At 55.2% G+C, this 57671-nt stretch carries 54 protein-coding genes (2 of these 54 running past the window's edge); 18 read left to right on the top strand and 36 right to left on the bottom strand.

Features of this window, described 5'->3' with window-relative positions; genetic code table 11:
* On the top strand, positions 1 to 1573 hold the 3' portion of the coding sequence (locus AUQ43_RS18550) for a methyl-accepting chemotaxis protein (RefSeq protein WP_062957792.1). Its footprint begins 128 nt before the window's first position; 1573 of the gene's 1701 nt are visible here — the last part of the coding sequence; the start codon falls outside the window, past its left edge; its stop codon occupies positions 1571 to 1573.
* Between the two features lie 92 nt (positions 1574 to 1665).
* Here AUQ43_RS18550 and AUQ43_RS18545 read toward each other — a convergent pair whose 3' ends face one another.
* The 7 genes from AUQ43_RS18545 to AUQ43_RS18515 form a co-directional block, all read right to left on the bottom strand.
* Positions 1666 to 2244 carry a YceI family protein gene (locus AUQ43_RS18545; protein WP_062957791.1) on the bottom strand — a complete coding sequence of 193 codons (579 nt, stop codon included), beginning with the start codon at positions 2242 to 2244 and terminating at the stop codon, positions 1666 to 1668.
* Between the two features lies 1 nt (position 2245).
* Positions 2246 to 2800, bottom strand: a complete 555-nt coding sequence (locus AUQ43_RS18540) for a cytochrome b (protein WP_062957790.1) — start codon at positions 2798 to 2800, stop codon at positions 2246 to 2248.
* A gap of 94 nt (positions 2801 to 2894) precedes the next feature.
* Positions 2895 to 3488, bottom strand: coding sequence for a YceI family protein (locus tag AUQ43_RS18535; RefSeq protein WP_062957789.1), 594 nt, complete (start codon positions 3486 to 3488; stop codon positions 2895 to 2897).
* A 310-nt stretch (positions 3489 to 3798) separates the two neighbouring features.
* Entirely contained in the window at positions 3799 to 4248 is a 450-nt protein-coding gene (locus AUQ43_RS18530) for a DUF2155 domain-containing protein (RefSeq protein WP_062957788.1), read from the bottom strand.
* Between the two features lie 8 nt (positions 4249 to 4256).
* Complete coding sequence (locus tag AUQ43_RS18525) at positions 4257 to 4508, bottom strand: hypothetical protein (protein WP_062957787.1); 252 nt, start codon at positions 4506 to 4508, stop codon at positions 4257 to 4259.
* Positions 4509 to 4648: 140 nt separating this feature from the next.
* Positions 4649 to 5101, bottom strand: a complete 453-nt coding sequence (mlaD, locus tag AUQ43_RS18520; protein WP_062957786.1) for an outer membrane lipid asymmetry maintenance protein MlaD — start codon at positions 5099 to 5101, stop codon at positions 4649 to 4651.
* Between the two features lie 199 nt (positions 5102 to 5300).
* Complete coding sequence (locus tag AUQ43_RS18515) at positions 5301 to 5663, bottom strand: NADH:ubiquinone oxidoreductase subunit NDUFA12 (protein ID WP_062957785.1); 363 nt, start codon at positions 5661 to 5663, stop codon at positions 5301 to 5303.
* Between the two features lie 939 nt (positions 5664 to 6602).
* Between AUQ43_RS18515 and AUQ43_RS18510 the strand changes: the two genes are divergently transcribed.
* From AUQ43_RS18510 to AUQ43_RS18500, 3 genes are all read left to right on the top strand, one after another.
* Positions 6603 to 10310, top strand: coding sequence for a vitamin B12-dependent ribonucleotide reductase (locus tag AUQ43_RS18510; protein WP_062957784.1), 3708 nt, complete (start codon positions 6603 to 6605; stop codon positions 10308 to 10310).
* A 96-nt stretch (positions 10311 to 10406) separates the two neighbouring features.
* The gene (locus AUQ43_RS18505; RefSeq protein ID WP_062957783.1) at positions 10407 to 10976 is read left to right on the top strand and encodes an isochorismatase family protein; all 570 of its coding nucleotides are present in this window, start codon (positions 10407 to 10409) and stop codon (positions 10974 to 10976) included.
* Between the two features lie 164 nt (positions 10977 to 11140).
* Positions 11141 to 11461, top strand: coding sequence for a hypothetical protein (locus AUQ43_RS18500; RefSeq protein ID WP_114129831.1), 321 nt, complete (start codon positions 11141 to 11143; stop codon positions 11459 to 11461).
* A 99-nt stretch (positions 11462 to 11560) separates the two neighbouring features.
* Here the strand turns inward: AUQ43_RS18500 and AUQ43_RS18495 are convergent, their stop codons facing one another.
* Positions 11561 to 12616 (bottom strand): helix-turn-helix domain-containing protein, encoded by a 1056-nt coding sequence (locus AUQ43_RS18495; RefSeq protein ID WP_062957781.1) that lies wholly within the window; start codon positions 12614 to 12616, stop codon positions 11561 to 11563.
* A 313-nt stretch (positions 12617 to 12929) separates the two neighbouring features.
* Between AUQ43_RS18495 and AUQ43_RS18490 the strand changes: the two genes are divergently transcribed.
* Entirely contained in the window at positions 12930 to 13757 is an 828-nt protein-coding gene (locus tag AUQ43_RS18490) for a class III extradiol ring-cleavage dioxygenase (protein WP_062957780.1), read from the top strand.
* Between the two features lie 56 nt (positions 13758 to 13813).
* On the opposite strand, the gene AUQ43_RS18485 is transcribed toward AUQ43_RS18490, so the two are convergent.
* The 5 genes from AUQ43_RS18485 to AUQ43_RS18470 form a co-directional block, all read right to left on the bottom strand.
* The gene (locus AUQ43_RS18485; protein ID WP_232310745.1) at positions 13814 to 14530 is read right to left on the bottom strand and encodes a copper resistance protein B; all 717 of its coding nucleotides are present in this window, start codon (positions 14528 to 14530) and stop codon (positions 13814 to 13816) included.
* A gap of 12 nt (positions 14531 to 14542) precedes the next feature.
* On the bottom strand, positions 14543 to 16030 hold the full coding sequence (locus AUQ43_RS18480) for a copper resistance system multicopper oxidase (RefSeq protein ID WP_198157188.1): 1488 nt from the start codon (positions 16028 to 16030) through the stop codon (positions 14543 to 14545).
* Positions 16002 to 16220: a hypothetical protein gene (locus AUQ43_RS20480; RefSeq protein ID WP_198157187.1), complete on the bottom strand. Its 219-nt coding sequence runs from the start codon at positions 16218 to 16220 to the stop codon at positions 16002 to 16004. The genes AUQ43_RS18480 and AUQ43_RS20480 overlap by 29 nt, the downstream gene beginning before the upstream one ends.
* Before the next feature lie 75 nt (positions 16221 to 16295).
* The gene (locus AUQ43_RS18475) at positions 16296 to 16853 is read right to left on the bottom strand and encodes a plastocyanin/azurin family copper-binding protein (RefSeq protein ID WP_114129848.1); all 558 of its coding nucleotides are present in this window, start codon (positions 16851 to 16853) and stop codon (positions 16296 to 16298) included.
* Positions 16854 to 16987: 134 nt separating this feature from the next.
* Positions 16988 to 17308 carry a hypothetical protein gene (locus AUQ43_RS18470; protein WP_147250449.1) on the bottom strand — a complete coding sequence of 107 codons (321 nt, stop codon included), beginning with the start codon at positions 17306 to 17308 and terminating at the stop codon, positions 16988 to 16990.
* A 193-nt stretch (positions 17309 to 17501) separates the two neighbouring features.
* Here AUQ43_RS18470 and AUQ43_RS18465 point away from each other — a divergent pair, with 193 nt between their 5' ends.
* Positions 17502 to 17924 carry a secondary thiamine-phosphate synthase enzyme YjbQ gene (locus tag AUQ43_RS18465; RefSeq protein WP_062957837.1) on the top strand — a complete coding sequence of 141 codons (423 nt, stop codon included), beginning with the start codon at positions 17502 to 17504 and terminating at the stop codon, positions 17922 to 17924.
* A gap of 51 nt (positions 17925 to 17975) precedes the next feature.
* Here AUQ43_RS18465 and AUQ43_RS18460 read toward each other — a convergent pair whose 3' ends face one another.
* The 3 genes from AUQ43_RS18460 to AUQ43_RS18450 form a co-directional block, all read right to left on the bottom strand.
* Complete coding sequence (locus AUQ43_RS18460) at positions 17976 to 19499, bottom strand: SIR2 family protein (RefSeq protein WP_062957777.1); 1524 nt, start codon at positions 19497 to 19499, stop codon at positions 17976 to 17978.
* Between the two features lie 263 nt (positions 19500 to 19762).
* On the bottom strand, positions 19763 to 20383 hold the full coding sequence (locus tag AUQ43_RS18455; protein ID WP_062957776.1) for a TetR/AcrR family transcriptional regulator: 621 nt from the start codon (positions 20381 to 20383) through the stop codon (positions 19763 to 19765).
* Between the two features lie 120 nt (positions 20384 to 20503).
* Complete coding sequence (locus AUQ43_RS18450) at positions 20504 to 21397, bottom strand: DMT family transporter (RefSeq protein ID WP_062957775.1); 894 nt, start codon at positions 21395 to 21397, stop codon at positions 20504 to 20506.
* Positions 21398 to 21683: 286 nt separating this feature from the next.
* Here AUQ43_RS18450 and AUQ43_RS18445 point away from each other — a divergent pair, with 286 nt between their 5' ends.
* Together AUQ43_RS18445 and AUQ43_RS18440 are read left to right on the top strand one after the other, a co-directional pair.
* Positions 21684 to 22151 (top strand): RidA family protein, encoded by a 468-nt coding sequence (locus AUQ43_RS18445; RefSeq protein WP_062957774.1) that lies wholly within the window; start codon positions 21684 to 21686, stop codon positions 22149 to 22151.
* Between the two features lie 137 nt (positions 22152 to 22288).
* Positions 22289 to 23209, top strand: a complete 921-nt coding sequence (locus AUQ43_RS18440; protein WP_181838548.1) for an NAD-dependent epimerase/dehydratase family protein — start codon at positions 22289 to 22291, stop codon at positions 23207 to 23209.
* 5 nt (positions 23210 to 23214) lie between these two features.
* Here AUQ43_RS18440 and AUQ43_RS18435 read toward each other — a convergent pair whose 3' ends face one another.
* On the bottom strand, positions 23215 to 23541 hold the full coding sequence (locus AUQ43_RS18435) for a multidrug efflux SMR transporter (RefSeq protein ID WP_062957772.1): 327 nt from the start codon (positions 23539 to 23541) through the stop codon (positions 23215 to 23217).
* 252 nt (positions 23542 to 23793) lie between these two features.
* On the opposite strand from AUQ43_RS18435, the gene AUQ43_RS18425 reads away from it, so the two are divergent.
* Positions 23794 to 24984: an FAD-dependent oxidoreductase gene (locus AUQ43_RS18425; protein ID WP_062957770.1), complete on the top strand. Its 1191-nt coding sequence runs from the start codon at positions 23794 to 23796 to the stop codon at positions 24982 to 24984.
* Positions 24985 to 24999: 15 nt separating this feature from the next.
* On the opposite strand, the gene AUQ43_RS18420 is transcribed toward AUQ43_RS18425, so the two are convergent.
* From AUQ43_RS18420 to AUQ43_RS18385, 8 genes are all read right to left on the bottom strand, one after another.
* Positions 25000 to 25830 carry a phosphodiesterase gene (locus AUQ43_RS18420; RefSeq protein WP_062957769.1) on the bottom strand — a complete coding sequence of 277 codons (831 nt, stop codon included), beginning with the start codon at positions 25828 to 25830 and terminating at the stop codon, positions 25000 to 25002.
* Positions 25831 to 25885: 55 nt separating this feature from the next.
* On the bottom strand, positions 25886 to 26980 hold the full coding sequence (locus AUQ43_RS18415; RefSeq protein WP_062957768.1) for an ABC transporter ATP-binding protein: 1095 nt from the start codon (positions 26978 to 26980) through the stop codon (positions 25886 to 25888).
* Positions 26980 to 27789, bottom strand: coding sequence for an ABC transporter permease (locus AUQ43_RS18410; protein ID WP_062957767.1), 810 nt, complete (start codon positions 27787 to 27789; stop codon positions 26980 to 26982). Before AUQ43_RS18410 ends, AUQ43_RS18415 begins: the two co-directional genes overlap by 1 nt.
* 1 nt (position 27790) lies before the next feature.
* Positions 27791 to 28690, bottom strand: a complete 900-nt coding sequence (locus tag AUQ43_RS18405) for an ABC transporter permease (protein ID WP_084272164.1) — start codon at positions 28688 to 28690, stop codon at positions 27791 to 27793.
* Between the two features lie 7 nt (positions 28691 to 28697).
* Entirely contained in the window at positions 28698 to 29708 is a 1011-nt protein-coding gene (locus tag AUQ43_RS18400; RefSeq protein WP_232310744.1) for an ABC transporter substrate-binding protein, read from the bottom strand.
* A gap of 11 nt (positions 29709 to 29719) precedes the next feature.
* Positions 29720 to 30766 carry a LacI family DNA-binding transcriptional regulator gene (locus AUQ43_RS18395; RefSeq protein ID WP_181838549.1) on the bottom strand — a complete coding sequence of 349 codons (1047 nt, stop codon included), beginning with the start codon at positions 30764 to 30766 and terminating at the stop codon, positions 29720 to 29722.
* 236 nt (positions 30767 to 31002) lie between these two features.
* Positions 31003 to 32412, bottom strand: coding sequence for an ATP-binding protein (locus AUQ43_RS18390; RefSeq protein ID WP_062957764.1), 1410 nt, complete (start codon positions 32410 to 32412; stop codon positions 31003 to 31005).
* Positions 32412 to 33071, bottom strand: coding sequence for a response regulator transcription factor (locus AUQ43_RS18385; protein WP_062957763.1), 660 nt, complete (start codon positions 33069 to 33071; stop codon positions 32412 to 32414). Before AUQ43_RS18385 ends, AUQ43_RS18390 begins: the two co-directional genes overlap by 1 nt.
* A gap of 162 nt (positions 33072 to 33233) precedes the next feature.
* Between AUQ43_RS18385 and AUQ43_RS18380 the strand changes: the two genes are divergently transcribed.
* The 3 genes from AUQ43_RS18380 (at position 33234) to AUQ43_RS20475 (ending at position 35017) form a co-directional block, all read left to right on the top strand.
* The gene (locus AUQ43_RS18380) at positions 33234 to 33536 is read left to right on the top strand and encodes a PepSY domain-containing protein (protein ID WP_062957762.1); all 303 of its coding nucleotides are present in this window, start codon (positions 33234 to 33236) and stop codon (positions 33534 to 33536) included.
* 147 nt (positions 33537 to 33683) lie between these two features.
* Complete coding sequence (locus tag AUQ43_RS18375) at positions 33684 to 34217, top strand: cytochrome b/b6 domain-containing protein (protein ID WP_062957761.1); 534 nt, start codon at positions 33684 to 33686, stop codon at positions 34215 to 34217.
* A 188-nt stretch (positions 34218 to 34405) separates the two neighbouring features.
* Positions 34406 to 35017 carry a hypothetical protein gene (locus AUQ43_RS20475; RefSeq protein ID WP_062957760.1) on the top strand — a complete coding sequence of 204 codons (612 nt, stop codon included), beginning with the start codon at positions 34406 to 34408 and terminating at the stop codon, positions 35015 to 35017.
* A 186-nt stretch (positions 35018 to 35203) separates the two neighbouring features.
* Here AUQ43_RS20475 and AUQ43_RS18365 read toward each other — a convergent pair whose 3' ends face one another.
* The 3 genes from AUQ43_RS18365 to AUQ43_RS18355 form a co-directional block, all read right to left on the bottom strand.
* Entirely contained in the window at positions 35204 to 35758 is a 555-nt protein-coding gene (locus AUQ43_RS18365; protein ID WP_062957759.1) for a sugar O-acetyltransferase, read from the bottom strand.
* A gap of 177 nt (positions 35759 to 35935) precedes the next feature.
* Entirely contained in the window at positions 35936 to 36982 is a 1047-nt protein-coding gene (locus tag AUQ43_RS18360; RefSeq protein WP_062957758.1) for a patatin-like phospholipase family protein, read from the bottom strand.
* Between the two features lie 105 nt (positions 36983 to 37087).
* Positions 37088 to 38218 carry a LysR family transcriptional regulator gene (locus tag AUQ43_RS18355; protein ID WP_062957757.1) on the bottom strand — a complete coding sequence of 377 codons (1131 nt, stop codon included), beginning with the start codon at positions 38216 to 38218 and terminating at the stop codon, positions 37088 to 37090.
* 246 nt (positions 38219 to 38464) lie between these two features.
* Between AUQ43_RS18355 and AUQ43_RS18350 the strand changes: the two genes are divergently transcribed.
* Positions 38465 to 41572: an FAD-binding and (Fe-S)-binding domain-containing protein gene (locus AUQ43_RS18350; protein WP_062957756.1), complete on the top strand. Its 3108-nt coding sequence runs from the start codon at positions 38465 to 38467 to the stop codon at positions 41570 to 41572.
* A gap of 255 nt (positions 41573 to 41827) precedes the next feature.
* Positions 41828 to 42148 carry a Dabb family protein gene (locus AUQ43_RS18345; RefSeq protein WP_062957755.1) on the top strand — a complete coding sequence of 107 codons (321 nt, stop codon included), beginning with the start codon at positions 41828 to 41830 and terminating at the stop codon, positions 42146 to 42148.
* Between the two features lie 138 nt (positions 42149 to 42286).
* Here AUQ43_RS18345 and AUQ43_RS18340 read toward each other — a convergent pair whose 3' ends face one another.
* The 7 genes from AUQ43_RS18340 to AUQ43_RS18310 form a co-directional block, all read right to left on the bottom strand.
* Positions 42287 to 42736 (bottom strand): transcriptional regulator, encoded by a 450-nt coding sequence (locus tag AUQ43_RS18340; protein ID WP_114129834.1) that lies wholly within the window; start codon positions 42734 to 42736, stop codon positions 42287 to 42289.
* Entirely contained in the window at positions 42720 to 44912 is a 2193-nt protein-coding gene (locus AUQ43_RS18335) for a GNAT family N-acetyltransferase (protein ID WP_181838550.1), read from the bottom strand. Before AUQ43_RS18335 ends, AUQ43_RS18340 begins: the two co-directional genes overlap by 17 nt.
* Positions 44913 to 45259: 347 nt before the next feature.
* The gene (gene hydA, locus AUQ43_RS18330) at positions 45260 to 46675 is read right to left on the bottom strand and encodes a dihydropyrimidinase (RefSeq protein WP_062957752.1); all 1416 of its coding nucleotides are present in this window, start codon (positions 46673 to 46675) and stop codon (positions 45260 to 45262) included.
* A gap of 17 nt (positions 46676 to 46692) precedes the next feature.
* Complete coding sequence (locus AUQ43_RS18325) at positions 46693 to 47943, bottom strand: cysteine desulfurase-like protein (protein ID WP_062957751.1); 1251 nt, start codon at positions 47941 to 47943, stop codon at positions 46693 to 46695.
* A 33-nt stretch (positions 47944 to 47976) separates the two neighbouring features.
* Complete coding sequence (locus AUQ43_RS18320) at positions 47977 to 48717, bottom strand: amino acid ABC transporter ATP-binding protein (RefSeq protein ID WP_062957750.1); 741 nt, start codon at positions 48715 to 48717, stop codon at positions 47977 to 47979.
* Positions 48717 to 49388, bottom strand: a complete 672-nt coding sequence (locus AUQ43_RS18315) for an amino acid ABC transporter permease (RefSeq protein WP_062957749.1) — start codon at positions 49386 to 49388, stop codon at positions 48717 to 48719. The genes AUQ43_RS18320 and AUQ43_RS18315 overlap by 1 nt, the downstream gene beginning before the upstream one ends.
* 82 nt (positions 49389 to 49470) lie before the next feature.
* Positions 49471 to 50268 (bottom strand): transporter substrate-binding domain-containing protein, encoded by a 798-nt coding sequence (locus AUQ43_RS18310; RefSeq protein ID WP_062957748.1) that lies wholly within the window; start codon positions 50266 to 50268, stop codon positions 49471 to 49473.
* A 176-nt stretch (positions 50269 to 50444) separates the two neighbouring features.
* On the opposite strand from AUQ43_RS18310, the gene AUQ43_RS18305 reads away from it, so the two are divergent.
* Positions 50445 to 51134 (top strand): FadR/GntR family transcriptional regulator, encoded by a 690-nt coding sequence (locus AUQ43_RS18305; protein ID WP_062957747.1) that lies wholly within the window; start codon positions 50445 to 50447, stop codon positions 51132 to 51134.
* Between the two features lie 190 nt (positions 51135 to 51324).
* Here AUQ43_RS18305 and AUQ43_RS18300 read toward each other — a convergent pair whose 3' ends face one another.
* Positions 51325 to 52449, bottom strand: coding sequence for a metallophosphoesterase (locus AUQ43_RS18300; RefSeq protein ID WP_084272167.1), 1125 nt, complete (start codon positions 52447 to 52449; stop codon positions 51325 to 51327).
* Positions 52450 to 52786: 337 nt separating this feature from the next.
* Here AUQ43_RS18300 and AUQ43_RS18295 point away from each other — a divergent pair, with 337 nt between their 5' ends.
* The 3 genes in view from AUQ43_RS18295 to AUQ43_RS18285 are tightly spaced (at most 11 nt apart) and all read left to right on the top strand, a layout consistent with a single transcriptional unit that may run on beyond the window.
* Entirely contained in the window at positions 52787 to 53797 is a 1011-nt protein-coding gene (locus AUQ43_RS18295) for an HlyD family secretion protein (RefSeq protein WP_062957746.1), read from the top strand.
* 11 nt (positions 53798 to 53808) lie between these two features.
* On the top strand, positions 53809 to 56586 hold the full coding sequence (gene rbbA / locus AUQ43_RS18290; protein WP_062957745.1) for a ribosome-associated ATPase/putative transporter RbbA: 2778 nt from the start codon (positions 53809 to 53811) through the stop codon (positions 56584 to 56586).
* Positions 56587 to 56590: 4 nt separating this feature from the next.
* Positions 56591 to 57671 carry the 5' portion of an ABC transporter permease gene (locus AUQ43_RS18285; RefSeq protein ID WP_062957744.1) on the top strand. 62 nt of this gene lie beyond the right edge of the window, so the window shows 1081 of its 1143 coding nt (coding positions 1-1081); the start codon lies at positions 56591 to 56593; the stop codon falls past the right edge of the window.

The raw sequence follows: 57671 nt of genomic DNA, 5'->3' as shown, positions 1-57671 counted from the left end.
CAAGATTCGTTCAACCACCAACTACATCACCTCAATCGCACAATTCTATCAGGACAAGGCAGATGCCGGCACTCTGACACAGGAAGAAGCAATCAGTCAGTTCTACGAGGTTGCCGCCGCAGGCAAATATGACGGCAACATCGGTTACTTCTTTGTCTTTGCCACAGATGGCATGACCGAAATGCACGGTGCCAAGCCTTCACTTGTTGGCCAAAGCCTGAACAATGCGCAGGATTCCCAGGGTAACTACTTCATCCGTGAACTGATTGCGGCCGGCAACCAGCCCGGCGGTGGTTTTTCGTCCTATCACTGGCCAAAACCCGGCGAGGATGAAAATCTCACATTTGAAAAACTCTCCTATGCGGAACCACTTCCGTGGGGCTCGATCATTGGCACAGGCATCTATATTGATGATGTCGATGCAGCCTTCCGTGAACAGGCAACCTTTGTCGTCATAATTGGCGGTGTGATCCTGCTGGTCATGATCTTTGTCGGTCTTGCCATCGGGCGCGACATCACCGGCGCACTGAAAACCCTTGCTGAACGCATGCGTGTCATTTCAAGCGGCGACCTTGAAGGCAGTATCGAAGGCCAACAACGCAAGGATGAAGTCGGTGACATGGCGCGCACCGTGGTCTCCTTCCGCGAACAGGCACTTGAAAACCTCAAGCTTCAGGACAAACAGCGCGCGCTAGAAGAAGAAGCCGAAGAGAAACAGCGTAAAGCCCTGATGGAAATGGCGGATTCTCTTGATAAGCAGGTTAAGGGATTGATCAACTCGATCTCCAACTCGATCAAGGAAATGCAAGCCGCGACCGACGAAATGCGCAACGCGACCAACATGAACAGCGAACTGACCGGTGCGGTATCGACCGCAACGACCCAAACATCAAGCAATGTTCAAACGGTCTCGGCCGCAACAGAGGAACTCTCGGCATCTTCTGATGAAATCGCCCAGCAGATTGCAAATTCTGCCTCTATTGCAAACCGCGCCAATGACGAAGCCACGCGCACCAATGAAACGGTCACAGGTTTGTCCGAAGCCGCCCAGCGTATCGGCGACGTCGCAAGCCTGATCGGCGACATCGCCGAACAGACCAACCTCCTCGCCCTTAACGCCACCATCGAGGCCGCCCGTGCTGGTGATGCTGGCAAAGGCTTTGCCGTTGTGGCAAGCGAAGTCAAAAACCTCGCCAATCAGACCGCCAAGGCGACCGAGGAAATCAATCAACAGATCCTTGCGGTTCAGAACGAAACCACCGAGGCGGTTGACGCCATCCGCCGGATTTCCGAAACCATTGCCCAGGTGGCAGACAGCTCGACCGCGATTGCCGCAGCAGTCGAGGAACAGCACGCTGCCATCGGTGAAATCTCGCGCAGTGTCCAACAGGCAGCCGACGGGACACGCGAAGTGTCCGAGCGCATCGAAACCGTCAACAGCAACGCTGGCAAAGTGTCATCAGGCACCAATCAGCTCGCCAGCACGGCCGAAAAGCTGGTGTCCGAAGCCGTTGCCCTTGATGACGCGGTCGAAGCCTTCCTCGATAACCTGCGCAAAAGCGCCGCAAGCTAGGCAAAAACATAAAAAAGCAGGACACGCGCAAACAAAACCGCCCCGGAGATCATCCGGGGCGGTTTTTCTGTGGGTCTTTAAGACAGCGCAGCTTATGGGCGCTTGGCTTCGATATCAATTTCGATGGTGACCGGATCGCCGACCTGGGACGTATCGGCCCACTGCCCCTGACCGACGCCAAAGTCGGTCCGGTTAATGGTCACCGTGCCTGTGGCCTTGGCCTCGTTGCCCTCGATCTCAAGATCAAACGGCAAAATGACTTCGCGGGTTACATCGCGGATGGTCAGGTCGGCAACCGCCTCGTACTGGCCCGGCGCGGTTTCGCTGAACGACTTGGTTTCGAATTTGGCAGTTGGCCATTGCGCAGCATCGAACCAGTCGGGCGAAACAATCTGACTGTCGCGATCCCCATTTGCGGTATCAACCGACGCAATATCGATCAGAACCTTTACCGACGATCCGGCAAGATCATCAGGTGAAAACACGATCTCGGCGGTGAAGGATTTGAATTCGCCTTCGAACGCGGCGCCAAGCTGGGTGCCGGTAAATTCAATCTCGCTGTCGCCAGCTTCGACCACCCATGGGTCGGCTGCCCACCCGGCTCCGGAAAAACCGGCGATGGTGGAGGCAAGGGCCAGTGCAGGCAACGTTTTTCGCGTTATCTGAAACATGTCAGTTTTCCTCGATTTTGCCGGGCAGCATGCGTCGCAAGGTGGCGTCACGATCCCAGAAGTGATGTTTAAGGGCTGCCAGAATGTGAACGCCGACCAGACCGGCAACAGCCCAGGACAACAGCCAGTGCACGGTACGCAGCGTTTCAAACAGTTCCTGATTGGGCGAAACAAGGTTGGGCAAGGTAAACAGGCCATAGACACTGACCGGGAAATTTGCCGCCGACGACATGGTCCAGCCCGTCAAGGGCATGGCAAACATCAAAAGATACAGCCCAAGATGCCCCGCCTTCGCCGCCAGCCGTTCGATCCGCGTTTTACCAAGCCCCTCTGGTGTGGGTTCTCGATGACGCCAGATCACACGCAGGATCACCAGTGCCAGCACTGTCACCCCAAGTGACTTGTGGCGCGAAATCCATTCCAGCTTCTCCATACCCAGCGGCAGGAGATCCATGTACCAGCCAATCGAAAAAACGCTGATGACCAAAAGTGCCATCACCCAATGGATGGTCTTGGTCACCGCGCCAAAGGCATTTTTTGTGCTACGGAGTGTCATAACCGGTTTTCCTTGCTGCCTGTGCAGGCCCGAAAGGTGAACGTGCGCTGCAGCATTGCCACCACAGCGCACGTCGGAAATCCAGAATTGCGGATTACTTCTGCTTCAGGAATTCAGAAGAAATCTGGAGTTCTACTTCGTCGCCAACGCCACCGATCAGGTAGTCCATGCCGTACTGGGAACGGATCACGGTACCGTTTGCAGAGAAACCAACAACGGCGTCGCCGGTCATCGGGTGTTCGCCTTCACCGGTCAGGACGACGTCAAGAACCAGCGGCTGGGTCTGGCCAAGAAGGGTCAGATCGCCGGTCACGGTTGCGGCATTGTCGCCAACCAGTTCGACCGAAGTGCTGGTAAAGGTTGCGGTCGGGAAGTTTTCCACATCAAGGAAATCGGCGGTTTTCATATGGTTATCAAGGGCTTCAACACCACTATCTACCTGATTAAGGTCAATGGTGATGGTGGCCGAAGATGCCGACGGGTTTTCACGGTCAAGGGTCAACTCGCCGCTGGTTCCACCAAAACGACCCTGGAAGTCGGAGAAACCAAGATGGTTCACGATGAAAATAACGCTGGTGTGGGTCGGGTCCAGTTTATAGGTATCTGCTGCCTGGGCCGAAAAAGCCGCACCCGAAAGACCTGCAACAATTGCCAGCGCGACACCGGCTTTCTTGATAGAATTAAACATCTTATTTTCCCTCTTGTTCACGTGGCGCAAACATCGTTGCGCTGCAATAAATCGTGAACTGAGGATGACAGGGTGACGGGTCGCTCTCAAGCCAGCGATACCGCAACATATATTTTCTAATTTGGAAACAATCAGAAGAACATTCGCCATATTCTTGACGATTTCGGCCCAATCATCAGATAGCCGCGCACCATTAAAAGCAGGCTTTCTGCGGCGCACAGATGGATCTGATGCCTTGCGATAAAAAGACGCGCCCCCGCCCGAAGGTCAGCTTGTTGCCAATTCGGGGGTGATCGCCGTATGGCTGGTTTTATGGCTGTTCTGGTGCGGCCTGACCTTGCGGGGCAGTAGCGCCCTCTTCCGCCTCGGCACCTGACGGATCAAAACATTCCTTGAGCCACACGTCATAGACCGGATGTTCAAGTGCGGACAAACCCGGACTTGATGCAAACATCCATCCTGAAAACAGGGGTGTACGTTCCCCATCGCCATCATCGCGAATGTCTGCGATATCAAGGAAGGTCGCACTTTCCGGGCGTTCTTCCGGCGGCGTGCGATAACAGGCATCGACCCGAATTTCGAGCGTTCCGAAACTGGCCGTGCGCCCCACCGGCACCTCAAAGGTCGAAATACGGGCCGTGATTTTATCAAGCCCCTGCAACTGGGCAACCGGGGCGGGACGATAATCAAGCGCCGAAGACGCTGTTCCGATCATTGCACATGTCGAACAAATCGCGGCAATCGCAAAGGATCGTTTCATTGTGGTCTTCAGTCCTGTTTGTCGCTTGTATCGTTTTTGGCATACGGATTATGCAGTTCGGCCACCAGATCATGCATCACATTGCGGAACTGTTCTTCGTCACAGCCCATCAAAAGTGCATCTTCAAGCGCATCCTGCATGATTTCGCGCAGTTCACCGAAATTGTCATTGAGCACCTTGATCTTTTCCACGCACGAAAGCGGTGAACCATCACTGGCCTGCCAGGTGGGGAAGTGATCAATATTTTCGGTCTTTTTCATCAACCGCTCCGACATTCTGTGATGACAGGGTTATGCGGAACATCCCCTGCCCTTGCCTTATCTGTACCACACCCTGCGATGCAAACCGGGCAAAAACATGGCTGGCAATCGCTGGCTGACAACCAATGGCCTCACACGGCTCAATTATCGCTGTTGGTCGAGGAATAGATAACCTGACCAATCAAATCTTCAAGGTTTACCGACCCTTGGGTGTATTCGATTTCACCACCAGCTTCGATCATGTCGATATCCCCGCCTGGCTCAAGGGCAACAAACTTGCCGCCAAGCAACCCGTCCGACGCAATCTTGGCCGAACTGTCAAGCGGCAATGCCAGATCAGGCTGCACCGACATTCTGACAACCGCCATATAGGTATCGGGATCAAGTTCCTGTGCCGTAACGGTACCGACCTTGACACCTGAAACACGGACATCATTGCCAACAACAAGACCATCAATACGGTTGAAACTGGCCATGATCTCATAGCCTTCCACCGTATTGATTCCGGCGCGTGAATAGGAATAGGCCGCAAATCCAACCGCGACCGCAATTACGGCCGCACCGGCAATGGTTTCAATCAGTCTGTTGCTCATCGACCTTATCCGTTCTGTATCTCTTTGAGACTTAGGGTCTGGACCCTATACTGTATTGCCCCGCCCCGAAAAACAACCACCCAAAAGACAACCGCATCAAACGGGCCATCGGGAAGCAGAATTCAGGCAAAACATATCGGAAACACAAACGGGCGCGAGTTGCCCCGCGCCCGCATGAAATCGGAATTCTTTTGAATGATCAGCCTTCCGGCGACCATGCCTGATAATCGCCGGTCGCTTCCGGGCGCTTGCCGCCGCTATATTCGTGGCCTTTCGGGCGATAGGCATATTTGGTGCCGGTCAGGTTCGGCAGATGATCTTTCTGCCAGTCATAACGGTCTTCGGCCTTGTCCGACAGCGGCGCATCAACAGTGTAATGCAGCCAGGCATGCCATTCGGCCGGAACCTTTGATCCTTCTGCGACACCTTTGTAAACAACCCAACGCTTGGTGCGACGACCCTTTGCCGGAGTCTTTTCGGTGTAATAGGTATTGCCGAAACGGTCTTCGCCAACGCGCTTGCCAAACAGCGCAGTATAAATACGGGTGCCGACGGTGGCCATGTTGGGTCTCTCTCCAGATCTGGTTTGTCCGCCCGAAATTCGGGAAGGCGGCAAAAGGCAGCGCAGGCTGTTTGGTCTTACAGCCCCTCAATCAAGTGACTTATATGTCGTGATGTTCGTGGAAAGTCAATGTTTCAAGCCCGCCACAGAGGACAAACTGCGGACAAACTGCGGACAAAACCGGTGCAAGGCCACACTTGCGCAAATCACCGTCCCCGACCTTGCCCTGTGGTGTCTTGAAACAACCCACAACTGCTTGTAGGGCGACGACTCTTTGATCCATCTAGATCTGGGGGCTTTGTCCACCTGCTTATCCACAACGCGCCCCATATATGTAGTAGCCCAGGATCCTTGCTATCCCTATCTTTGCGCCCGCATCAAAAAGAAGACTTTAACATAAATATCAAACTGTTATCATTGGTTCGCATGCTAGGAAAAACAACGAAACGCACTGATTTCCGCTTCGCACTGGAAATGGAACGAAATCCGCGTTAGCTTGATCCTGCGTTGTGTGGGCACCTCTCGTTACCACACAATATGTAGTCCGAGTCTTAGGACCAGTACACAATCATGCTGCGACACGAAGCGCAGTTTTCCGGGCCTCCCGGAGCGATTCAGAGATTGTTAACGAGAATCCCACCAGCATCGAATCAGCAAGACAGCAATCGACCCACTAGATGTTGTGGTAAAAATCACTGTCAACCACAAAGATTAGTGGACTGAGGCGAAATTTTGCCATTATAGTCTTCCCCACGGACCGGCTGGTTCCAAGGGGGGACCAACACCACCGACTACCCATAATTGCGAAGCTCTGGAAACGTCGGAAAATATCGACGTCGGGGGCGGCGCAAGAGCATTGAGCAAACTATATAAAGTCAGGCGATGTTGGCGCATCACCCGTAAGCGCCCTGTCACGTCTGATCACAACCGGAGCAGACCATGCGGATCACCAGAAAATTCACCCAGGAAGGTGTCAGCCCGTACGCTGACATAGAGTTTCGTAAGCTAACATCTGTCATCAAAAACCCGGATGGTTCGGTTGTTTTTGAGATGAAGGACATTGACATGCCCGCTTCCTGGTCTCAGGTGGCGAGTGATGTTCTGGCGCAGAAATACTTCCGCAAGGCTGGTGTTCCGGTCGCGCTCAAACCGGTTAAGGAAAAGGACGTCCCGTCCTGGCTGTGGCGTCAGACTGCTGACACCGCCAAGCTCAACAAGATGCCGGCCGAAAAACGCTACATCAGCGAAACCAGCTCGACCCAGGTCTTTGACCGTCTGGCTGGCACCTGGACCTATTGGGGCTGGAAAGGCGGCTATTTTGACGCCGAGTCCGATGCGCAGGCGTTCTTTGACGAAATGCGTTACCAGCTCTCCCACCAGATGGGTGCGCCGAACTCTCCGCAGTGGTTCAACACCGGTCTTCACTGGGCATATGGCATTGATGGCCCGGCACAGGGTCACTCCTATGTCGATTACAAAACCGGCGAACTGACCAAATCGGCCAGCGCATACGAACATCCGCAACCGCATGCCTGCTTCATTCAGTCTGTCGCCGATGACCTTGTAAACGAAGGCGGCATCATGGATCTCTGGACCCGTGAAGCGCGTCTGTTCAAATTCGGTTCCGGTACCGGTTCGAACTTCTCCAACGTACGTGGCGAAGGCGAAACCCTGTCCGGTGGTGGTCGTTCTTCCGGCCTGATGAGCTTCCTGAAAATTGGTGACCGTGCAGCTGGCGCGATCAAGTCGGGTGGCACCACCCGCCGTGCGGCGAAAATGGTTGTGGTTGATATCGACCACCCGGACATCGAAGAGTACGTAAACTGGAAAGTCGTCGAAGAGCAGAAAGTTGCTGCCCTTGTCGCCGGTTCCAAACTGGCTGAAAAGCACCTGACACAGGTTCTGGCTGCTTGCACCAACTGGGACGGTGCCGCTGACTCCGAGGACCGCTTCCTGCCGCGCGCCAACCCGCAGCTCAAAGAAGCTGTTCTGGCAGCCCGCGCTGTGATGATCCCGGATTCCTATATCAACAAGATCATCGAATTCGCCCGTCAGGGCTTCACCGAAATCAGCTTCAAGACCTATGACACTGATTGGGACTCCGAGGCATACCTGACCGTTTCCGGTCAGAACTCGAACAACTCTGTTCGTGTGTCGAACGACTTCCTGCAGGCTGTTCTTGATAACGGTGACTGGGAACTGATCCGTCGTACCGACGGCAAGATTGCCAAGAAAATCTCCGCACGTGACCTGTGGGAAAAAGTCGGCGAAGCTGCTTGGGCTTGTGCAGATCCGGGCATCCAGTACGACACCACGATCAACGAATGGCACACCTGCCCGAACTCGGGTCGCATCAATGCGTCCAACCCATGCTCGGAATACATGTTCCTTGACGATACCGCATGTAACCTCGCATCGCTGAACCTGATGAACTTCCGTTCTGATGATGGCGGCGTGGATATCGAGGCTTACGAACATGCTGTCCGTCTGTGGACCGTTGTTCTCGAAATCTCGGTTCTGATGGCACAGTTCCCGTCTGATCGTATTGCGGAACTCTCCTATCGCTATCGTACCCTTGGTCTTGGCTATGCCAACATTGGCGGCCTGCTGATGAGCATGGGTATTTCCTATGACAGCGACGAAGGCCGTGCGATTGGCGCATCTCTGACCGCAATCATGTGTGGCGTTTCCTATGCCACCTCGGCTGAAATGGCCAGCGAACAGGGTGCGTTCCCGGGGTATGCCGACAACGCCGAAGAAATGCTGCGCGTCATGCGCAACCATCGCCGTGCCGCACATGGCGAACAGGAAGGCTACGAAGGCCTGTCGATCAACCCGGTTCCGCTGGTTGCTGCTGACAGCCCCTATGCCGATCTTCCGGTTGCCGCACGTGCCGCTTGGGACAAGGCGGTCGAGCTTGGTGAAAAGCACGGCTACCGCAATGCCCAGACCACCGTTATCGCGCCGACCGGCACGATCGGTCTGGTCATGGATTGCGACACCACCGGCATCGAACCGGACTTTGCGCTTGTGAAGTTCAAAAAGCTTGCTGGCGGCGGTTACTTCAAAATCATCAACCGCACCGTTCCGGTTGCTCTGGCAACGCTCGGCTATACCGAAAACCAGATCCGCGACATTGAAAAATATGCGGTCGGTCACGGTACGCTCAAAGGCTCGCCGGCCATCACCCATGATGAGCTGAAGGCAAAAGGCTTTGACGATGATGCGATTGCCAAGGTTGAAGGTGCGCTGAAGAACGCATTTGACATCAAATTCGTCTTCAACAAATACACCTTTGGCGATGATTTCTGCGTCAACACGCTGGGTCTTGATGCCAAGGCAATCAACAGCATGGACTTTGACATGCTCGCAGCCCTTGGTTTCGACAAAAAACAGATCGAAGCAGCCAACACCTATGTTTGCGGTTCGATGACCCTTGAAGGTGCCCCGCATCTGCGCGACGAAGACCTGCCGGTCTTTGATTGTGCAAACCCGTGCGGCCGTATCGGCAAGCGTTACCTCTCAGCAGAAAGCCACATCCGCATGATGGCAGCGGCCCAGCCGTTCATCTCGGGTGCGATTTCCAAAACCATCAACATGCCAAGCAGCGCGAACATCCAGGATTGTAAAGACGCCTACATGCTGTCCTGGCGTCTGGGCCTTAAGGCAAACGCCCTGTACCGTGATGGTTCGAAACTCAGCCAGCCGCTCAACTCCGCACTGGTCGAAGAAGACGATTACGCCGATCAGCCGACCGCTGCCAAGGCAGCCCAGGCGTCCGAACAGATCGTCGAGAAAATCATCGAACGCGTTGTCCGTGGCGACCGTCGTTCCCTTCCGGGCCGCCGCAAAGGCTACACCCAGAAGGCAACTGTTGGCGGTCACAAGGTTTACCTGCGTACCGGTGAATACGAAGACGGCAAGCTTGGTGAAATCTTCATCGACATGCACAAGGAAGGCGCTGCATTCCGCTCGCTGATGAACAACTTCGCAATCGCGGTGTCCATCGGCCTGCAGTATGGCGTGCCGCTCGAAGAGTATGTCGAAGCCTTCACCTTCACCCGCTTCGAGCCGTCCGGCATGGTTTCGGGCAACGATGCGATCAAGATGGCAACCTCCATCCTTGATTACATGTTCCGCGAACTGGCGATCTCCTACCTTGGCCGTAACGACCTCGCCCACGTTCAGCCGTCCGACATCCTGCCGGATGCGGTTGGCGAAGGTGTCGCCGAGGGTGACCTTGGTGAAACCGCCGAAAAGGCTGGTGATCAGGCGATTGAAACCATCCGCAAGGTGGCATCTTCCGGCTTCGTGCGTCGCAACCTCTATGTTGTTGACGGCGGTGTACAGACCGAAGAACGCGTCGTGGAAGTCAAATCCACCGGCACGGACGGTCACAATCACAACCACGAAACCACCGCAAGTGCTGCAACCACCGCTGCACCGTCAGCACCGCAAAGCAATGCTATCCTGTCCACCAGCGAAGAAGTCATCGCCAAAACCGATGCCAAGATGGACCAGATCCGCGAAGCCCGCATGAAGGGCTATGAAGGTGACGGTTGCCCGGATTGCGGTAACTTCACCCTGGTGCGCAACGGCACCTGCCTGAAATGTGACTCTTGTGGCGCGACCACCGGTTGTTCCTAAGGGGTCTTCCCCTTCCGAACATCTGATCTGATCAGCAAACCGGCCGGGGCTCCCCCGGCCGGTTTTGTTTTGAGGATTTGCAAAAAGGAATGCGTTATGACCCTGCCCGCACTTGGTAACGACACGGCGCTGATCGTCCTTGATGTGCAAAAGGCCATCGACGATCCACGCTGGAACAGCAAAAACAATCCCGGCTATGCCGATGTGATTGCAAAGCTGCTGGCAAAATTTCGCGCCGCCAACCTGCCGGTGATCCATGTCCGCCACGAAGAAGCCAACCCGGCCTCAAGCTTCTATGTCGACGGCCCCGGTTTGCCGTTCAAGGACGAAGCCCTGCCGTTGGATGGTGAAACCGTGATTGCCAAGCAGCAAAACTGCGCCTTTGTCGGCACGTCGCTGGAAAAGCACCTGCATGATCGCGGCATCAAGCGCCTGATCTTTACCGGCGTGGTCATCCATAATTCCATGGATGTCACCATCCGCATGGCGCACTGCCTTGGCTTTGAAAACTGGCTGGTGCTGGATGCCACCACCGCGATTGATGTGCGTGATGCCAATGGCAAGACCTTCGCAGCACAGGACGTGTTTGATCTTTATGCCGCTGTTCTGGCCTCGGAATATTGTTCGCTTACCGACAGCGACACCGTCACATCCTCCCTGCCCTAGGCATTCGGCCAAACGTGCGCCGCAAATCATGTCAAAACCGGCTTATTGGCACCCCCGGTCAATAAGTCGGCACACCGCGCACAGTCCGGATCAAACAACATTCTAATATGGTAAAGGAGTCCAAACTCGATTGATCACGTAGATCAATTAAACGGGGGGATGGAATGAAGTCATCCACGGCCATACGTCGACACACCCGAAACAGCGTCATTCCGCTCCATCCGGAACGACGAACGTCTTCGGATGTCGCACCGCATCCTGTCGTGATCATTTGCCATGAAGCCCCGGACCTTGCCCGGTTGATCGAGGCTTATATTGGTCGGGCGCGCATGGTTTTGTTGCCGGATCTGGCGTCCGCCACCACGCTTGCCAACTCGCTTCGCGACAACAATATCAGAATTCTTGCGATTCTTGGTTTTCCCGGCAACCCGGCATCCATACCGTTTTCATTCCTGCACGCAGAGCCAGATCTCAATCTCGTCTAAACGCACAAACCACTACGATTTCAAGTTCGACACACATGCGTCGCTTGATCCATTGTCAAAGGACGGACCTGAACGGGAATTCGTCACACGCGGTTTTTTCTAGGCGAGTGTATGCAGCCAGTTTTCATAGCGTTTATCAATGCGATCATCATCACGATGGCGCGCATGCGGCACATGACCGGCACGGACATCACCGGGCGTCATGTCGTATTTCGCGCGGAAGGCCCGAATAAAGCCGGCATCGGTTTCATAGCCACATTCAAGTGCAATGTCATAGATCGAACGGCGGCATTCTGTCGGGTCGGTCAACAGTTTAAGCGCGTGGCGAAGCCGCATGTCGCGCAGATACTGGTTAACCCCGCCATGCTTTTTAAACAGCCGGTACAGGCTTGATCGCGACAGACCAAGATCATCTGCCGCGGTTTCCGCCGTCAATTCCTGCGACAACAGGTTTTCGCGGAAATAACGCCGGATCATCACCCCTTTTTCGATGTCCTGACGCAGCGCGCGCGTAGTGTTTGTCTCACCTTTTGCCGAATTCAGGCAGGTCGACAGCATCATGACGATGGTTTTCTGCAATACCGAAATTTGCGTGTCATTGAACTCGTGGATATGGCGATGCATCGACAGGATCTGGCTAAACAACATCCGCACCATGGGATCACGTTCTGACAGGAAACGCAGATTGTGATCATCCGGGTTGGTCAAGTGGTCCTCGACAAGCCGTCTTGGCAAAAACAGATGAACGGAATTGAACTGTTCGCTTGATTGCGCTTCGGTGCGCTGCGCCAGATCCAGAAGCAACAACCCGCCGCGCTTAAGCACATCGCCACCAAGCCCGGCATCGGACTTCACCGCGCCGTCGGTGTAAAGCTGCACATTGTAATGATCCATGCCATCGGACGCGATCATCTGCGATGTGCGCAAGAAGCTCTGCGCACAACTGCGCGCTTCCACCATCATCAAATCTCGATGCCGCCATGAATCAAGGTCCGCAACAAAGTCTTCCCGACGGGTCCTGCGGTCCGCATCCACGCTATAGATACAGTTGATGCTATCTTTCCAGACCTCGAACCGCTGTGCGCTGGGCAGCTCATTTAGCGAGAAACGCGATCTTTCAAGTATCGTGCTTTTTGGGGATGTTTGATGCGTCATACCTTGACAGCCATATTAAACAGGTTCCAGCAATCACAGTGCGCCTCTTTGGGTTGATTTACAAGACTCTATGTTTTTACCGGTTTTCAGCCTTGCCAAATTCGGCATTTAACGCCGCGCCAACCTCTCCGGCCGACAGCAACGGGCGCTGTCAGCGTGAAACGACCCTGCACTAATGTTTCCAATGGATGAACAAAAACAGTACCCGGCAACACACTGTTGCCAAACAGCGACTAGTCACTTTCCCAATCGCACCGCATATTTATCGCAAATGACAAGCGATTGACCCAACTTAATCCCACGAGGCTTTCTCATGGCAATCACGTCTTCAGATACCGGCAGCAGCGCAACACATCTTGCACCGATCTTTATTTCGCACGGGTCGCCGATGTTGGTGGCGCGTCAAAGCACCCCGGCCTTTGACTTTTTTGTCGATGAACTTTCGAAATTGACCGACGGTGTGCGCGCCATTCTGATTGTTTCGGCCCACTGGCAGACATCAAGCCCGACCATCTCGACCGCAGCGCATCAGGAAACCATCCATGACTTCTATGGTTTCCCGCAACCGCTTTATGATCTGCAATACGGTGTCGAAGGCGCGCCGGAACTGGCCCGCGAAATCGCCAGCGATCTTGGGATTGATACCGATGCCACCCGTGGTCTTGATCATGGCGCCTGGATGCCGATGTATCTTGCCCGCCCCAATGCCGACATTCCGGTCTTTCAGCTTTCCATGCTGGGCCACGGTGGCCCGCGCGAACATTTCGAACTTGGCAAAAAGCTGCGTGGTCTGCGCGATAAGGGGGTTCTGGTGGTCGCAAGCGGTGCGATGACACACAATCTGCGTGCGCTTGATCGCAACGAAGGCCCGATTGATCCGTGGGCAAAGGAATTCACCGACTGGATGGTGGAAAAGGTCAAGGCACACGATATCGACGCCCTGCTTGATTACAGAAGCCTTGCCCCGCACGCTGCCATGGCCCATCCGGAGGACGATCACCTGATGCCCTTCTATGTTGCGCTGGGCGCTGCATCGGATGATTTCGAACCCGATCTTCTCCATAACAGTTACGAGTTCGGCAACCTCGCCATGACCGCCCTTCGTTTCCATGACCAGGGCGGCGTCAAAAACGCTGCCTGATCACGCTTTTTCGCAAAATCAAAAAGGCCGGGAGAATTCATCTCCCGGCCTTTTGTCTAGAACATCACACGAAGCCCGGTGACCAGATAGGTCGCCTCGTAATCCTCGCCATCATGTTTGGCAAAGTCTGCGGTGTCCCCGAACTTCCGTTCATAGGCAACACCGACATAGGGCACGATGGCCCGATCAATCAGGTCGTAGCTCAGTCGCAGACCGAACTCCGCACTTGATAAACCCTTGCCGACCTCGATCTCGCGATCTTCGGAAAAGGCGGCATTGATCTCGAACGACGGGGTCAGGATCAGATAGTTGGTAAGCAGTGCTTCATACTCGACATCAAGCCGTGCACTGGCATCACCGATCTCGCTGACGAACAGATCCGCATCCACTTCAAACCATTGCGGGGCCAAGCCCATAACCCCGACCGTGCCATACCAACGATCTGCACCTTCTGGTGTATCAAGGCGCACACCTGCCTTCGCATCGAAGAAATCGGAAATCGGGGTTTGCACCACCAATCGGTTTTCCAATCCTTCGTAAATGTCGGCATCAAGGTCACGTTCGCCCTCTCCCTGCCAGCGCAGTTTGACCTCATCGGTCCCGACGAACGCATCCGCGCCCCAGACAAACAGCTTTTCGTTCTCATCACCGAGCCGATATTCAAACTGCTCGGTCTGGAAGCCGTAATACAGGTTGTTCATTGCGCTGGCCGCCGAAGAAAACGCGCCCATTGCAGCGAAGGTGCCACCTGCGGCAAGTACAAGTTTGGTCATTTTCATCACTGATCAGTTCCCGTTTTCAAGTTGTGCGACAGCCGGACCACCTTCGACGATGATCTTGCGGAACATGCCCGTCGCCATGTGGTAACTCAGATGGCAATGGAAGGCCCATTCGCCGGGTTCATCGACTTCGGTTTCTGAATAAACCGTCATGCCGGGATTGATATTGATCGTGTGTTTGACCGGGTCCCATTTGCCCTGCCCGGTATCAAGGATCGACCACATGCCATGCAGATGCATCGGATGGGACATCATGGTTTCATTGACAAACTTGAACCGGACACGCTCACCGTATTTCAGCCGGATCGGATCAGCGTCTTCGTACTTCACGCCATTGATTGTCCAGGTATAGCGTTCCATGTTCCCGGTCAGTCGCAACTCGATCTCACGCGTTGCCGGGCGATCCTCATAAAGCGGCTTTTGCGCCTTCAGGTCGGCATAGGACAGGAACTTTCCACCATTTGCTGCTTGCGGAACCAAGCCACTGCCCGCGGCATAGAACGGATCATTGGTCCCGTTATCCGCACCGCTCATCGCTGACATGTCATGGCCCATTGCACTGTGATCAATACCACCGGTCGCCGTGACGCCTGACATATCTGCCAAATCTGACATTCCGGCCATATTACTGTGATCCATGCCCATGTCTGCCATGGTCAGAACCGGCGGCTCCGTGCGCAATTCCGGCATCTCTGCCACCATGCCTTCACGCGGAGCAAGGGTGGCAAAGGCAAACCCGGAACGCCCCATCGATTCCGCCATAATCGGATAGGCCTTTTCTTCCTTGGGCTGCACGATCACGTCATAGGTTTCAGCAACCGAAATGCGGAATTCATCAACACGTACGGGCTGAACATTGTTGCCATCAGCCTGCACCACGGTCATCTCAAGACCGGGAATACGAACATCGAAATAGGTCATCGCCGATGCGTTGATGAACCGAAGACGCACGCGTTCATCAGGCTTGAACAAACCGGTCCAGTTCTGTTCCGGGGATTTGCCGTTGATCAGGCCTGTAAAGCCCTGCACATCCTCGATATCAGTGCGCATCATGCGCATATTGCCCCAATCAGCACTTTCCGAGAGCGTCTCGCCAAGGCCTTTTTCACGGGCATCCGTGATGAAATCTCCCAGCGTGCGCTGTTTGCGGTTGTAGTAGTCCGGCATCATTTTAAGGTTGCGCAGAATACGCTTGCCGGAATGGGGATGCTTGTCCTTCAGGACGACGACATATTCGCGATCAAAACGGAACGGCTCGCGTTTTTCCGGCTCGATAATGATCGAACCATACGCCCCGTCCGGCTCCTGAAACCCGGAATGGCTATGGAACCAATAAGTGCCGCTCTGGGTTACCGGAAAGCGATATGTAAATGTTTCGCCCGGTTCAATTCCGGGGAAACTGATGCCCGGCACGCCATCCATCTCATATGGCAGGATCAGGCCGTGCCAGTGAATAGAAGTGCTTTCATCGAGATTGTTGGTGACATTGATCACCGCCTTCTTTCAGACGAAGTGTCGGTCCGGGCGACGATCCGTTATACCCGATGCCCCTGGTTTTCTTGCTGCCGGTATCGATGGTGACATAGTCAACTGACAGGTCATATGTCGCAGCCCAACTGGCCGTGGACACAGCAAGCGTGCCCAGCACGCCGATAACGGCGCCTTTGACGAAATTGATATTCATTTTATGGATTCCCAAAATTGGTCATGCGGGCCAGAGGCCGCAAAAAGCAGCCCCTGGCGACACGTTCAGACGGCGTTATGACTGCAGACGGACTTCGCCCATCATGCCGCTCTCATAGTGACCGGGCACGTTACAGGCGAATTCAAGCTCCGCATCTTCCGGGAAGGTCCAGATGATCTCGGCCGTCTTGCCGGGTTCCAGCAGAACACTGTTGGGATCGTCGTGCTCCATGGTCATGCCGTCGCCCATATCCATGGCCATTTTGTCCATGTGGATCTTGTCGATATCAAGCGCACCGTGCTCCATCATCATCAACATCTCTTCACGATGTTGTTCATGCATGACCGCAGTGCCGATATTGAACTCGTGGACAAACTCACCCTTGTTCTCGATCATGAACCGCACGGTTTCCCCGGCACGGACAACGATTTTGTCCGTATCAAAGAAGTTGTCTTCCATCGTGATATTGATGGTCCGGCGAACATCAGAAATCTCGCCGGGCTTGCCGATATCGGGGGCTGGCCCGTTGTGACCGGGGCCGGCAACCGCCATAAGCGGTGCAGCCACGAGCCCACCAAGGATTACAGTGGAAGTCGCGATACGGGTGAGAACAGACGTTTTAGCGTTGGGCATATCATGCTCCTGAAAATAACGCGTCAGAAGGAATGCCATCGCCTTGGTTGCACAAAGGGTGCGTAACCAGGCACTGTTTCACCTCGAAACAGTCAAACGGGCGATGGCCAAAATTCGATAAGACGGGATTATTTTCAGGCGCGCGGCGGCTTGTAGCTGCCATCCTGATCTGCAGAAAACAGTCGTTGGTCTTTGATCCAAAACTGCGCAGACGAAAGAAGCGGCATGAAAACGGACGAACCGTTCACGATGTCTGCAAACGGACCACACAGGGTCACACCACAAATATCGACATGGGACGCATGCCCACCTCCGGCCTGATCGGCCGACAGGTTCATCATCTCGGCATGGTGCCCTGCACCGGATGCGTTTACATTTGCCTGCACGGCGTCATGCCCCGACAGCAAAGCAGTCGGGCCAATAAGAACGACAAGTATGCAGGACAAGTAACGCAAGATGTTTTCCAGTAACAAGTGACCGCGAAATCGATATTCCGGCGCGCTCAGTGCGTCAAGTGGCGATATTGTGGCAAATATGGCTTCGTTGAGAAGCAGCCTGCAACGCACTGATTTCGTGAAGAGCTTGTTATTCAATCCCTTGGGATTTACCATCAACGAAAGCGGCCCACCCTATGTCAAGACGTGTCAGATGCTTTCACAAGACCAGATTACCCTTGAAATCACCACCAGCGGTCAGGGGCTTTATGAAGTCACCGAACCGATCCAGTCATGGGTGAACCAGACCGGTCTTGAACGCGGCCAGCTGACCATCTTTGTCCGTCACACCTCGGCCAGCCTGACCATTCAGGAAAATGCCGATCCGGATGTGCGCTTTGATCTCCAAACCTTCTTCGGGCAATTGGTGCAGGAAAACCCCAGCCTCTATCGCCATACCTGCGAAGGGCCCGATGACATGCCCGCCCACATCAAATCAGCCCTGACCGATGTGTCGCTGACCATTCCGGTATCGAGTGGCCGGGCCGTCCTTGGAACGTGGCAGGGCATCTATTTGTTCGAACATCGCCGCGCGCCCCATCACCGCAAGGTCACCCTGCATCTCATCGGCGAATAAGGCGAAACACGTTAGCTACTTGCTGTAGAGAAAAGGTCGCTATTCTCAAAGTTAAGCTTCGTATCTCACAACTTCTCTAATGAACTGAGGAATTTCATCGTAGTCCTCATACCATACAATGGTGACACCCAGTTCTCTCATTAGCTCTTCATTGAGTGCGTGATGTCGCTGCAAAAACTTTTCTGCCGCATCAGCATTCCTGACCGCCTTCTTCCTCCCCCCTTTCTCGCCTGTCTCATAGCAGAACTCTTCAGAGGATAAACGCTTCATAAATGCAAAATGCTTACTACGTTCAATGTTTTTTGAAGATATGTCTAATAAGCGACGCAAATTTGGGTCGGTCATAGAAAGGCCAATCATCAAACAGCAGTTCTCTCTGAAAGAGTTTAATTGCACCAAATTTGACCAATGGTAGGATTCTGAATAAATTTGGTGATAGCCCTCTTCAGAAAACACTAAGGTAGAGTTCTCTAAGCCCTGATAATCTTTTCGGTTCTCTGGCAAGAAACCGTGAACATGATAAACAGGAAGCTCATCGGGATCGTAACTTTCTGTATCAGTGTAAATTGAGCGGTGCAGAATGTTATCGCCTTCTAGCTGCCGCTCCAACAAATCGTCAAAGTTATAAGTTACAACAGACTTTACTTTTGCGCCTGTTCGACGTGGTTGGCACATCGAAGAAATCGATTTAATTAAAGCTGACGCGGTAGGTACATCTCCGGCACGTAGCTTATACAAATTACGGGTCACAGCTTCGATAAAGTCTTTTGCTTCTCCTTCTCTTTTAGAAAGTCCTTTCCTTAGATAACGAGCAGCCATCAATGCAGAAGGTTCATTTATGTTATTCAATCGCGAAACAAGGTCGCCAATATCTTGATCTCCAATTGCACCATCGTTATTGAACTCTTTTGTCAGGTAACTCACAAACAATGAGTTCAACAAAGTATTCCAGTCTGGCATACCAGCACTGCTCGAAACACCAGCGCCCAAGAAAAGGGAAAACTGACCTTTTTCATATCTTGATTTCAGGTTACTAAGAATTTCATCTCTCTCTGATTTCCAATCCTTTACGACCTTGGAAATTGCAGTATTAATCCTAAGAGAGAACAACTTATCCGCAATACTTACAGCAAATTTTTTATTTTTATTTGCAATTTTATTTAAATCTTCTGGCCCCCAAATATGAACCTCAAACGGAAAATCAGACTCCTCCCTTATAAAATCTAGCTCATGAAATATTTTTTCAGGAACTCTCTTTGCAGAGACAATAATCAAGTGATCAAATCTTTTCTTCGCATTTATCTCAATATAGTTTTCAAGTATTCTGCGCAGATGAGATAATCGTACTAAACTTAATAAATTGAATTTTATCTCGAAGAGTACTGGCCCATCAAAGTCGTCGAAACCAACTGGAGCGAATGCATCGTACCTGTCAAATGGATTGTTGCCGAACTCAAACGCTTTATTCTGCTTCTCAATGTGGTGTGACAGCAGGTTCTGGACGAACGTCTCAAAGGCATAATAGCTCCTAGGCCCTTGGTTATCTAAACCTGCTACAACATCATCAATCAGCATACTTTTCTTCCCACGCGACTTCCAAGAAACACAACTAAAACGAGCACGAAAGAAGTATGGCCTTTCAACATCGTGATTAACAAGAATTTTCTAAACCAATAAGTCACTACCTTTACGTAACAAAGCTCGTTTGCTCTGATCCAACGTTTGCAGGAAAATAGTTAACACCTGCCGAGGCATCTATCTGTTCGAACATCGCCGTGCCCCCCCATCACCGCAAGGTCACCCTGCATCTCATCGGCGAATAAGGCGTATCCCGGCGCTTACGCCGCCAGTTCCGGTTCACACGCCCAAAGCCCCTTGACCTGCGTTTCAAGCAGCTCGCGCAAGGTTGCGCACATATCCTGGCAATCAAAATTCTGCGTGCTGAAATGCTCGTGGATGGTGAACAAGAACAATGCCATCAGGGTTTTCCGAATCAGTTGCGGTGCCAAATCGGGATTAAGCTCCCCCGAAAGCTGCGCTTCCTCGATCAGGGCCTGAATGGCGGCAATCAGGCCGCTGCTTTCCATGATGGCTTGGACCGCACCCTTGCGGGGGGAAAACACGACCTGCTGCATGATCACCTGCCACAAACCGGGATTAAGTCCGACCTGTGTGAAGCGATAGGAGGCAACATGCATCACCTTGTCAACGAAGCACCATTCCGGGTCCATCGTGTAAAGCCCCTTCTCAATCGCCTCGGCAAGCTGATCGCCGACACAACTGATCACCAGTTCTTCCTTGGTTGGAAAGTGATTGAATATCGTACCTTCGGCGACACCGGCCCGTTGGGCAACTTCACGCGTAGAAACGGCGTCAAATGATCCTGCCCCATAGCAATCTCTGGCGGCATCAAGGATTTTCTGACGGGTTTGTTGACGTTGCGCGGCTCGACTATTCATCTTGACCCCTAAAATGAGCACACTCACTGAGTACACTCAATTAAACCGGGGCAACACTTATGTCAATTCGCGACAAGCCATTTGGCGCGAAAACAACGACTGTTTGCCGGGATAAAGACCTCAGGCCGCGCTGCGGGCACGCTTGCTCGCACGCAGCCCCAGAAGGCTGTGGACCACAAGTGTGCTGATCACGACCGTCCCGCTCATCAGCGTCATCTCGTCGGGCACTTCCTGGACAAATACCCAAACCAGAAACGATCCAAAGATCGCTTCATTAAGCATGATCAGGCTGACCTCGGCGGCCGGGATCTTGCGTGACGCATGGGCGATCAACAGGAAGGAAACCGGCAGCACCCAAAAGCCCAGCATCAAAAGCCAGACCCAGTCCAGACCAATTGGCGATAACGGCGCGGCCCCGGGCAGCAGGATCAGTGTCACGACGAACGCGCCAAACAACATCCCCTTGAGCGCGTCGACTTCGGGCTTCGCCCCCAGCACATTGAAGTAACCCGCCATGCAAAGCGACGCGCCAAGGGCCAACATGTCACCCAGCGCATTCTCCCCGCCAAAGCCGGCACTAAACAGGCTCAGCAATGCGACGAACACCACGATTGAGGCAATCCATGTCCGGATCGGCTGGGAACGTTTGAAGACAAAAACGCCAATCAACCCGGCCAAAAGCGGGGTTGCTGCGATAATGATCAATGTGTTGGCGGCATCGGTATTGCGCACCGAAAACATAAATAACGTGCAGGTCCCGCCGTAAAACAACCCGGTCAGCATTTCATAGCCGCTGGGTCGGATGGACTGAACAATGCCCTCGCCGCGCTTGGCACCGTTCCAAAGCGCGACCAGCAAAAGCGCAATGGTCAAAAAGCCCAGCCGCCAGAACGCCGTGGTGAAATCATCGGCCCCGATCAGTCGCAACAACAGCGCATCGGGCGACAGGATCAAAACCCCCAGCAGGGCAATCAAGCCACCATGCACATTAGTTAACCGATCCTGTAACGCCATCTGTCCAACCTTTTCCCGGCTTTCGCCACATCACATCGCTATAAAAAACAAAGCAGCACGCCTAGGGTCAGGGCCTAACGCGTGCTGCGCATTGCACCATTGTTACGGTCCTTTGTCCTTATGACAATTCGATTTTTTTCAACAGTTCTTAATCACGGCCAATCCCCTTGCCCACCATGCTTTACGGTCAATTGCAGGGATACAAAGAAATTGTTTTGTTTGCCCGCCAACCCCGATAAGTTGGCGACCAACCAATACATCTGCCACGCAAAAAGGATGGATCATCATGGCTGGTAAAATCGACGCCCATCTTGCCGATCTCGGCATCTCGCTGCCGACAGCGACCGCCCCGGTCGCGAATTATGTGCCCTATGTCATCTCTGGCAATCTGGTTCATATTTCCGGTCAGATCACCATGGAAAATGGCGATCTGAAATTCGTGGGCAAGCTCGGTGCCGACTATGATGTTGAAACCGGCCAGAAAGCCGCCCGTCTTTGCGCGCTCAACCTTGTTGCACAGCTCAAAGCCGCCATCGGCGATCTCGACAAGGTCTCCCGCGTTGTCAAATTGAACGCATTCGTCAATTCCGCGCCGGACTTCACCGATCAGCCCAAAGTTGTCAATGGTGCGTCTGACACGATGGTCGAAATCTTTGGCGATGCGGGTAAACACGCCCGCTCGGCCGTTGGCGTTGCCGCCCTGCCGCTTGGCGTTGCTGTTGAAATCGATGGCATTTTCGAAATCGCCAACTAAGTCCTTTGCCATCATGACATCAAGGCCGGGCAGATATGCCCGGCTTTTTTTGTACCCAACCGCCTCAAATTGCCCTTGACCCCAACCATGGTTCAGGTCCGATAACCACGCGCAACACAACAAACAGGGAACATAGCATGCGCGTTTTTGTCACGGGCGGAAGCGGCCTGATCGGCTCGGCCATCGTTGAAAACCTGATCAATCATCAACACGATGTCTTCGCACTCGCCCGATCAGATGCCAGCCATAAAATGCTCGCCGAGCTTGGCGCAACCCCGATCATCGGCGAGATCACCAATCCCGCTGCATGGGTCGGTCATTTGCCAAACGTAGATGCCATAATCCATACCGCCTGCACCTTTGCCGATGATATGGCCGAGGCCGATGGTATCCTTCTGCATCACTTGCTTCCCGCGGCCCGAAAAATGCCGGGCCGTGTGCGCGTTATCTATACCGGCGGCACATGGTTATTTCCCCAAACAGGGTCTGACGCAGAAATTGATGAAAGCTGCATGTTCGATCCCTTGCCGGACTTCCAATGGATGTGTCCAGGCATTGACCGCGTCCTCGGCGATGACGGGATAGACGGCATCATCATTCATCCGGCCTGTGTTTACGCCACCGGGCGGCACGGGCATTACGGATTATTGACCCGCGATATGGAAACCGCCCGCACAGAAAACCGAGTCACCATCATCGGATCTGGCGATATCACCCTGCCGATGATCCATGGCGATGATTTGGCCGATCTCTATCGTCTGGCATTATGCCATGCCAAACCGGGCACGTCCTATTTCGGGGTCGGGATCAATGACGTTTCAAACCACCGACTGGCCCATCTGATCGCAACTCGTTTCGGTGGGCGCGATTGCAAGGTCGGTACAATCACCACCCAAACGGCAATGGACCGCCTTGGCAGTTGGGCTGCGGGCCTTGCCCACCATCAGGTCATGAGCAATCAAAAAGCACGCCGCGACCTGGGCTGGTCACCAGCCCACCAAGATATCGCAGCCGACATTAATGCTATTGCTCTCCCGGTGGGCAACGTATCAAGTTAACAAAGTTAACTTTCTGTGCTGATGGTCTTGAGCCCGACCACCCCGCCAATGATCATCAGCAACAATACCGCCTTGACCGCGGTCATCGGTTCCTTCAGGAACAGCCAGCCAATCAGGGCGACCGATGCCGTGCCAAGCCCGGCCCACACCGCATAGGCCGTTCCGACCGGAATGATGCGCAGCGTCATCGACAAGAACCAGAAGCTCAGGCCATAGACGCCAAGACTAAGAACCGTAAAGCGCCAATCGGTAAATCCATCCGAGAATTTAAGCGATATCGTCCCGATCACTTCAAGACTGATCGCAATAAACAGATATACCCAGGCGAGCATGTGCGGAATCCTTGTTGTCAGGGGTGGTGGCGGTAGGCGCTTCCAAAAATGGCCCACTTTTCCTTATGGGGCAATCCCCCGCGCCCAGCTTATCTCCACCCGCCCAAATCGCCGTGACGTAATCTGGATCAAAACGGATGGCAAAACCGTTGCGTATAGTGATGGGACAGGGCACATTGCCCGGCATGGATTGCAGCCGATGGCGTCCGGTTTAGCGCGACCATCCCGGGCCAAGGAACAGGATAAACAGTCATGATCGAAACCGATATTCTGATTGCAGGCGGCGGGATCGCCGGAATGAGTGCCGCGGCACGGTTTGCCGCCGACGGCCATCAGATCGTGATTGTCGACCCGGCACCAGTCGATATCGGCGAAGGCACGGATTTGCGCACCACCGCCTTTCTTGAGCCGGGCATCGAAACCCTTAAAAAGGCTGGCGTCTGGGATGCCATCAAACCGACCGGGGCTGAATTGCGCGTCATGCGCATTGTCGATGCCGGTGGTACTGAACGCACCCCGCGCGAAACCGCCGACTTTGATGGTGCTGAAACCAAGAACGGCTTCTTTGGCTGGAATGTGTCGAACAAGGCGGCCCGTGTGGCCCTGATGGCGCGCCTGGGCGAACTCGATAATGTCGATTTCCGCTTTTCCACCACGGTCACCGCGTTCAAAAGCACGTCGCGCTATGGCGAGGCAACCCTGTCGGATGGCCAGACCGTGCGGGCCAAAATCGTTGTTGCGGCAGATGGTCGCAACTCGTCTTTGCGCGATATGGCCGGGATCAAATACAAACGCTGGGCCTATGATCAAAGTGCGCTGGTGTTTGTCGTCACCCACAATGATCCCCATGACAACATCTCGACCGAAATTCACCGCACCGGTGGTCCGCTGACCCTCGTGCCCATGCCCGACCTTGATGGCAAGCCCTGCTCGTCCGTGGTCTGGATGGTCCCGGCCAGCCGTGTCGATGATCTGAACGCCATGACCGATGAAGCCCTGTCAGCCGAAATCACCCACGACACCATGAACCTTTTTGGCCCGCTGACCGTCGCAAGCCCGCGTGCCGTCTGGCCGATGATCTCGCAAGTGCCCTCGCGCCTGATTGCCGCCCGCCTTGCCTTGATCGCGGAATCCGCCCATGTCGTCCCGCCAATCGGCGCACAAGGGCTTAATATGAGCCTGCATGACATCGAAACCCTGGCCGAACTGATGGCCAAGGCCAAACTGCATAATGAGGATATCGGCGCGACCCCGCTTCTGAAATCCTATGAACGCCGCCAGCTGCCCAAAACCGTCATGCGGGTCGGCGGCATTGATCTGCTTAACCGTGCATCAATGTTCGAACCCAAAACACTCCGCGACCTGCGCTATGCCGGCCTCACCGCGATTAACCGCATCGGCCCGCTCCGCAAACTCGCCATCAAGGTCGGGGTGGGCAAATAAGCCCACCCCCCTTTTTCAGACAATCAGTTTGCCGTTCTCGTCAAAGAACGGATGTGGCCCGTCATATTGGTCGACATAGGCCAGATGGGTCAGAAGGTATTGCTGCTCTTCATCCCAGCGATGCAAATGCATCGCGGGCGGTTCCATGGTAAAGGCCGACGGTCCGTCATCGCGCAGATCCAACGCGACCTGATGGGCAATGGATGGCGCAACAATCAACGGCACGCCTGCCCACCGTGTATGGATCGGACGGTGCAGATGGCCACACATGATCGCCTGAATGCGATCTTTATGCGCCAGCACGATCTGGGCAAATGTCTCTGCCCCGCTCAAAAGCCGCTGATCATCCATGTGCTTGATCCCGACCGCGACAGGCGGGTGATGGACAAACAAGACACAAGGCCGGTCATCACCGTCATGCAGCGTGCGCTCTAGCCAGTCCAATCGGGCTGAACACAATTTGCCCTCCGGCCGACCTTCATCAAGGCTATCAAGCGCGATCAGCCTGACCGGTCCAGCATCAATCACGTAATTGATGAACGCCACCCCATCCTCGATGGGCATGGCATCCTCAAAGGCTGCGCGCAATGGCGCACGTTGATCATGGTTGCCCGGGATCATGTAAAACGGCACGTCAAGGTCGCGCAGGATGTCTTTCACCAGCGCGTATTCATCGGCTGTCCCCAAATCACCAATATCACCGGTAAAGACAACCATATCCGGGCGCGGCACCATGGCATTCACCCGTGCTACCGCCCGTTCAAGGGCCGTTGCCGTATCCACCTTGCGATAGGCCAGACGCCGCCCGGCACCGATATGCAAATCGGTCAATTGCGCAATAAGCATGCTTTTAAAGTCTCTCGTATCTGAAATTTCTTGTGCGTGTTGGGACTGGAAACCGTCAGCTTGCGGCAAACACGGTGAGGCGTTCTGGCACCAACCGGCAATGCACCGTCTCGCCCGGCGTCATGTTTGTATCAGGGTCAGTATCAACCAAAACCGCTTCTTCGCCGATACCCGAAACCGTCACGCGCAGCCGTTCCCCCAAATATGAAACAGCCTCAACCCTCGCGGTGAAATGCGCATCATCCGCGGCACAAAGCGCAAGGCCATCGGCCCGGAAATAGATTTCTGACAACCCGTCGGTCGTCTGGCTGGCATTCCACGCGGGCGACACATCAACATCAACCTTGCCCAGCAAAGCCCGCCCGTTTTCGATATCGACCTTCAGGCAATTACTTGCCCCGACGAAGTCGGCCACAAACGGGGTTTTCGGCGCGCGATAAATTTCCTGTGGTGTCCCGATCTGCGCGATTTCACCCTTTTGCATCACAACGATCCGGTCGCCCAGTGCCATGGCTTCTTCCTGATCATGGCTGACGTAAATCGCTGTAATGCCAAGCTTGCGTAAAAGCGCATTGATCTCGGTCCTGAGCCGGACGCGCAGCTTGGCATCAAGGGCTGTCAACGGCTCGTCGAGCAGCAAAACACGCGGACGCGGCGCAATGGCGCGCGCAAGTGCCACACGCTGGCGCTGCCCACCGGAAAGCTGATCGACCCGGCGATTGGCCAGCATGTCGATATGCATCATTTCAAGCATCTCGCGCACGCGCTGATCGCGTTCGGCCTTGCCAACCTTTTGCACCTTAAGGCCATAGGCCACGTTTTCGGCCACCGTCATATTGGGAAACAGCGCATAGGACTGAAACACCATGCCGACCCGACGCTGCTCAATCGACTGGCGGGTCACATCGTCGTCGCCGAAATGAATTGCACCACCCGCATCGGGGAATTCCAGCCCGGCAATCATGCGCAGGATCGTGGTTTTGCCGCAGCCCGATGGTCCCAGCAAAACCAGCGTCTCGCCCGCCGTGATCGACAGATCGAACGGCATCAGGGCGCGTGTGCCATCGGCAAAAGTCTTGGCACAGTTTGTCAGCGCAATCGCAGTACCGGCGTCTTGCGCCTGCGATGCCTGTTTTTGGGAAGTGGTCATTATTTATCCTCCGCCGTCGCGCGTGCAGGCTTGCTGCTCCGGTTTGCCAGTATTTGCATGGCAATCAGCAACGGCATGATCAGTACAAAGAAAATCAGGGTATAGGCGCTGCCGATCTCAAGGCGCATGGAAGCATAGGAATCCGCAAGCCCGACCGGCAGCGTTTTGGTCAGCGGCGTATGCAGCATCCAGGTCAGGTTGAACTCCCCGACCGACAGCGTGACCACCATCAATGCACCGGCCAGAATGCCGGGCTTTGCATTGGGTACGATTACGGTAAAGAACCGCCGCCAGAACCCGGCACCAAGGCTTGCCGCCCCTTCTTCAAGGGTTTTCATATCCATCGCCGACATCACGGCTGCAACAGACCGCACCATGAATGGCAGGGTAAACAACACATGCCCGGTCAGGATGAAAAGCCAACTGGACCGATATCCACTGACCCCGCCATAGGTGATCAAAAGTGCGAGCGCCAAGGCCAGACCGGGGATTGCCACCGGCAGTGTCAGCAATTCCTCAAACAACCGGGTGGCACGGCCGGGCTTGCGCACCAGAACATATGCCAACGGCACACCGGCAATCAGCGTCACGAACAGACACGCAATCGCCAGCCACAATGACAAGAAGATGCTTGATGCATAAAGGTCCCAGACCTCAAATATCCAGCGCAGCGTCAGGCCCGAAGACAATCCCTGAAACACATTGACCGTCACCCCGGCAAGCGCCGACATCACGATCGGCACCACGATAAACAGGCACAGCAAAATGGTCAGGCCAAGCTGCGCGTAAAAGATACCTGTGCGTCGCATATCATGCCCCTCCGCGCACCGGCAGGCTTTTGCCCTCGCCGGTAAAGCTGCGCACCGCAGCCAGACACGCCCAGGTGATCAGGCCCAGCACAATGCTAAGGGCGGCCGCCACCGGAATATTGGCGTTCCGCGTAAACTCGGTATAGATCACCATCGGCAACACATCGATATCGGTCGCCAGCGTAAAGGCCGTGCCAAACGCGCCCATCGCCGTTGCAAAGCAAATGGCCCCTGATGAAATCAGGCCGGGCATGAGGCCGGGTAAAATCACGTCGCAAATCACACGAAACCGCGATGCACCAAGCGACCGCGCCGCTTCTTCAAGCTGCAGGTCAAGCTTCTCGGCAGATGCCATCACCGCCAAGATCACGCGCGGGATCGAAAAATACAGATAGCCGATAAAAAGACCCGCAATGTCATAGGCAAAGACAAGCTTCGACCCGAACGCCGCGTCGGTCAGCCCGCCAATCACGCCTTGGCGTCCGGCCAGCATGATCACCATGAAGCCAACCACCGTGCCCGGAAAGGACAGCGGCAAGGTCAATGTCCCGATCAAAATGCTGCGTCCGGCAAATCTGTTGCGCACCAAAAACAGCCCGACAATCGCACACAGGACCAACGCCATCACCGTAACGCCTGCCGACATCGCAAGCGTCTGGATCAGACTTTCCAGATAGCGCGCATTGGTCAGGATCAGAAGATACGTCCCCCATCCCTCCGGCCCGTTGCCGACTTCGACCGCAACACGCGCAAGCGGGATCAAAAAGAACGCCGCAACAATCACAAGCCCCGGGATTAGCAAGACCGTCAGGATCGCCGGGCTTGCAGCCGCTGCGCGCGGGGTTAAAAAGGATGAAAGCAAGGAAGGGCGCGAACGCCCCTCCTTCAAATCAAGGTCCATCGACACCTTAACGTACCTCGGCCAGATAACGGTCAGAGAACCCGGTCTGTACGGTTGCCATCTTGGCGTAATCAACCGGCTGGGAACGGGCATAGTCGGCTTCCGGCAGGAACTTGGATGCCGCTTCCGGCGACATTGCACTCGGGATCACCGGACGCAGGAAGGCATTTGCCCAATGGGACTGGCCTTTGTCCGACATCACGTAATCCAGAACCTTTTTGCCGTTCTCGCCATGCGGGTTGTTGGCAACCAGGCTCATGACATACGGCACCGTGACCGTACCCTCGGACGGGATGACGAATTCAACATTCGCACTGTCTTTGTATTTCGCGCGATAGGCATTGAAATCGTAATCAAGCAGGATCGGAATTTCGCCCGACAGAACACGTGCATAGGCGGTCTGTTTCGGCACGATCGGATCGTTTTCCTTGAGCTTCTTGAAGAACTCGATACCCGGGGTGAAGTCATCAAGTGATCCACCCATCGCACGGTTGATCGCAACCGCACCGGCATAGCCGACAAAGGCGCTTGATGGGTCAAGATACCCGACCATGCCCGCATATTCCGGCTTCAAAAGGTCATTCCAGCTTTGCGGGACCGGCGCACCGTCAAGCGCGTCAACATTGACAAACAGGCCAATCGTGCCGGAATGGATCGCAAACCATGCGCCGTTCGGGTCTTTCAGACCATCCGGGATCGCATCGAAATTGGTCGGCTTGTAGTTCTGAACAACACCGGCTTCATTGGCCTTGATGCCAAAAGACACACCGTAATAGGCGACATCGGCAACCGGGTTTTCTTTTTCCGCCAAAAGCTGCGACAGGGTCTGGCCCGAGTTTTTGTTATCCTGCGGGACATCAATGCCCAGATCTTTCGAGATATTCTTGAGCTGTCCGCCCCAGTCAGCCCATTCCGGCGGGCAGTTATAGCAAATCGCTGCTTCATCAGCGAAGGCAGGCTGTGCCGCCGTGGCAGCAACCGCAAGGCTCACACCCATGACAAGTTGTTTGAAACGCACTTTTGATCTCCCTATAATCGGGGTGATGACTGATGCCGGGCGGGTCCGATCGACTCACCCGTGCTAAGTTGATGGGGCAAAAGCAAACTTTGCGGTTCTGTCTGCCCCCGTATCAGGCCCAGCAGGAATGCAAGCGCCTGCTGGCCCATCTTCTGGGTGGGTTGAACGGCCGAACACAGTTTCGGTGTGATCAGCCCACCCACCGCAATTCCGTCAATGCCCCCGACTGACACATCCCCCGGGACCGAAAGCCCATAGGTGCGGCATGCGCTGATTGCGGCAATCGCCAGCATGTCAGTCGAACAGACAAGACCCGTGACCGCATCCGGCCCGGTCAGAAAACTTTCAAGAATGCCCTCAAGATCGGTCTCGCCAAACCCGACCTGACACAGGCGCGGGGCCGCCATCGCCGCCGCGTCCTGTTGGTTTGCGTCGTTAATGGCCTGACAGAACCCGTCATAACGCTGGCGCGAACGGTCCGAACTTTCAAAATGGCCGGCCACCATCGCAAGCTTGCGATGCCCCTTTGCAATCATCGCCTGCGTGATGTCATAGGCCGACTTGGCGTTATCGACACTGATGGACGCCACATCGGTTCGGCTTGGCTGGTTAAACAGCAACACGAACGGGATGTTTTCGCTGATCAAAAGGTCGATCACGCGATTATCATCGGCATTGGCCAGTGTCAGGATCAACCCGTCCACCCGGTTATTCAGCAATGTCGAAACCGCGTCCAATTCGCGTTCGGGGTCGTATTCCGATGACGTCAAAAGAACGGTCAGACCATCTTCATGGGCGGCCTGCTCGATCCCCTGGACCGATGTTGCAAAAACCGGGTTGGCCATGGTTGGCACCAAAACCCCGACAGACCGCGTCTGCGCCATTTTAAGGCGTCGGCCATTCATGTTTGGCCGATATTTCAGATACGCCATGGCCTCACGCACGCGCTCAACCGTTTCAGTCGGAACCTCATCAGGGCAATTGATCACCCGTGATACGGTTGCGATTGAAACGCCGGCCTTGGCGGCGACTGTGCGCATGGTGGGCTTGGGTGTCATCTGCAACAAAACTCCTTCGACGGGCCAAACCATACCCAACGAAGAAGTCACTTCGATAACACTTGTGTTTCCGTTTTATGAACATTTGAAACGTTTACAATGGCGGAAAACTGCCATTTATGACGTTTCGATTTCAAAACATAAAACGGTAACCCCGCGCCATGATCGCAAATCTTCAACCCGGTTTTCCGGGGCTGCATTGCTGGTCAGACGTTTTATGGGGGCTGTTTGTTCGCTTAGCTTTGATGCAAACGAAGCTCGGCCATGAAGCCGTCCGCATGATCCGGGCGCGGGGAATAAAGCTTGAGCTCTGCCTTGGTATTGCGTGCAATCGCCTCGACAATCGCCAAACCCAGTCCTGATCCATCGGCCTTGTTGCTGGATCGTTTGAAGCGGGTCGTCAGTTGCGCCAGTTCATCAGGGCTGACCGGCGCGCCACCATTTGCGACTTGCACGATGTGCCCCTCCACCACACGGATATCGACGGGTTCGTCATCCCCGCCATATTTCAGGGCATTTTCAATCAGATTGCGCATGCAAATCGCAAAGGCGTCATGGTCGATATTGGCCGATAGGGTTGCCAGATTTTCCGCACCAGAACGGATCTCCGCCCCGTCCATCCCGGCCCGTCGGATGTCTTCGATCACCAGATTAAGCGTCGGACCAAGCTCCTGATTATGTCCGGTCGGACTGAACCCGCCACTTGATTCCGCACGCGCCAGCTGCAAAAGCTTTTCGGACAACCGCGACAGGCGTTTAAGCGCCTCTTCCGTCTGGACCGCCCGTTTTCGGGCCGCGTGCCCTTCGGGCAGTTCCGCCAGAAGCCTTTGCGTTTGTGCCAGCGCCACGGCGATCGGCGTGCGCAGTTCATGCGCACTGTTGGCGGTAAAGCTGCGCTCGACACTGAGTGCCGCCTCAAGCTTTGCCATCAAGCGGTTAACCGCCGTGACAATGGTGTTGATTTCCTCGGTCTGGTCGTCCTGCGCAATCGGGGTCAGGTTGCCCTCCCCGCGTGCCTCGATCTCGTTGCGGACCCGGCGTACCGGACCCAGCGCACGGGTCACGCTATAGACCACCGCAAGAATGGTCACCGGGATCAGGAAAATCAGCGGCGTGAACTGCGACACCATGGTTTCAATGATCGCTTCATTGCGATGCTCGGTCGGTTCGGCCACTTGCATGAACAGATCACCATTGCCGGTCACACTGGTATAGACACGAACCTCATCACCATCGCTGAAGCCGGGCTCAAGCGGCGCATCAAATGGCGTTTCCGGCGCATTTTGCGACCGCAGCAGCACGTCACCCTTTGCATCACGCAATTGATACTGCATGAAGTCATCGAAATCGTCGACATCACCGTCATGATCGCTATCCTCATCATCATCACCATCATGAACAGCGTCAAAGCCCGGTTCGGGCAAGACAACAATCCCGCCCGCGTCCTGATGGTTTTCAAGATAATCAATGATAAGGGTCGAGGTCCGCCGTGACGTCTCGACAAGGGCGGTATCGGCCCCCTCCTCCATCTCATGGCGCGCCGTGTAGGCCGCAAACAGGGCCCCGATCACCCAGAACACCGCGACAATTAAGGTCAGGCGTTTGGTCAGAATGAACTGAAGACTGTTTTGCGCCCTGATCTTCATTATCCCTCAACCCGATAGCCGACACCGCGCACGGTCTTGATCACGTCGCGGCCAAGCTTGCGGCGCAGGCGGCTGACATATACCTCGACCGTGTTGCTTTCGATCTCGGCACCAAATTCATAAAGCGCTTCTTCAAGCTGGCGCTTTGATAATGTCTGGCCCGGCCGTTTGACCATCTGATCAAACAGCGCCCATTCACGCGATGTCAGATCGATATGTTCGCCACCCCGCAAAACCGACCGCCCGGCAAGGTCCACCTCGACCCCGCCCTGCAACTCGACAAACGGATTGGGATTGCCGCTATAGCGCCGCGAAACGGCGGCCAAACGTGCGGATAACTCGTTCAGATCAAACGGCTTGACCAGATAATCATCTGCCCCGGCATTAAGCCCCGCGATCCGATCCGAAATCTGATCCTGCGCGGTCAGGATAATGCATGGTGTGGCCGACCCTTGGCGGCGCAGATCGCGCAACAGATCAAGCCCCTTGCCATCGGGCAGGTTAAGGTCCAGCAACAACACATCATAATTGGTCCCGCGCAGCATGATCTCGGCATCGACCACACTTGCACTGTGATCAACCGCCTCGCCGCTTGCGAGTAAATGATCGCGCACCGCGTCTGCCAGCATCAATTCATCTTCGACCAGAAGAATACGCACCCCAACCTCTTCCCGAAGCTTCGCACAATCTGCCGTGGGTAACGGCCGTTCCTGACAGTGTGCTGAACGGTGAAAAACATCCGGTTCAGTTTGCTGTCAGGGAAGCACGCCATACTCGGCACCGATCATGACATTACCCCTATCTTATGAAGGAACCGAGCCATGAAAAACACTGTTTTGAAGAAAGCCGCCCTTGGCAGTTTTGCTGCAACGCTCCTTGCCACTGCCTCCCTTGGCCTGACGGCGCATACCGCACAGGCCAGTGACGATTATTGCAACGTGCCGAAATCCGAATGGCAGAGCATGGATGCGCTCAAGGAAAAACTGACGGCCGAGGGCTGGGACGTCCGCAAGATCAAGGAAGATGATGGCTGCTTTGAAGTTTACGCCATCAAGGCCGATGGCAAGAAAGTTGAAGCCTATTTCAACCCGTCAACCTTTGAACTCGTCAAGGAAGACGACTGATCTCAATCGGTCCTCCCTCGGCTGAGTGCGGCTTTGACCGTTGTCCTGTCCCCACGCCCCGTGCCTGCCTGCACGGGTGCCTTCGGTCAAAGCCGCCTCTTCGAACCCGCCATCTGAAAACGCATTCAACAGTCAGGAGCACGCATCATGTCTGTCAAAGTATGGGACCCGTTTGTCCGCCTGTTCCACTGGGGCTTGGCGGCAAGTTTCGTCATTGCCTGGGTCACGGCTGAAGAATGGGACAGCCTGCATCACTGGGCGGGCTATGCCGCGGGCGGCCTGATTGCACTGCGTCTGATCTGGGGCCTGATCGGCACCCGTTATGCCCGTTTCACCCAGTTCATCAAAAGCCCCCGGGCAACGCTTAAATATCTTGGCGATATCCTGCGCGGCACGGAACCGCGTTATCTTGGCCACAACCCGGCCGGCGCGGCGATGATCATCGCCCTCATTCTCGCCATGGCGGGCTGCATTCTGACCGGCTGGATGTACACCACCACCATGTTCTGGGGTTCCGAGTGGGTAGAGGAAACCCACGAGGCGCTGGCAAACGGCCTGTTGTTCCTTGTTCTGCTGCATGTTGGCGGCGTGTTGCTGGCCAGCCTCCGTCATCACGAAAATCTGGTGCGCGCCATGATCACGGGACGCAAACGCCGCCCGGCAACGGACGATATCGCCTGATCGGGCTTTACCAGCTTAACGCTTACCCTGTGACATCCAGCAATGGTTTGTCCCAACTTAAGGCAACCGCGCCACCTCTGGCAGGTTGTCTTTTTTGTTTGCGGCACGCGATTGCCTTCGCTCTTTCGGTCGGGCGCGATTTCGATGTAGGCTATGCTATTATGAATTGAAACCGGATTGGACACCTCATGCGCCCTGTCGTCATTGCAACCGCTCTTGGCCTTTCAATCGCAGCCCTTGCGGGGTGCACTGGCAAAACCGGCGAATATGCAGGACAAGGCGCCGGAATCGGGGCCATTTCGGGGGCCGTTGGCGGCTTTGTCACGGCTGCGATCTTTGGCGGCGACCCGATAGAGGCCGCGGCACGCTCTGCGGTTTATGGCGGGGCCACCGGGGCAACCGCCGGGGCCATTTCGGGCGCAAGTGCCGATGCCGCCGAACGCGAGGCATATGAAGCCGCCCAGAAGGAAAAGCGTGATCGCATCCGCGCAAAGATCGGCGATGATGCCTTTACCGGCCTTGCGGCCCTTGCCAAATGCGACCATGCATCGGCCATTGCCAATGCCGACTTGGCCCAGCAATCAGGTAATGCCGATTTCGTGGTTGCCGGCCTGTGGCTTGAAGCCCTTGCCTATTCCGATCAGGGACAGGAAAGCACCGCGCGCGCCATGTATGGCGACATCATCGCAAGGGATGCCAATATCGCCGATGAAACCGCGGCCGAACTCCGCCGTCGGGAACTTGCCGATGGCCTGTCTGAAATTCGCGGTGAATATGACCTGCCCAAGGTTTGTGGCTAAGAGTTTGCGGCTACATAAACCTGCTACGGATCCTGCCCGTCCCACTGGATGCCCGTCCAGGCAGGCATGACAATCTGATCGTTACTTTGCCAGTCATACCCAACCTGTCATTCCCAACCCGTCATACCCGCGAAAGCGGGAATACAGGCCACACCACCCCCGGCTCAGGGACATCACGTGCTGCCCCTAACGGGGCAACACCCGCGCCGGGTTACCAACAACGCTGCTCCCGGCCGCAACATCGCGCGTCACCACCGCCCCCGCACCAACGATCGCATCATCACCAATCGTGATCCCCGGCAGGATAATCGCCCCGCCCCCGATCCAGACATTGTCGCCAATCGTCACCGGCTTGGCGATTTCAAGATGCTGCTTGCGGAGCTCCGGATCACGATGATGATCGGCACAGTAAATCTGCACATTCGGACCCAGCATCGAATGCCGCCCGATCTTTACCGGTGCCGTATCAAGGATCACACAGCCGACATTTAAAAACACGTCTTCGGCCAAATGGATATTGATGCCATAGGCACAATGAAACCGCGCCTCGATCCGCACATCATCCGCGCAAGCGGCAAACAGCGCGCGCAGTTTCGGCCCGATATTGCCGCGCTCCGCCGGATAGAGAACGCTATGCTCATGGCACGCCTCAAGGGCGCGATGGCGCAACACGGTGATTTCCGGATCAAGGCAGGAATACCAGTCACCGGATTGCATTTTTTCAAGTTCGCTTTTTGCCATGATGCTCTGTGGCGTTGTTCGGGACGGACAACACGTTACGCCGGATTGCGGGTAACTGCAATCTGCACGGCGCTGCCCCAGCCACCGGCATAAAAAACGCATCCGCGTCACCCCCACGCGATCAAGACGCCATGCTTGTTGTCTTTGCCAAGCATGGGAAACATCTGCGCGATCTTCCTACACGTAATCGGGCGCAAACTGTTCAAGATCAAGCGTCGGGCGTTCTCCGATATCGCCACGATGGGCATCAAGAAACGCCCCTGCCGCCTCGCGTCCCTTGTCGCGCAGCATGGTCATGAAATCCCATTCGGCATTCATCTTGGACGTGTGATCAAGCTCCAGCATCACATCACTTGCAATCAGATGCATGCGCATGGTGCCCCAACTGCTGGCTTCGCATTGATGGGGCGGCATGTCCTTGCGGATCACCGACATCATGCGCAGCTCCTTGACCAATGAACTGTTAAACGAAATCTCGTTCAGCCGGCTTGATATCTCGTGCGACGTTTTCGGGATCCCCGGCCGTTTGACCGGATTGATTTGCACCAGCACCGTGTCATTGGCCGAACATTCCCGCACCAGCGGGCCAAGGCTGGGATTGCCGGAATATCCCCCGTCCCAATAGGGCACGCCATCAATCTCGACCGTCTTGTAAATATTGGGCAAACAGGCCGAGGCGAGCAACACATCAAGGCTGATATCGGGGTTGCGAAACACCCGTGCCTGGCCGGTTTCCACATTGGTCGCGGTGATGAAAAGCTTGGTCGGGCTTTTGTTTAGCAAATCAAAATCGACCACATCTTCCAAAAGCCCCGCCAGCGGATTGTCACCCACCGGGTTCAGATCGTAGGGCGAAAACATTTTGGCCGACATATCCAGCCACTGATACATCGGCGAATTGCCAAGCGACCAGTTGCCAAACAAAACATCAATCGGCGATCGCTGAAGCGGGCTGAACCGCGCAGCTTCCGAAACCGCTGACCAGAACCGCTCAAGATCCTCGCGCGCCCCGTCATGACCGCCCTTGCAAAAGCCCGACGTCACCACGGCGGCATTCATCGCCCCCGCCGACGTGCCCGAAATCGCCTCAAGCTCGATCTCTTCATCCTCAAGCAACCGGTCCAGAACGCCCCAGGTAAACGCCCCGTGCGATCCCCCGCCCTGCAGGGCTAGGTTGATCTGTTTGCGGTTGGTCGCCGTCGATTGCTTCGCACGCTCGCTCATGCCATCTCCTGCACCTGGTCATAATGTTCGGCATACTGGTCATGATATGTCGCAAACCGCACCATCTGCCAGCAATGATATCTAATGGCCGAAAACGACCCCGGCTCAATACCATGTCAAACTGGCCGGAAGGTCCTGCTTGGGGGCAAGCGCGATCACCTGATCAAGGAACAGCCGTGCAATCGGTGACAGGCTTTTGCTTTTGCGGGTGATCACGCCGATATGGCGATGGCGTTCCGGGGTGGTGAGCGGCACAAACACCAGCTTTTCGGGTGCCGCCATATCCGACACGCGCGCTGCCAGTTCCGGCAGAACCGTGATCCCCACCCCTTCGGCGACCATGGCCGCCAGCGTGATGGTGTTGGATGTTTCGACAATCGGGCGCGGCAGGATCGGGCCGGTTGCGCCCAATGCGATATCGCTGCCTTCCTCTACACTGCTGGCGTTCGGATCAAGTGAGCGCAGCACCTTTTCCTCGGCCCGCATCGCCTTTTGCGCCCGCGCCAGAACCGTTTTCGCCGCCGGAATTCCCGCCGCCACCGCATCGCGCACAGCGGGGCTCAGGACCGGCATGGTGTCAGATGACAGATCGCTTGTGACACCGGGCTGCGCCATCAGCGCCCCGGTCCCGGATTCCGGCCCCAACCCGACAAGCCTCTCGCCGGTCAAATCCGACCAACGCAAAACCGACTTTTGGGCAAAGGCATGATCGGCGCGGCACAGCACGCCAAACCGGTCGGAAAACAGCGGGCGAAACGCAATATCGGGCAGCGCCTGCCATTCCCCGGCAATGCCGAAATCAGCGGCATTGTTTGCCACCGCCTCATGCACTTCACCGGCATTGCGTTCATCCAAACGAATGCGCGCATCGGGATGGGCGGCAACAAATTCGGAAATCACGGCGGGCAAAATACGCGTCAGAACCGAGGGTGCGGCTGCAATCGTAATCTTGCCGCCAACTCCCTTTGACAGCGCATCAAGATCACCAAGCGCCTCTTCAAAATCGGCCAGCAACCGCCGCGCAATCGGCAAAAACCGCTCGCCGGTCTGGGTCAGGGTTACCTGGCGGGTCGTGCGATCAAAAAGGGCAGCACCTGTGGCCTCTTCAAACTGGCGAATGGTGCTGGTCAGGGCTGGTGGTGTCAGGCCAAGTACATCTGCCGCAGCCGAGAAAGAGCCGTGATCGGCGACGGCGGCAAAAACGCGCATATGACGTAAACTGATCGAGGATAACATCCAGCCATTCCCAATTGTATGAGGATTAAATTTGCCGCCCAGCCGCCTTTCAGGGCAGTGGAATTCAGTAAAATCCGACAGACATCCATTATTAAATGAAATTGAATAATAGTTCAGACTTTTTAATTTGTCTTTGCAATGGCCTTGCTGTCAAATGACATTCATGCCAGATCGGACCCACCGGCCCGCACCGGAAAATCCGATAAAAGGCATATGATATTATCATACGAGTATTGAGAGAGCCTGATGTCCGTCCCTGCCCCGGCTGCCACCCCGGTTACCAATCCGGCCACCAATCCGGTTACCAACGCGTCAAACAAAAGCGTGATCAAAAAGCTGCCGGCCCTGACCCCGGATCGGTCGCTGGACAGTTTGACGCTGGGGTTTCTCAAAACGCTGGAGGCCGAGGGCAAGTTTGCCGGTGAAATCCATGCCGATTTCCCGACCCGGCTGATCAATGCCACCGATAACAGCGTCTATCAGGTGATGCCAACCGCCGTCCTGCAGCCCAGAACGCGCGATGACATCAATGTGGTGATGGAGCTTGCGGGCCGTGAGAAATTTTCCGAGGTCAAAATCACCCCGCGGGGCGGCGGGACCGGCACCAATGGCCAGTCGCTGAACAACACCATCATTCTTGATACCTCCAAACACCTGAACGATATCCTTGGCTTTGATGCCGAACGTGGCCTTGTGCATGTCGAGCCCGGTGTGGTGCTTGATCAGTTGAATGCCTGGCTGAAGCCATACGGCTATTTCTTCCCGCCGGCCGTGTCGACCGCGAGCCGCGCCACGGTGGGCGGCATGATCGGATCGGACAGTTCGGGCAAGGGATCGCGGATTTATGGCAAAACCAGCCATTACATCCATGACATGACCACGGTTCTGATCGACGGCACGGATTTCAATACCCGCGCGATGACAGCGACGGAAGCCAAAGACACCATGGACCGCGCGGATCGTGTCGGGCAGCTTTATAAAAAGGTCCATGACGAAATCGCGCCAAGGCGGGATCAGATCAAATCAACCTTCCCGGAAATGAACCGGGGGCTTACGGGCTATAACCTTAAGGAAGCGGTATCTGACACCGGGGACATGAACCTGTCCTTTCTGATTGCCGGGGCCGAGGGCAGCCTTGGCATGGTCAAGGAAATTACCTTCCGCGTCATTCCGCTGCCAAAACACAAGGCCGTCACGGTCGTGCGCTATGACAGCTTTGACAGTGCCCTTCGTCACGTCAAAACGCTGGTGCAGTTTGACCCCGTCGCGATTGAAAGCATCGATGACAAGGTCATGAAACTGGCCGAGCAGGATGAAAGCTGGCACATGCTGGGCAAGCTTCTCGGCACGGAAAACAGCAACACACCCACGCGCGGCTTTAACGTCGTCGAGTTCGTTGGCGAGAGCGAGGCCGAGGTGGCGGCCAAACAGGCGGAACTCAAAGCCTACCTTGAGGCCAACCCGACTGAAGACTACGCCCCCATCGGCTTTGTGCAGGCGACCGACCCGGGCCAAATCGCCGCCATCTGGTCGATCCGGGCGAAATCGGTGGGGCTTCTGGGCAATCTTGAGGGCAAACGCCGCGCCACCCCGTTTGTCGAAGATACCGCTGTTCCGCCAGAAAACCTTGCCGATTTCATTGCCGAGTTCCGGGCCCTTTTGGATGCCGAGGGACTTGATTACGGCATGTTTGGCCATGTCGATGTCGGGTGTTTGCATGTCCGCCCGCTGCTTGACATGATGGATGAAGAGGACGAGGCCCGCATCCGGCGCGTTTCCGATGCGGTGGCGGAGCTTACCAAACGCTATAACGGCCTGATCTGGGGCGAACATGGCAAGGGGTTCCGGGGCGAATACTCCCCCGTCTATTTCGGGCCGGAGCTTTATGATGTTCTGCGCCGCATCAAGGAGGCGTTTGATCCCGAAGGGCAGCTTAACCCCGGCAAGATCGCATCGCCGTATAGCAAAAACACACCGATCACCGCAATCGACGAAGCCCCGATGCGCGGCCAGTTTGACCGCCAGATCGAGGATGCGTTGCGTGATGAATACCTGAACGCGACGCGGTGTAACGGCAACGGGGCGTGCTTTAACTGGGATCTGATGGATGCCATGTGCCCGTCCTATAAGGTCACGCGATCGCGCGTGCATTCGCCCAAGGGCCGGGCCGGGATGATCCGCGAATGGATCCGCCAGCTTTCGGTCGGCACCGATCCGATGAACAAGGACTTGGCCGTCATCAATGGCCGGGATTTTTCCCATGACGTGTATGAGGCGATGGCCGGTTGCCTGTCGTGCAAGGCGTGTGCGGGGCAATGCCCGGTCAAGGTCGATATCCCGGAAATGAAATCCCGGTTCCTTGAGACCTATCACACGCGCTATAAACGCCCGATCAAGGACCATGTGATTGCGTCACTGGAAAATATCGCCCCGCTTCTGGCAAAGGCGCCGGGGCTGTTTAACGCGCTGCAATCCATCCCGCCGATGCCCTGGATCTTCAAACGCTTCATCGGCCTGACCGATTTGCCGAAACTCCATCGCCAAAGCCTTAAATCAGCCTTGCGCCAACGCGGCATTGGCAAGTTCAAGCAGGCAGAGTTGGAGGCCTTAAGCTCGGAAGAAAAGGCCAAGTCGGTGATCCTTGTGCAGGATTGCTTTACCACGCATTACGACACCCATGTGGTGCTGGCCCATGTCGATCTTTTGCAGCGCCTTGGATACCGCGTTTTCGTGCCGCCCTACCGCCCGAATGGCAAGGCGATGCATGTGAAGGGGTTCCTCAAACGCTTTGATTATCAGGCGACGCAAAATGACATCGTGCTGGGCAAAATCGCCAAATCCGGCGTGCCCATGATCGGGATCGAGGCCAGCGTGACCCTGACCTACCGGCAGGAATACGAACAGCGGCTTTCAAACCGCCCAGATTACCGCGTGCATCTGTTCCATGAATGGCTGGCGGGCGAGATCGAGCACGGCCGCCTCACCCCGCCGAAAATTGATAACGGCGTTAACATCAGCACCACGGAAACCCCGGCAAGCCTGTTCCCCCATTGCACGGAAAAGACGTCCATCCCCGATGTCGGTGTCAAATGGCAGAAGATCTTTGAGGCGTTCGGGTTAAAGCTCGCCACGGAAAAAACCGGGTGTTGTGGCATGGCCGGTGTCTATGGCCATGAAACCCGCCATCAGGAAACCTCGCGCGCGTTGTATGACCTGAGCTGGAAAAAGAAGGTCGATGCCACCGGCCCACAGAACATGCTGGTGACCGGCTATTCCTGCCGCTGTCAGGTGGACCGCTATGAAGGTGTGAAGCCGCAGCATCCGGTGGAATATCTGGCGCGGCATTTGGTTTGAGGATAAGAGATGGAACTTATACAAAACATCCTTGGCACGATCATCGCGCTTGCAGTTGGCGTATTCGTCATACGGGTTTTCTGGGTCAGCGGCCGAGATCGCCGATCCAGCGACGGCAGGGAGCATGGCTCTCTTCCCGGCACGCGGTATTATTCCGGATCAAATAGCGGCACCGGATCTGATCCTGGTGGTCGACCATAAATATCTCTGACAGTCCAACGTCTAAGGCTACGAAAGCCGCCAACCGGAGTCCCCATGATCCGTCACATCGTTCTGACCAAATTCAAGGCCGAGGTCACAAAGGCCGACATCGACAGCCTGTTTGCCAAGCTGGCGGACCTCAAAAGCCATATCCCCGGCATGCGCGGCTTTGAGGGCGGCGTTTCGGTCAGCCCGGAGGGCCTGGAACAAGGCTTCCGCCACGGATTTTCAATTGATTTTGACGATGCGGAAGCCCGAGACGCCTATCTGGAACACCCAGAGCATAAGGCCTTGGGTGGGCAGTTGGTGGGACTGCTTGACGGTGGTGTCGCCGGGTTGGTGGTGTTTGATTTGGTTGTTGGAACCTCAGCGTAGTCGTTCGGTTTTGAGCTCGAACAGCCTGCTCACAGTCTATCGCTGCAGCTGTCAGCTACTCTGCGATATTGTAAGAGTAAAGCCTTGCTTAGTATCCGGTAGAGCATTGGTAAAGGCGGTGAAGGAGTGACTATTAAACTAAGCGTACTCTGGAGACAAAGCTGTTTGAAAGTATGACAGCTCCGGGCCGCTCGCATTCAATCGTTTAAAGAACTGTGGTGGCTGGAAAGCTCCAACCTTGGAGCGAATCGACGACAACGATAGGCCCCTCCCTAGAGGAAACACGTCCTCGAACACAATTGCATAGCCCTTGGTCGCGCCAGAAAAATATTCTTTAAATTCAAATTCGCTAACGCCGCTGACGTCAGAAAATTCTTCCCAGATGCCATCTGGACTCGCCTCAGCGACCCGGTCCACTACACCAAGTGCGCAAACTTCGCCTTTTGGAAGTTTGCTATATATCCAGACGTGCGTGCCTGGCACAAGGTTGAGAGCTTTACGGCGCAACTCTACTTTCTTTTCTCCGCGAAGCATTCGGCGAACATATCGGTCTTCGACTGAGATAAGAATGTTATCCGTTCGCGCCATTCAATCCCCCTGCAGCAACCACTTTAAGTAGCTCGTTATGACTAATACGTGTTGCGGTAACAAACCGCGCACCATTGTTGCATCCGAGCTTACACAGTTTGCTGTATGACACGATATCGTTAAATTTCACTATACTGCTACAAAGCAAAGTTAGCTTGCGCGGACTTTTGCCAATGTTCTTAAGTTCCGAATGCCGCACTACACCAAATCGGTTGGTTTCAACTGCAATCTGTGCGGATGTCAGCTCTCGCACCTGTGTTGCATTTGCAATTGCGACTGCACTGCTTCGCCCATTTCCGGCAGACGACTCATAAAAAATAATCACACTATTGGGCTGTATAGTTTTATTCGGCCTACTGTAATAAACGCGTGAACTGTGAATCGAAGCGGAGTGATCCCCCAACAAAGAGAGCTGATCAGAAGTCCCAAGCAGGTCGTCCGCATAATATCTTCGGATTGGTACAATCAATCCATCGCGATGCGGCAAAAGAAGAATTAAAGGTGACAACAGCGTCTCAAATTCAGCGAGAGACAACTGATTGAGGTTATCCTCTGCGTCACGATACTCAATTACTTGACTGGCGCTTTCATACTTCGGTGGCTGCTCAGGCAACTTTATTTTGGCGAGAGCAATTAAGTCGGCCCTGAACTGAGACCAGAGATTACTTGTAATGACCTTGCCGTATGAAATTTTATGGAAAACTGTTCTAGAGGTTTTATCTTCATCGTCGGGGCGAAATCCCAGTGAGAGAGCGACTTCACGTGTTTTCGCATGCCCTACAGGTATTTCCAGCTCAAGAATTGCCGGCGCATGCTTAGATAAGTTCTCACAAAGTTTTCCAAGTAGGCCATCAACGACAGCTTTTGTATTTCCGGAAGTTTCGCTGGCAACTAATTTCACTGATGTGGCAGATGGTCCGCGCCGCTCAGCTTTCCAAGTCATCATTGCGACAAGCTTATTACCTTCTTTAACAGCCTGACAATGCGCTCCCGTCAGTCCTGTCCAACCTTTTAGCAAGGCGGATCGAAGACCTTCACTTAACAATACGATATCAAAGAAGCCTTCTACTTCGGCCTTGGACACAGCCTTAGCATCAACGATAGAGATTTCGACATTGGTGATTTCGTCCGAGCGAAACTCTAGTCCCCGATTAAATTCGTCGTCGGGGCTTTCAGCAAAATCGCTGACGCTCAAGACGTCCAACTGATAGTTTTCCAGCAGACGGTCTCGCGCTCTCAGAATTGCCTTCTCACTAGTGATGAAGCCATTAGCAGCGTGAATAATGCATAATGACAAATGCCTAAGGTCGGAAATATCTTGCTTAGTTAAAGTTGCCGACCGCGCACGATCCGGAAAAACCAATCTGGCAAGGTCATTCTGAAGACCTTTAAGTTTCCTTAGCTCGTCTTTATCCCTTACGTCCGGAATTTCAGAGAATAGGGCACATAGCTTCAGCATAGTATCGTCATCGGGATTATAGCTCGTGCGCAAGAGCTCTTTCGGAAACTCATCAGTCAAAGCTGCTTGAAACTCATGATTTAGAGCAGCTTTAAGAACTGCCTGTGCCTCCTTCTCGCGAGGTCGCCCTTTGCTAAAATCGAAAAGAACATTCAAGTCTATCGCATAAAGAGGCGTTGCTCCCGAAAAAGCGCTTTTCAACCCAAGGCTTGGAACCGAAGCTTGGCGTTGATCTCCCATTAGATCGAACAAATTGGGAGTATCGAGGTCCAGGACTTTCGTCAAAATGGTGCGGTTGCGGACCTTCCCACCTCTTTCTGATCGAACCGTTTCGAAACCTGAGTTCTCATAAAACTTGTTTGCGGCAACAAGGTCAGATGCCACCCGGGCAGTAATACTCAGATACCCTCTGGTTTCCGCCCAAGACACAAGAGTACTGATTAGGGATTTGCCTACACCCAGATGGCGACATTCCGCGACGCAATAGGTTTGCATAACCCTTACGTAAGGAAAAACGCCGCCAAACATTAAATGGCCAAGGTAAGCACCACCTGAAGAAACAGCTACAAATAGCTTTCCCTGCTCTGCTGCTTGTTGGTACGCAGCTTCTGGCAAAAAACCTAGCGCCAACCTCTCGGTATCAGCCGCTTCCCGGCAATCGGTCACAAATTTATATACGTCGACAGCCTTAGATAAAATTGAGAACCCAATAGCCAACTGCAACCCCTTTAATTTAACACCCACCAACACGTATAATATTTGGCGGACTGCCTATACAAGAACTAGTTAAAGTAGAAACTCAAATTTCTTGTAAGAGGTCTAGTTGTTCATTCGCGCAATTTATTAAAACTCGGGCCCAAAGAGAGGAACTGAAAGCTACGTAGCTTAACCAAACCCAAAACCTCGCGGTCACGGCACTCAAATTTGTTTTGCAGAAGACAAGAAACGCCAAAAGGCAGCACCTATTTATGGTACTGCCTTTTGGTTTTGGTGCGTGTGGCTCGAGATTCCCGCCTGCGCGGGAATGACGGTGTGGGGTGGTGGTGGCGGTTGAGCCTGCTGGATCAGACTGGCTTTGAGGTCACCAGATTTGATTTCTGCCGGGCTAAGTATTTGCCATCGCCCTTTTGCCCCGTAACTTCGCCGTCCTTGACCACGGTTTTGCCGCGCACGATGGTGTGGACGGGCCAGCCTTTGACTTCGAGGCCTTCATAGGGGCTGTAATCGCAGCCCTGTTGCAGGATGTCATTGGTGATGGTGACGTTTTTGTTGGGGTCCCAAAGTGCGAGGTCAGCATCCGAGCCAATGGCGATTGTGCCCTTTTGCGGGTACATGCCATACAGCTTGGCGTGGTTGGTTGCGGTGAGTGCCACAAAGCGGTTGAGGTCGATGCGGCCTTTTTGCACGCCTTCGGAAAACAGGATCGGCAGGCGGGTTGCCACACCGGGGATGCCGTTGGGGATCCATCGGAAGCTTTTCTTGCCCTTTTCATTGAGCTTGCCTTCCGGGTCGTTAAAGCGGAACGGGCAATGATCGGATGAGAACAGGTCAAACACACCGCGTTCCAGACCATCCCAACAGGCGTCCTGACTTTCCTTGTCACGTGGCGGCGGGGAGCAGACGAATTTTGCCCCTTCGAGTTCTTCCTGATCAAGATCATCAGCGGTCAGCATAAGATATTGCGGGCAGGTTTCGCCAACGACCTTGGAGCCGCGTACGCGGGCGCGTTCGATTTCTTCCATCGCCTGCTGGTTCGACACATGGACAATCACAATCGGGGTATCGACGATTTCGGCCAGTGACAGCGCGCGATGGGTGGCTTCACGTTCGGCCGCAATCGGGCGCGTCGTGGCGTGGGATTTGGCGGAGAATTCACCGGCTGCTTCGTGCTGACCGATCAGGAAGCGAATGGCGTCCTCGTTCTCGCAATGGACCAGCACCAGCGCGCCGGTATTGCGCGCCGCATCAAGGGTATCGAGGATTTCATCATCGCGCAGACGCAGGTTTTCATAGGTCATGAAGACCTTGAAGGAGGTATAGCCGTCCTCGACCAGGGCCGGGAGTTCCTGGCCCAGTACGGACGGGGTCGGATCGGTGACGATCAGGTGGAAGGCCACATCAATATGGCAATTGCCATCCGCCTTGGCGTGATAGACATCGAGCGAATGACGCAGGCTGTCGCCCTTTTCCTGCATGCAGAACGCCAGGATCGAGGTGTTGCCGCCGATGGCCGCCGATCGGGTGCCACTTTCGAAATCATCGGCCATGACGATGCCATCGCCGGATGGCTGATCAATATGCACGTGGCTGTCGATGCCGCCCGGCATAACGTAAAGCCCGGTGGCATCGATGATGTCGTCCGCGCCGCTCAGGGCATCGGCGATGGCGGCAATTTTGCCATCCTTGATGCCAAGATCGGCAATATAGGTGTCGCTGGCGGTGACGATGGTGCCGTTTTTGATGATGCGGTCAAACTGCATGATGTGGCCTGCCCCCCTTATTGATCGGTCGCGTCAAGCAGGCGGTCAAACGCCGCCGTCAGACGGTCCACCTGTTCAATCGTGTTGTAGTGCACCATCGACACACGCAAAACGCCAGCATTATCAGACAGGCCCATATATTCGACCAGACGGCGTGAATGGAAATCACCAAAGCGAATGGCGATCTTTTCACGGTCAATGATCTTGCAGACGTCCTCTGCATTACGGCCATCAAAGCGGAACGCAATGGTCGGGATGCGCGTGCCGTCGCGATTGTCATCCTGCCCGACGATGACGCAATCATTGCGGCCGCGCAGATAGGTCAGAAGACGTTCGGTCAGGGCATTTTCCTGTGCCGCGATGGCGTCATAGGCGGCGACGATTTTATCGCGCACGGTGCCGGACCCGCCTGCACGTTCGCCAAGCTCCGTCAGGTAATCGACAATGCCGCAAACCGAATAGGCCATTTCATAGCTGGGGTTGCCGGCCTCAAGCTTTCCGGGGACTTTGTCCTTGCCGTAGAAGTAGTGATAGAGCGTATCAAGCTCGAGCAGCAGGTCATACTTGCCATACATCATCGCCCCATGCGGGCCGTATGTTTTATAGAGGCTAAAGACATAATAGTCGGCGTCAAAGGCCTGCACATCCACCGCACGATGCGGCGCATAGGCGACAGCATCGATACAGATTTTCGCACCATTGGCGTGGGCGTAATCGGCGAATTCACGGATCGGATTGATTTCGCCAATGATGTTGGACACGTGCGTGACACAAACCAGTTTGGTGCGGTCGCTCATTGCGGCCTTGAGGCCATCAAGGCTGAGACGGCCGGTTTTGACATCGGGTTCCCAGAAACGGATGTTCACACCGAATTCCTCGAGCGCCACCCACGGGCCGATATTGCTTTCATGATCGCCGATGGTAACGACAATCTCGTCACCCGGTTTGAACTGGCTGCGCATGGCGCGCGCGAGGTTTTGCAGCAATACCGTGGTCGAGGCGCCGAAAATGATTTCTTCGGGGCGGCTCGCATTGACCAGCTGGGCGGCAGACTTGCGCGCATCCAGAAGGGCTTCGGCCGCCTTTTGCGAGACTTCGTAGGACCCGCCGATCTGCACATTACGCTCGATCAGGAAGGCATTTATGCGGTCCAGTGCCTTGGACAGGATTTGCGATCCGCCGGCATTGTCAAAGAAGGTCCAGCCATTGGCAAGGGCTGGAAACTGGCTGTGGACATAGTCCATATCAAGGGTACGTTGATCTGCCATTGAAGGCATCCTCCGGTTGATTTGTCTTTTATTCTAATGGTCGAGAACGGCGTGGAGGAAGTTCCTTGTGCGTTCTTCTTTGGGCGCATCGAAAATTTCGGTCGGGGTTCCGGCCTCGATAATCGCGCCACCATCCATGAACAGGACGCGGTCGGCGACCTGACGGGCAAAGCCCATTTCATGGGTGACCACGACCATGGTGACCCCGGTCCCGGCGAGCTTTTTCATGACATCGAGAACCTCGCCAACCATTTCGGGATCAAGGGCGGAGGTTGGCTCGTCAAACAGAAGCACACGCGGTTCCATGGCAAGGGCACGGGCAATCGCCACACGCTGTTGCTGCCCGCCCGAGAGTGGGGCCGGGTATTTGTCGGCCTGAACCGAAATGCCGACCTTTTCAAGCAGATCGCGGGCGCGTTTTTCGGCGTCCGCCTCGGACATTTTGCGGACCCGGATCGGGGCCAGCATGACATTGCGCAGCACGGTCATGTGCGGGAACAGGTTAAACGACTGAAACACCATGCCGACTTCGGCCCGGACCTGATCCAGATCGGGACCCGGGCGCACCGGGATGCCATCAACGGTGATTTCGCTGCCGTCCTCGAACGCTTCGAGATGGTTGATGCAACGGATCAGGGTTGATTTGCCAGAGCCCGACGGGCCGACAACGCACAGCACTTCGCCCTGGGCGATTTCAAGGTCGATGCCATGCAGGGCGGTGAACTGGCCATAGGTCTTGCGCAGGTTGGAAATTTTGATCAGTGGCGCTTTCATCAGCTTCTCCCGCGGCTAAAACGTTTTTCAAGATGCGCGACATAGCGCACCATCGGCAGAAGCAGGATCAGATAGATCACGGCAGCGCCAATCAGCGGCGTCGGGTTGGCGGCAAGTGCCTGCGCCTGGGTCGCCTGTTTGAGCAGGTCGGGCATGGCAACAACCGATGCCAGTGCGGTGTCTTTCAGCACATTGATGCAGTTATTGGTCAGCGGCGGAATGACGATGCGGATGGCTTGGGGCAGGATGACATCGGTCATGATGTAGCGGTTGGAAAGACCGAGGGCCGCGGATGCTTCAAACTGGCCCTTGGGGATGGCTTCGATGCCCGCGCGGAAAATTTCGGCCGTGTAGGCCGCGGACACCAGCGTCAATGCGGTGACCGCCGAAAAGAATGGCGAAAGGCGCACACCGACAAAGGGCAGCGCGTAATACACAATGATCAGCAGCACCAGAAGCGGGATCGAGCGGAACACATCGATATAGCCACGCACAAGCGCAGTGACGACCGGCCCGGCATACAGGCGCAAAACGGCCAGAAACAGCCCGCCGATCAGACCGGCAATGATGCTGGTTGCGCCGATCCCGATGGTGACAAGCAAGCCGTTCATCAGTTGCGGCAGGCTTTGCATCAGGACGGGGATGTTAAAGAAAGTCGAAAATAAATCCATTTCACCACCAAGTCAGAGTTGCCCCACCGACGATACCGGGAGCCGTTTGGTACCGTCGGTGAGCAAGAGATGCGATATGCGCTTAGTCGATGGACGGCATATCAAGCACCTTAACCGTCGAGGTGGTGTCTTCCGGGGCTGCACCGAACCAGGTTTCATGCAGACCGGCGATGAAGCCTTCTTTTTTCAGTTCGGTGATAACATCGTTAACTTCGGTTGCGAGTTCGGCATCCTTGTTGAACATGATCGAGTATTTTTCACCCGTCGTGATGCGCTCGACCACTTTGAGGTTCGGCTTGTCCTTGACGTAATAGAGCAGCGCCGGAATGTCGCTTACGTAACCGTCGATACGGCCCGCCTGCAGATCAAGCATCGCCGGGGACAGGCCTTCGTAACGGCGGACATCGGCAATGCCGTATTCGTCGCCATTCTTGGTCACCCACATGTCACCGGTGGATCCGGTATCAACACCAACGGCCTTGCCATCCATGTCTGCAAGACCCGAAACGCCGCCTTCTGCCGTGGCGGTCAGGGACTGGTCACTGTCATAGTAAGGCTGTGCGAAGGTGACAGACTCAAGGCGCTTGTCGGTGATGGTGATGGATGAAACCGCCATGTCGATCCGGCCCGACTGCACGGCCGGGAACAGGCCGTTGAAAGGGATGTTGACGAACTCGACCGACTTGCCAAGGCGGCTTGCGATTTCATTGACGAGATCGACTTCGAAACCGACCACGGTGCCGTCAGCTTCTTCGAATTCCCACGGCACGTTGCCGATATTGGCCCCAACGGTCAGGTCTGCTGCGTTTGCGGATGCCAGTGAGGACACGGCAAGAACGCCGCCAACGACGCTGGATGTCAGAAAGTTGAGAAACTTCATTATGAATTCCTTGTGTTTTTAGCCTACCCTGAGATACTTCTGGTCTAACTGGTCTGACCAGTCAGGCCAGACAAACATATTTGGATGACACGTGCAAGATTGTTTGTGCAAAAATGAGTCAGATTTGTTTTCATACCAACAACTGAGCAAAAAATACGCAAGAAGGACCCGAGGGAATGTTCAACCGCACGCCGCTACCGCAGACGGTCGCACGCCAAATTCAGGACATGATCCAGAATGGGGAACTGACCCCGGGCGACAAAATCCCATCCCAGCGCGAATTCGCGCAGAAATTCGGCATTTCCCGGGCTTCATTGCGCGAAGCACTTCTGACCCTTGAAACACTTGGCCTGATCAAGACCGAAGCCGGGCGTGGCACCTTTGTGACCGACCCGGAGAGTCGTAGCAAAGCAGACATGGCACCGTGGCGCTATTCGGAAAGCCACAGTGTTTTTGACGTGTTCCAGACGCGCATGATCCTTGAAAGTGAAATTGCCGCGCTGGCCTGTGGCCGCCTGACCGCGACCCAGCTTGAAGCAATGGAAGATGCGACCAACCGCATGGAAAAATGCTGGGCCGAACAGGATCTGATTGCCAATGTCGAGGCCGATCTGGAATTCCACGCAACGATTGTCGAGGCATGTTCGAACAGCATGATGCGCGAACTTTATCAGGCGGTGCGCGACAAGATCACCGAAACCCAGCGCCAGCCGATCCCGATCACCGACCCGGAACGCATGCGGGAATCCATCGGCGAACACCGCAAAATCATTGCGGCCCTGCGCAACAATGATGCCGACGGCGCACGACGTGAAATGCAGGCCCATGTCCGCAACACCGCGCGTTGTGCCGGTTTGCAAACCTAAGCCTGATCATCCGCCCTACCCGATCACAAACGGCGTCCTGATATCCCGGGACGCCGTTTGTGCTTTTCATGACATGAAATCCCGTCATTCCGGGCGCAGCAAAGCGCAGACCCGAAATCCATCTCCCGTACCACCGATTGAGATTCCCGCCTTCGCGGGAATGACGACGTCGTAAAAGGCTTGTTTCCGATTAGCCCTTTCGAAGCGTGATCACGGTGAGTTCGGCCGGCACGCCAACGCGGATGGCAAAGCCCGGCCATTGGGCGGTGCCGTTATTGACGTAAAGCTGCATGCCGTCAATGTCATACATGCCCGACACAAAGCCGCCATTGACCATGGCAACGATATTGTCAAAGCCCCATACCATGCCGCCATGGGTATGACCGGAAAGTTGCAGGTCCACACCCAGCGGGGCGGCATCACGGGCCATTTTCGGTTGGTGATCAAGCAGGATCACCGGGGCATTTTGCGGGCGACCTTCCAGCGCCTTGGCAACATCTGGTTCAGGGCGGTCCGTGTTGCCGGCGCGAAGGTCGGTAACACCGGCGATGGTCAGCTGATCCCCATCACGGTCCAGCACGATATGATCGTTTTCAAGGGTGAGCATATTGAGCCCGCCATAATGGCGCATCCAGTTTTCATAGCCGAAATAATATTCATGGTTGCCCGGAATGGTGATGACGCCATCAGGGGCGACAAGATCGTGAAGCGGCTGCACATCATCGTAGCGCAGCGGCAATTCACCATCGATCAGATCGCCGGTGATCACGATCAGGTCCGGCTCAAGCGCGTTGGTTTTTTCAACCACCTCGGCCACCCAGGGGCGCTCATAGAACTTGCTGATGTGAAGGTCGGTCAGCTGCACAAGCCGATAGCCATCAAACCGGTCCGGCAGATTGCGGATGGTGACATCCATTTCCTTGACGTCGGGCACACGCATGCTTTCTGCCACGCCAAAGCTGGCCAGTGCGATGGCAGCAAAGGACATGATGGTGCGCAAGATTTTTGGCGGGTGCTGCTTGCGGCGCAGGATCACCCAGCGCAGAAGAAGCCCGACCAGGTCATAGGCCAACTGGAACCACGCCAGAAAGAAAATCACGCCAAAGGCAACATTGACCGCCACCACAACCGACTGCGGGAATTCCGGCAAGAACATGCTGCCAAAGGCAATGCGGGAATACAGATGATGCTGGGAGCCAACCAGAAGCAACACGCCAAAGGCGACCTTTGCCCAAAGCGGCCACGCCAGATACCGCACGTGACGCAAAAGAACATACAAACAGGCAAGAGCGACATTGATGTGAAAAAACAGCACCGGACAGACAATCCTTTGAAAACAAACCAATCGCAGCGCAATATAGCCGAAACGCCCGTAACAATCGCCGCCAATTTGGCGGGAAATGCTCCGAACGCCGCATATGGCCCATAAGGGGCTTGCGCCACCCATCCGTTAAACGTCTGAAACCGGCAAATGGTTTTCAAATAGATTGCGCAACATCAAAGCACAGCGAATTGCAATCACCTAGGATCATTCCAGAAAGTGTCGCGTTGCAAAGACAAGTGACTTTTGGTCAGATGGATTGACGGCGTCAACAAACCCATCCCGGCCTGCCAACGCTCTGCCTTGGTCCGCCCCGTTTTCGGAGAATGGAATGAAAAGCTTGCGTGCCGTGTTGATCGTTCTTGTGGTGATTGTCGCCGCTGCGGCGGGTGGCTATGCCTATTGGCAGGCACAGCAATCAGATCTGCCTGACTATATCGCATCGGGCAATGGCCGCATTGAGGCCGAGGAAGTGCGTGTTGCCACCAAATATGCCGGGCGGGTGGAAGAAGTTCTGGTCGAGGAAGGTGATCAGGTCACGCGCGGGCAGGTATTGGCGCGCATGGATACCGCCGAACTGATGGCCAGCCGCGCACGCGCCCGTGCGGAGGTCGCGAGCGCCGAGCAAGGCATTGCCGAGGCCGAAGCCCAGATTATCCAACGCGAAAGCGAGCTTTCCTTTGCCGAGCAGCAGCTTTCGCGTGCCGAAGAGCTTGTCAAAAACAACAACATTTCCCGACAGGAAGTCGATCAGCGCCGGGCCGACCGTGACATTGCACGCGCCGCCCTGAGCGCGGCCAAGGCGCGCCTGACCAGTTCGCGCCTGAATGTCGCCGCCGCATCGGCAGCACTTGATGGCATTGAAGTCCAGATTGATGATTCGGTCCTGAGGGCGCCTCGCGATGGTCGGGTACAATACCGCCTTGCCGAACCGGGAGAGGTTCTGGCCGGTGGTGGCCCGGTGATCACCATGATCGATCTGACCGATGTCTACATGAATGTGTTCTTGCCCACCCGTCAGGCAGGGCTGGCGTTTGTCGGCAATGAGGCCCGGATTGTTCTGGATGCCGCGCCAGATTTTGTCATTCCGGCCAAGGTATCGTTTGTCGCCGATGATGCGCAATTTACCCCGCGCGAGGTCGAAACAAGGGCAGAGCGTGACAAGCTGATGTTTCGCGTCAAGGTGCGGATCGACCCGGAATTGCTGGCCGAGCATATCAAGCGGGTGAAAACCGGCCTGCCCGGCGAGGCTTATGTCATGCTGGCCGATCATGACAACTGGCCGGATGCCTTCACCCCGAATGTTCCTGATGACGCGACCCTGCGTCAGAACACGCAATAGAGCGCAACATAATGGTGGAGCACACCAACCACAGCGACGACGCATCCCGAATTGCTGTGCGCCTTGACGGGGTGACGCACTGCTATGGCAAGGTCACATCCCTTGATGACATCAGCCTTGAAATCCCGGCCGGACAGACGGTTGGCTTTATCGGCCCGGACGGGGTGGGTAAATCAAGTGCGCTGGCCCTGATATCAGGTGCGCGCAAGGTGCAGGACGGAACGGTCGAGACGCTTGGTGGATCAATGAAAGACACCCGGCACCGCAACGCGATCCTGCCGCGCATTGCCTATATGCCGCAAGGGCTTGGCAAGAACCTGTATATGGATCTGACGGTGCGCGAGAACCTTGAATTCTTTGGCCGCCTGTTTGGGCAGGGAAAGCGCGAGCGTGATGAACGCATAGCACGGCTTGTCGAGGCGACCGGACTTGATCCGTTTACCGAGCGCCCGGCGGGCAAGCTTTCGGGCGGGATGAAACAGAAACTGGGTCTATGCTGCGCGCTGATCCATGATCCCGATATCCTGATCCTTGATGAACCGACCACGGGTGTTGATCCGCTGTCACGCCAGCAATTCTGGCAACTGATCGATGCGATCCGCCAAACCCAAAGCGAGATGACGGTTCTGGTCGCCACCGCCTATATGGATGAGGCGGCGCGCTTTGACCGGCTGATTGCGATGAATGATGGCAAGGTGCTTGCGACCGGCACAGCAAACGAGATTTTGGAGCGCACCGGGACGGATACGCTTGAGGCGGCCTTTATCGCGCTGTTGCCCGAAGAGAAACGCAAAGGCCATCATGAGCTGACCATCCCGGAACGCACCATTCATGGCGACACGCCAGCGATTGTTGCCGAACACCTGACCAAGAAGTTTGGCGATTTTACTGCGGTCGATGATGTCAGCTTCCGCATTGAGAAAGGCGAGATTTTCGGATTTCTGGGTTCCAACGGCTGTGGCAAGACCACGACCATGAAGATGCTGACCGGGCTTTTGAATGCGTCCGAAGGCACGGCCGAACTTTTTGGCAAGCCGGTGGACGGGAAGGATATCGCGCTTCGCAATCGGGTTGGCTATATGAGCCAGGCCTTTTCGCTGTATTCCGAATTGACCGTTATGCAGAACCTTGAGCTGCATGCGCATCTGTTTCACCTGGGCCACGACAAAATCAAGCCGCGGATCGACGAGCTTTCCAAGCGGTTCGGGCTTGGCCCCTATCTTGAGGATCTAAGCGAGAGGTTGCCGCTTGGCGTGCGTCAGCGATTGTCATTGGCAGTCGCGATCATCCACAACCCGGAAATCCTGATTTTGGATGAGCCGACATCGGGTGTTGATCCGGTCGCACGTGACGAATTCTGGGAATTGCTGGTCGAACTTTCGCGTGATCAGGGGGTGACGATTTTTATATCCACCCACTTCATGAACGAGGCAGAACGCTGTGATCGCATATCGCTGATGCATGCGGGCAAGGTTTTGATCAGCGACACGCCAAGCGCCATCACCAAGGGGCGCGGTTGCGACACACTGGAAGAAGCCTTTATCAGCCATCTTGAGGAAGCAGATGGCGCAGACGGGGACACCACGCCCGCCCCTGCCCCGGAAGATGCGCTAAGCGCAAGCAATGACGACCAAGTCAGCTGGAAACCGGCCCGCGCATCATTGTTCAGCTTCCGGCGGTTATGGGCCTATTCCCTGCGTGAAACCATGGAACTGGTGCGCGATCCGATCCGCCTGATGTTTGCGTTGATCGGGACCGCAATCCTGATGCCGGTATTTGGCTGGGGGATTACCTTTGACGTTGAAAACCTGACCTATGCGGTGCTTGATCGTGACCGCAGTCAGGAAAGCCGCACCTATATCGAGAACCTTTCAGGTTCACGCTATTTCGAGGAACAGGAACCGCTTGCCAGCATTGGCGATCTTGAAGCCAGGATGTTGTCGGGCGAGATCACGCTGGCGATTGAAATTCCGCCGGGCTTTGGCCGTGATGTCGGTCGTGGGGCCAGCCCTGAAATCGGGGCGTTTATTGATGGCTCCATGCCATTTCGTGCCGAGACTATTCACGGCTATGTCGAAGGCATTCATCAGCGGTATCTGAGCGAGCACCGCAAACGCGATGTTGGCACTGCTGATATGGGCCAGCCGATGCGCATCGAGACGCGCTATCGCTATAATCAGGATTTCAAAAGCATCTATGCCATGGTGCCATCCGTTATTGCGTTGCTTTTGATGTTTATCCCCGCCGTTTTGATGGCGGTTGGCGTGGTGCGCGAAAAGGAACTGGGATCAATCACCAACCTTTATGTGACCCCGGTTTCCAAGCTTGAGTTTTTATGGGGCAAGCAATTGCCCTATATCGGGCTTGGCCTGATCAACTTTGTCTTGATGACGGCGATGGCGCTGTTCTGGTTTGAGGTGCCGTTGCAGGGCAATGGCCTGACCCTTCTGGTCGGTGCGATCCTGTTTGTCACGGCGACCACGGGTCTTGGGCTTTTGATTTCATCCTTTACCAGCACACAGATCGCGGCCCTTTTTGGTACGGCGATTGCGACCATGGTGCCGTCTGTGATGTTTTCGGGGATGATGCAGCCGGTCTCTTCGCTTGAAGGCGCGCCGGTGGTGCTTTCAACCATCATCCCGACATCGCATTTCATGTCGATCAGTGTCGGCACCTTTACCAAGGCGCTTGGCTTTGCAGAGCTTTATCCCGAACTGATCAGCCTTCTGATCTTTTTCCCGGCATTGACCGTGCTTTCGATGCTGCTTCTCAGAAAGCAGGAGGTGTAAGCATATGCTTGGCAGACGGATCAGCAATATCTATCGCCTTGGCATCAAGGAGCTTTTCAGCCTCAGACGTGACATGGTGCTTATGGCGCTGATTGTCTGGGCGTTTTCCTTTGCGATTTATAACGCCGCTACGGGCTTTTCGCATGATTTGCGGCGTGGTTCGATCGCGATTGCCGATCAGGATGGATCAGCCCTTTCGCTGCGCATTTCGGATGCGTTTCTGGCCCCGTATTTTCAGGAACCGGTCCGCATTGCCGAACGCGACATTGATGCGGCGATGAACAGTGGTGAATTTACCTTTGTGCTGGTCATCCCGCCGCGATTTGAGGCCGATGTGGTTTCGGGCCGCGACCCGGAAGTGCAGCTTAACATCGATGCTACGGCGATGATGCAGGCCGGGATCGGCCAGAGCTATGTCAGCAACATCATCGCACAGGAAGTCTCGACCTGGCTTGGCGGCAAGTCGGCCTGGGCCGGGCAGAACCGAACAGAAGCCGCCAGCATCGTCACCCGCTATGCCTATAACCAGAATGTGCAAAGCGAATGGTTCACCAGCACGATGGAGATCATCAATGCGATCACCATGCTGTCGATCATTCTTTCGGGCGCTGCACTTATTCGCGAACGCGAACATGGCACGATCGAGCATCTTCTGGTGATGCCGCTGAACCCCTATGAAATCATGCTGGCAAAGGTCTGGGCCAATGGGCTCGTGATTTTGATTGCCTGCATGCTGTCGCTTGTTTTCGTGGTCGAGCTGGTGCTGGGCGTGCCGATTGCCGGATCAAAGCTTTTGTTCATGGGCGGTGTGGTGATCTATCTGTTCTTTGCCACAGCCCTTGGCATTTTCCTGGCCACCATGACGCGATCCATGCCGCAATTTGGTTTGCTGTTCATTCTTGTGGTGTTGCCGTTACGCTTGCTCTCGGGCGGCAGCACGCCGCTTGAAAGCATGCCCGAGGAACTTCAGAACATCATGCAATTCTCGCCCGCGACCCATTTCGTCAAATACGCGCAGGCCATCCTGTTTCGTGGGGCGGGCATAGACGTCGTCTGGCCGGAATTCCTGCTGGTGTTTGCGATTG

The organism is Thalassospira sp. MCCC 1A01148 (assembly GCF_001613795.1).
Lineage (GTDB): Bacteria > Pseudomonadota > Alphaproteobacteria > Rhodospirillales > Thalassospiraceae > Thalassospira.
The sequence above is the reverse complement of the archived record's forward strand: the minus strand, read 5'-3'. Positions and strand labels throughout refer to the sequence as shown.

Bases quoted from the DNA above. Each gene is read 5' to 3' on its own strand.
- AUQ43_RS18545 (WP_062957791.1), bottom strand. From the start codon at position 2,244: ATGTTTCAGATAACGCGAAAAACGTTGCCTGCACTGGCCCTTGCCTCC.
- AUQ43_RS18540 (WP_062957790.1), bottom strand. From the start codon at position 2,800: ATGACACTCCGTAGCACAAAAAATGCCTTTGGCGCGGTGACCAAGACC.
- AUQ43_RS18535 (WP_062957789.1), bottom strand. From the start codon at position 3,488: ATGTTTAATTCTATCAAGAAAGCCGGTGTCGCGCTGGCAATTGTTGCA.
- AUQ43_RS18530 (WP_062957788.1), bottom strand. From the start codon at position 4,248: ATGAAACGATCCTTTGCGATTGCCGCGATTTGTTCGACATGTGCAATG.
- AUQ43_RS18525 (WP_062957787.1), bottom strand. From the start codon at position 4,508: ATGAAAAAGACCGAAAATATTGATCACTTCCCCACCTGGCAGGCCAGT.
- mlaD (WP_062957786.1), bottom strand. From the start codon at position 5,101: ATGAGCAACAGACTGATTGAAACCATTGCCGGTGCGGCCGTAATTGCG.
- AUQ43_RS18515 (WP_062957785.1), bottom strand. From the start codon at position 5,663: ATGGCCACCGTCGGCACCCGTATTTATACTGCGCTGTTTGGCAAGCGC.
- AUQ43_RS18510 (WP_062957784.1), top strand. From the start codon at position 6,603: ATGCGGATCACCAGAAAATTCACCCAGGAAGGTGTCAGCCCGTACGCT.
- AUQ43_RS18505 (WP_062957783.1), top strand. From the start codon at position 10,407: ATGACCCTGCCCGCACTTGGTAACGACACGGCGCTGATCGTCCTTGAT.
- AUQ43_RS18500 (WP_114129831.1), top strand. From the start codon at position 11,141: ATGAAGTCATCCACGGCCATACGTCGACACACCCGAAACAGCGTCATT.
- AUQ43_RS18495 (WP_062957781.1), bottom strand. From the start codon at position 12,616: ATGACGCATCAAACATCCCCAAAAAGCACGATACTTGAAAGATCGCGT.
- AUQ43_RS18490 (WP_062957780.1), top strand. From the start codon at position 12,930: ATGGCAATCACGTCTTCAGATACCGGCAGCAGCGCAACACATCTTGCA.
- AUQ43_RS18485 (WP_232310745.1), bottom strand. From the start codon at position 14,530: ATGACCAAACTTGTACTTGCCGCAGGTGGCACCTTCGCTGCAATGGGC.
- AUQ43_RS20480 (WP_198157187.1), bottom strand. From the start codon at position 16,220: ATGAATATCAATTTCGTCAAAGGCGCCGTTATCGGCGTGCTGGGCACG.
- AUQ43_RS18475 (WP_114129848.1), bottom strand. From the start codon at position 16,853: ATGCCCAACGCTAAAACGTCTGTTCTCACCCGTATCGCGACTTCCACT.
- AUQ43_RS18465 (WP_062957837.1), top strand. From the start codon at position 17,502: ATGCTTTCACAAGACCAGATTACCCTTGAAATCACCACCAGCGGTCAG.
- AUQ43_RS18460 (WP_062957777.1), bottom strand. From the start codon at position 19,499: ATGCTGATTGATGATGTTGTAGCAGGTTTAGATAACCAAGGGCCTAGG.
- AUQ43_RS18455 (WP_062957776.1), bottom strand. From the start codon at position 20,383: ATGAATAGTCGAGCCGCGCAACGTCAACAAACCCGTCAGAAAATCCTT.
- AUQ43_RS18450 (WP_062957775.1), bottom strand. From the start codon at position 21,397: ATGGCGTTACAGGATCGGTTAACTAATGTGCATGGTGGCTTGATTGCC.
- AUQ43_RS18445 (WP_062957774.1), top strand. From the start codon at position 21,684: ATGGCTGGTAAAATCGACGCCCATCTTGCCGATCTCGGCATCTCGCTG.
- AUQ43_RS18440 (WP_181838548.1), top strand. From the start codon at position 22,289: ATGCGCGTTTTTGTCACGGGCGGAAGCGGCCTGATCGGCTCGGCCATC.
- AUQ43_RS18435 (WP_062957772.1), bottom strand. From the start codon at position 23,541: ATGCTCGCCTGGGTATATCTGTTTATTGCGATCAGTCTTGAAGTGATC.
- AUQ43_RS18425 (WP_062957770.1), top strand. From the start codon at position 23,794: ATGATCGAAACCGATATTCTGATTGCAGGCGGCGGGATCGCCGGAATG.
- AUQ43_RS18420 (WP_062957769.1), bottom strand. From the start codon at position 25,830: ATGCTTATTGCGCAATTGACCGATTTGCATATCGGTGCCGGGCGGCGT.
- AUQ43_RS18415 (WP_062957768.1), bottom strand. From the start codon at position 26,980: ATGACCACTTCCCAAAAACAGGCATCGCAGGCGCAAGACGCCGGTACT.
- AUQ43_RS18410 (WP_062957767.1), bottom strand. From the start codon at position 27,789: ATGCGACGCACAGGTATCTTTTACGCGCAGCTTGGCCTGACCATTTTG.
- AUQ43_RS18405 (WP_084272164.1), bottom strand. From the start codon at position 28,690: ATGGACCTTGATTTGAAGGAGGGGCGTTCGCGCCCTTCCTTGCTTTCA.
- AUQ43_RS18395 (WP_181838549.1), bottom strand. From the start codon at position 30,766: ATGACACCCAAGCCCACCATGCGCACAGTCGCCGCCAAGGCCGGCGTT.
- AUQ43_RS18390 (WP_062957764.1), bottom strand. From the start codon at position 32,412: ATGAAGATCAGGGCGCAAAACAGTCTTCAGTTCATTCTGACCAAACGC.
- AUQ43_RS18380 (WP_062957762.1), top strand. From the start codon at position 33,234: ATGAAAAACACTGTTTTGAAGAAAGCCGCCCTTGGCAGTTTTGCTGCA.
- AUQ43_RS18375 (WP_062957761.1), top strand. From the start codon at position 33,684: ATGTCTGTCAAAGTATGGGACCCGTTTGTCCGCCTGTTCCACTGGGGC.
- AUQ43_RS20475 (WP_062957760.1), top strand. From the start codon at position 34,406: ATGCGCCCTGTCGTCATTGCAACCGCTCTTGGCCTTTCAATCGCAGCC.
- AUQ43_RS18365 (WP_062957759.1), bottom strand. From the start codon at position 35,758: ATGGCAAAAAGCGAACTTGAAAAAATGCAATCCGGTGACTGGTATTCC.
- AUQ43_RS18360 (WP_062957758.1), bottom strand. From the start codon at position 36,982: ATGAGCGAGCGTGCGAAGCAATCGACGGCGACCAACCGCAAACAGATC.
- AUQ43_RS18355 (WP_062957757.1), bottom strand. From the start codon at position 38,218: ATGTTATCCTCGATCAGTTTACGTCATATGCGCGTTTTTGCCGCCGTC.
- AUQ43_RS18350 (WP_062957756.1), top strand. From the start codon at position 38,465: ATGTCCGTCCCTGCCCCGGCTGCCACCCCGGTTACCAATCCGGCCACC.
- AUQ43_RS18345 (WP_062957755.1), top strand. From the start codon at position 41,828: ATGATCCGTCACATCGTTCTGACCAAATTCAAGGCCGAGGTCACAAAG.
- AUQ43_RS18340 (WP_114129834.1), bottom strand. From the start codon at position 42,736: ATGGCGCGAACGGATAACATTCTTATCTCAGTCGAAGACCGATATGTT.
- hydA (WP_062957752.1), bottom strand. From the start codon at position 46,675: ATGCAGTTTGACCGCATCATCAAAAACGGCACCATCGTCACCGCCAGC.
- AUQ43_RS18325 (WP_062957751.1), bottom strand. From the start codon at position 47,943: ATGGCAGATCAACGTACCCTTGATATGGACTATGTCCACAGCCAGTTT.
- AUQ43_RS18320 (WP_062957750.1), bottom strand. From the start codon at position 48,717: ATGAAAGCGCCACTGATCAAAATTTCCAACCTGCGCAAGACCTATGGC.
- AUQ43_RS18315 (WP_062957749.1), bottom strand. From the start codon at position 49,388: ATGGATTTATTTTCGACTTTCTTTAACATCCCCGTCCTGATGCAAAGC.
- AUQ43_RS18310 (WP_062957748.1), bottom strand. From the start codon at position 50,268: ATGAAGTTTCTCAACTTTCTGACATCCAGCGTCGTTGGCGGCGTTCTT.
- AUQ43_RS18305 (WP_062957747.1), top strand. From the start codon at position 50,445: ATGTTCAACCGCACGCCGCTACCGCAGACGGTCGCACGCCAAATTCAG.
- AUQ43_RS18295 (WP_062957746.1), top strand. From the start codon at position 52,787: ATGAAAAGCTTGCGTGCCGTGTTGATCGTTCTTGTGGTGATTGTCGCC.
- rbbA (WP_062957745.1), top strand. From the start codon at position 53,809: ATGGTGGAGCACACCAACCACAGCGACGACGCATCCCGAATTGCTGTG.